This window comes from Stenotrophomonas sepilia (genome assembly GCF_003244875.1).
In the GTDB taxonomy this organism is placed as follows: domain Bacteria; phylum Pseudomonadota; class Gammaproteobacteria; order Xanthomonadales; family Xanthomonadaceae; genus Stenotrophomonas; species Stenotrophomonas sepilia.
Genome location: NZ_LXXZ01000034.1, coordinates 1 through 41,031 on the forward strand (window position 1 = coordinate 1; position 41,031 = coordinate 41,031).

Sequence of the window (41,031 nt, forward strand, 5' to 3'; positions counted from 1 at the left end):
CCCCGCACTGCCCACCCACCCGGCCAGCTCCCAGCAATCCGGCTTTCTGCGACCACCCAGACACCACCCACGAGGGGGCTGCGCCGTTGGCCGGAGACTTCCTGGCGCTGCGCATTGCCCGTTGTGGAAGCGTTCTCACAACAATGCGACGCAACACGCTCCCCGACGAAAGTCCGCAAAAAACGTTAGCTGGTTCACATTTTTACACCGCGTTGATCTTGATCAATGGACTTGTCGTAATCGGCCTGCACAATGGCGGCCCGTTCGGCACGGCGCGCCGTCAATCGATGCAGCGCGAGGGGGCGTCGGGCGGGAGCAGTACTGATCCAACGGGTACAGGGAGCGCGGGGAACTGCCACTGGGGAGCGGCAGCCGCGCAGGTACCGACCGGATCCGGTCGCCGGTTGCGTCTGCGGGGATGGGGACGCAACCGGCCACCTCTATCTGAATGGGGAAGCTCGATCACGACGTCTTCACATTTCCCGCTGAACGTGGGCAAATCGTTGTGATTCATGGTGTTAGGGGTTTTAATTCATCCATGACCTGCTAACCTGCGACGATGATTCGACGCACTCTGGCCTGCATGCTCACCCTCGGCCTGGTCGCCTGCGCGACCCAGCCGAAGTCCCCACCGTCTCCGCCCCAGGCCAGCAGTACGCCGCGCCAGCCCGCCACCAAGGCCCACGGCCCGGCCGAGGCCGCGCCCGAAGCGGCCGCTGCTACAGCGCCGCCGGTCGATCTCACCCCGGTGCCGTTCGAGGTCGCACGGGCCCGCTTTGTTGCCGATACGGCCAAGCGCTATGGCCTGAAGCCAGAGCAGATCAGCAGCGTGCTCGACCAGGCGCAGGTGCGCCAGCCGATCATCGCCGCCATGTCGCGCCCGGCCGAACGGGTCAAACCGTGGAACGAATACCGGCCGATGTTCATCAGCAAGGCACGCATCGATGGCGGCCGTGCGTTCCTGGCCCAGCATCGTGCCGAACTGGATCGCGTGCAGCAGCGCACCGGCGTGCCGGCCGAAGTGATCGTGGCGATCATCGGCGTGGAGACCAGTTACGGGAAAAATGCCGGCAACCACCGCGTGCTCGATGCGCTGTACACGCTGGCGTTCTACTACCCGCGCAGTGGCGACCCGGCCAAGCTGGAACGCGAAGTGCGTCGCGAGCTGTTCTTCCGCGATGAGCTGGCCAAGCTGTTCGAGCTGGGCCGTGAGGAAAAGCTGGACATCACCACGCTCAAGGGCAGCTATGCCGGTGCGATGGGCATGGGCCAGTTCATGCCGTCCAGCTATCTCGATTACGCCGTGGACGGTAATGGCGATGGCCGTCGCGACCTGTTCACCAGCTACGACGATGTGTTCTCGTCCATCGCCAATTATTTCGTGAAGAAGGGCGGCTGGGTCCGTGGTGGCCAGGTGGCCGTACCGGCCACGCTGGCGCCGGGGCGCGAGGAGTTCAACCCGACCGAATGGATGCCGACCTGGTCGCTGGCCGACCTGGCGCAGCGCGGCTACCAGCCCAGCGCTGCGGTGCAGCCGGGCGCCACCGCAACGCCGATCACGCTTGAGGGCAGCACCGGCAAGCAGTACTGGCTGGGCTTCCAGAATTACTACGCGATCACCCGCTACAACCTCTCGAAGATGTACGCGATGGCCGTGTTCCAGTTGTCCCAGGCCATCGCCGGACAGGAGCTGCCCCCGGCATGAACATCAGATGGCTGGTCCCGAGCTTGATCGTCCTCGCGCTCGCTGCCTGCAGCAGTGCGCCGAAGAAGCCGGCCACGGCCGGCCACGGTGGCAAGCCCAGCGGCACGGTGGTGCAGGGTCGCGGCTCGCGCCCGGCGCATTGCCCGGAGGGCTCGCCCTATGCCGCGGCCAAGGAAGACCCGAACACGCGCGGCAACTACACCGCCGGGGGGCTGTACAAGCCCGGCGTGCGTGACAGCACCCCGGACTACATTCCCAACGTCGCCTGCATTCCCGAGCCGGAAGTGACCGCCGAAGAGCGTTCGGCCATCGGCAACAAGTCGCCGTACGTGGTGCTGGGCAAGTCGTACAAGGTGCTCGACGACACCCGCAACTATGTCGAGCGCGGTACGGCCTCGTACTACGGCGCCAAGTTCCACGGCCGCCTGACCTCCAACCGCGAGGTCTACGACATGTACCAGTTCACCGCCGCGCACAAGACGCTGCCGCTGCCCAGCTTCGCCCGCGTCACCAACCTGGACAACGGCGAGTCGGTGATTGTGCGCGTCAACGACCGTGGCCCGTTCCATGATGGCCGCGTGGTCGACCTCAGTTATGCCGCCGCGGTGCGGCTGGGCATCACCCAGCGCGGTACCGGCAACGTGGAAGTGCGTGCGCTGCAACCGGGCGAGAGCAACCTGCTGGCCCAAAAGCCGTCGCGCCGCGAGCGCCGTGCCGCCGAAACGGCTGTCGCGGCGGCCAGTACGCGCCCGGTAACGGCTGCGCGTGCCACCGCCGACAGCGACATTGATCGCCTGGTCAAGCGCCTGCCGGCCGACGCCATGCCTGCGCGTGGCCAGCCGGCCACCACCCAGGGCGTGGCCAGCGCCGTGCCGGACGTGGCGGTCAGCAGCCTGCCGCCGAGCGCACCGCCGGCGCGCAGCGCCCCTGTGGCACCGGTTGCCGTCGCCAGCGCGGCGCCGCGCGCGGTCACGCCGGCGCCGGCGCGTACGACGCCGGCCACACCGACGGCCCCCAGCCTGTCGCAGCAGGTGGTAGGCGCAGTGATGGTGCAGGTCGCCAGCTTCTCCAGCCGCGACAATGCCAACCGCGCAATGGGCCAGCTCAACGCCGCCGGCATCGTTGGCGCGACCATCAGCGACATCGCCGCCGGTGGCCGCACCCTGTTCCGCCTGCGCGTTCCCGCCAGCGACCATGCCAGTGCCGCGGAACTTGTCGGCCGCATTGCCGGTCTGGGCCTGGGTTCGCCGCAGATCGTCAAGGATTGACCCGCCCGGGCCGGTGCTGCCGGCCCATGCTGCCCCGGCCTTAGAATGGCCACTACGTTCCACCCTCCATTCCTGGCCGTCCCCTGGAGCCTGCTGTCCAATGAATTTCCGTTCCGCCGCCACCGCCCTGGCCGCCACCCTGGTGGTGGGCCTGGCTTCCGCCCAGACCCCGCTGCCGACCCCGGCCACGCCGGCGCCTGCCGCCGCCGCTGCCGCCCCGGCCACCGTTGCCACCCCGCCGGCGCCGGTGCCGAGCGTATCCAAGGCCTGGGTGCTGATGGACTACGCCACCGGCCAGGTGCTGGCCGGCGAGAACATCCACGAGCAGCTCGCGCCGGCCAGCATCACCAAGGTGATGACGTCCTACGTGGTTGCCGCCGAGGTCAAGAACGGCAAGGTCCGTGCGGATGACCAGGTGATGATGAGCGAGCGCGCCTGGCGCGAAGGCGGCGCCGGCACCGATGGCAGCTACAGCGGCTTCCCGGTCAACCAGACCGCACGCCTGGAAGACATGGAAAAGGGCATGGCGATCCAGTCCGGCAATGACGCCGCGATCGCCCTGGCCGAGCACGTGGCCGGCAGCGAAGAAGCCTTTGCGTCGCTGATGAACAGCTACGCCGCCAAGATCGGCATGAAGAACTCGCACTTCGTCAACGCCCACGGCCTGACTGCCGAAGGCCACCACAGCACCGCCTACGACCTGGCGCTGCTGGGCCGCGCGATGGTGCGTGATTACCCGGAAACCTACGCGTACAACAAGATCAAGGAATTCCAGGTCGGCAACATCAAGCAGCCGAACCGCAACCTGTTGTTGTGGCGCGACGGCAGCGTGGACGGTATCAAGACCGGCCACACCTCCGAAGCCGGTTACTGCCTGATGAGTTCGGCGCAGCGTGGCGACCAGCGCCTGATCGCCGTGGTATTGGGCGGTGCGTCGGAAAAGCAGCGCGCCGATGACAGCCTGGCCCTGCTGAACTGGGGCTTCCGCTTCTTCGAGACCCACCGCCTGTACGAGCCGGGCAAGGCCGTTGCCGAGCACAAGGTCTGGAAGGGCACCACCGACAAGGTGCAGCTGGGCGTGGCCCAGCCGATGCTGGTGAGCGTGCCGCGCGGCCGCTACAACGACCTGAAGCCGAGCATCGATGTGCCCAAGACCCTGGAAGCACCGTTCACCGCCGGCCAGCAGATCGGCACCGTGAAGGTCACCCTGGATGGCAAGGTCGTCGCCGAAGCGCCGCTGGTGGCCGTGGCCGCCGTCGAGCAGGCCGGCTTCTTCAAGCGCCTGTGGGACAGCTTCTGGATGTGGTGGGAATCGGAATGATCCACGCCCCGGCGTGGTGAACGAAAAGGCCGGCGAATGCCGGCCTTTTCTGTTTCGGGATGCCGGTTGCGTGCGGATGCGGGTAGTGCCGGCCGCTGGCCGGCTCCGCTTGAACCCATCCGGATGTGCCAACAGCCGGCCAGCGGCCGGCACTACCCTCAGCCGCTCGCTTACAGCGAGCGATGCAATAACCGGTGTGCCGACCAACGGTCGGCACCTACCCGCTTCACCATCAGCCCCTCGCCTACAGCGACCGGCTGATGGTGAAGCTGCCGAACACCGGCGCCTCGCGCTGGCCGTTGAACTCGCGCGTGCTGTGGTAGCGCGCGGCGGCGAACTTCCAGCGGCCGTACATCACCGCCACGCCGTACCCGCCGTAGGCCACCACATGGCGCTTGTCCACGCTGTGACTGTTGCGGAAGGTGTTGCCATCGAGGGTGATATCGCGGATCACCCAGGCAGCGTCCGAGGTCGCGAACAGGTGCCAGGACCACCCACTGGGGCGGCCGCGGCGGGTCGGCGCGGTGTTCTCGCCGGCCGGGCGCAGCGGCGTGCTGCCGAAGTCGTCTGGCAGCTTCCAGCCAAAGCGCACTTCACCGCCGAAATTGGCCTTGGTTTCCAGGTTGCCGATCGACCCGCCGTAGTGGCTGATGGCGTCCCAACCCCAACCGTCGGCATTGACGCTGGCATCGCCCGGCCAGCGGCGCATGCGCTCATGGGTCAGCATGAACAGTGGTTCGTTGTGCAGCTGGTTGTCCCAACCCTTGAATTTTTCGTCGCCCAGCACGTCGTGCACGGCATTCTGCACCTGCTTGCCCTGTGCCCACGGACCGACCACGCCCAGTGTCAGCTGGGTGGTCTGCAGGCGGTCGCCGCTGCGCGCATTGAAACCGAAGTTCGCGATCAGCACGCCGGCGTAAGGGCGGTCGTCCTCGATCAGGTCCCTGCGAGTGAAATCGGTCGGGGTGAAGATCCCCTGGCCGATGCTGAAGATCATGTTCTGCTGTTCGAACTTGCCCGGATGCAGCCCTTCCAGGTACCGGTTCACCCAGCGCGCCATGCGCGGCAGGCAGGGGTCGTCGGTGTAATCGACCAGATTGGGGGAAACCAGGGTCAACAGCGCACCGTTGGTATAGCCCTGATCCTGGTGGCGGCCGCCGAACAGGTCGTTGTCGACGCGGAAATTGACCTGCGGCGGGTGGTCGCGCATGGCGTCCGGGCCACATTGTTCGGCCGCCTGGGCGGCAAGGGGGAGGGCAGAGGCCAGCAGGCCGGCGAGCCCGAGAGCTGCGACACTACGCATGGATGGAATGCTCATGGGGAAGGGGGCGGTTTTCAGTCGTTTTCTGCAACGCTACGGTACTCGTGCCCGCGCGTCGGAACGAGCACGTCCGGATCACTTGTCTGTTCCGAAAACAACATTGTCCGGCGGGCACAATTTGTTACCCGCGCACGCGCCGCGGGCCTGGCGTGAAGGCGGTCGCGGGCCGCCCGTACGATGTTCGCGTTGGTGACGGTCAGGAGATTGCAGTCAGCTGCCGTTGGGCCTCAGGCCCGTCCCTTTGGGCCGCCTGCAACGCAGCAGACCGCCGGTGCGGTCCTGGCGTTGATGAATACTCTTGGGTTTGTTGCCCTGCGGCCCGATAATGGGGCCATGGAAATCAAGTCCGACAACCCCGACCACGGCTTCCAGTTCCCCGGCCAGTTCGAGCTCAGCGCCATGGGCCCGGCCAACCGCGGCCTGGAGCATGAGCTTCCCCGCCTGTTGCTGGCCGCCGGCATCGATGTGGTGAACGAACGCATCAGCTGGAAGCACTCCTCCAACGGCAAGTACGTGTCCGTCCGCATCGTGTTCAAGGCCGGGAGCCGCGAACAGTACGACCTGGCGCACCAGGCGCTGCGTGACCACCCGGAAGTGAAGTGGACGCTGTAGCCGACTCCTGCCCGGCCGAAGCCGCCCCGGAGGACCGTGCGCCGCGTCCAGCGCTGGTCCGTGACCTCGGCCGCCAGCCGTATGAACCGGTGTGGCGCGCCATGCAGCGCTTCACCGACCAGCGAAGCGACGCCGATGCCGACGAGCTGTGGGTGGTCGAGCACGATCCGGTGTTCACCCTGGGCCAGGCCGGCAAGGACGAGCATGTGCTGGCGCCGGGCGACATCCCCGTGCTGCACGTGGACCGCGGCGGCCAGGTGACCTATCACGGTCCCGGCCAGATCGTGATCTATCCGTTGCTGCGCCTGCCACGGCTGGGCATCGGTGTACGCGATTACGTGTGCCGCATCGAGCAGGCGCTCATCGATACCCTGGCCGAGTGGAACATCGGCGCCGAACGCCGCGAGGGCGCCCCGGGCGTCTACGTCGGTGGTGCCAAGATTGCCGCACTCGGCATCCGCGTGCGCCGCGGCTGCACCTTCCATGGGCTGGCCTTCAACGTGGCCATGGACCTGGAACCCTTCCACCGCATCAATCCCTGTGGCTATCAGGGGTTGCAGGTGACCTCGGTGCTGGACTTGGGCGGCCCCTCCGGGATGGACGCCGTCAAGCCAGTGCTGCTGGACCACCTGGCCCGCCAGTTTGGCCTGCTGCTGCAGCACACGCCCGAACGGCCCGATCTTTCTGCGGCCGCCTGACCGCCCCCCGGAACTGCCATGACTGAAACCACCGCCCGTTCCATTCCCCTGCAGATCGTGCAGGGCGATTCTCCGTCCACCGCGCCGTTGCAGGCCGGGGTCAAGCAGCTGGGCGGTGACAAGATCAACCGTTCGCCGGTGCAGTTCGCCGACGCGCCGGTACTGCGCAAGCCGTCCTGGATCCGCGTGCGCATTCCTTCGGGCAATGCCGTGCAGAACCTGAAGGCCAAGCTGCGCGAGAACCGCCTGGTGACCGTATGCGAGGAAGCCAGCTGCCCGAACATCCACGAGTGCTTCGGTCATGGCACCGCCACCTTCATGATCCTCGGTGAGGTCTGCACCCGGCGCTGCTCGTTCTGCGACGTGGCCCATGGTCGCCCGAAGCCGCCGGATGCCAACGAGCCGGCCAGCCTCGGCCAGACCGTGGCCGACATGGGCCTGAAGTACGTGGTGGTGACCAGCGTCGACCGCGATGACCTGCGCGACGGGGGTGCCCAGCACTTCGTTGACTGCATCACCGCCATCCGCGAGAAGTCGCCGGGTACCCGCATCGAGGTGCTGACCCCGGACTTCCGCGGCAAGGGCCGCATGGAACGTGCGCTGGAGATCCTGGCGCAGAACCCGCCGGATGTGTTCAACCACAACATCGAGACCGTGCCGGACCTGTACCGCAACGTGCGCCCGGGTGCGGACTACCAGTGGTCGCTGAACCTGCTGAAGAACTTCAAGGCGCAGCACCCGGACGTGCCGACCAAGAGCGGCATCATGCTGGGCCTGGGCGAGGACTTCGAACAGATCAAGGCCACGATGCGTGACCTGCGCGCGCACGACGTGGACATGATCACCATCGGCCAGTACCTGCAGCCGACCGCGCACCACCACCCGGTGCTGAAGTACTGGACCCCCGAGGACTACAAGGCGCTGGAAGACTACGGTTACGAGCTGGGCTTCAGCCATGTGGCGTCCGGCCCGATGGTGCGCTCCTCGTACCACGCCGACGTGCAGGCCAAGGGCGCAGGGGTTTCCTGACACCCTCCCGGTGGGTGGGAGCTGCTTCTCCTGTGGGTGCGGACCGTTGGTCCGCACACCTCTGCCTGCGGTAGAGCCGAGCCCATGCTCGGCTGCTTGCTGCCGGCCAGCCGAGCATGGGCTCGGCTCTACATGCATTCACAATTTGCTACACCGGCCCGGCTAGGCTGGTTTTCCACCGAGCGCGGCCGGGTGACAAACCCGGCAACTTTCGGCACTGTCGGGGTGTCTAAACACCTTGCAGTCTCCCCCTTGGCAAGGCGCCTTCGAGCACGTCAATGAAATTCAAAGCCCCCGCATTCCTGATGGCCCTGGCGCTGGTCGCGCCGCTGGCGCTGGCGGCCAAGGCCGACTCGCCTGCATTGCCCGCTGCGGCAACTGCCGATCAGGTGACCACCTCCAAGCTGGTATATGGCCTGTTGTCCGACAGTCGTTACGCCTACCGCCCGCGTGCGCTGGACGAGGCCACCTCCAAGGACGTGTTCAAGCGCTATCTGGAGACGCTGGACGGCGCCAAACAGTATTTCACCCAGGCCGACGTGGCGCGCTTCGCGCCCTTCGAAGCCAACATCTCCTCGGCCATCCGTGGCGGCGAACTGGAACCGGCGTTCCAGGTGTTCGCGGTCTACAAGCAGCGTGTCGGCGAACGTGTGGCCTTTGCGCGCAAGCTGCTCAAGCAGGAGCCGGACTTCACCACCGACGAGCGCTTCGAGTACGACCGCAAGAAGGTGCCGTGGGCGGCCAGCAGCGCCGAGCTGGATGAGCTGTGGCGCAAGTCGGTGAAGAACGACTGGCTGCGCCTGAAGCTCGCAGGCAAGAAGCCGGACGATATCCGCAAGACGCTGGACAAGCGCTACGCGACGCTGGAGAAGTCGGTCAATGAGCTGAAGGGCGAAGACGTCTTCCAGTTCTTCATGAATTCGTACACCAGCGCGGTTGATCCGCACACCGATTACTTCACCCCGCGCACGGCCGAGAACTTCAACCAGGCGATGTCGCTGTCGCTGGAAGGCATCGGTGCGCAGCTGCAGCGCCAGGACGACGTGGTGGTGATCCGCGAGATCATCGCCGGCGGCCCGGCTGCGGTGGACGGCACGCTGAAGCCGGGTGACCGCATCGTCGGCGTTGGCCAGGGCAAGTCTGGCCAGGTCGAGGACGTGATCGGCTGGCGCATCGACGATGTGGTGGCCAAGATCCGCGGCGCCAAGGACACCCAGGTCAAGCTGGAGTTCATTCCGGCTGCCGAAGGTGCCGACGGCAAGCACCACACCCTGGTACTGACCCGGCAGAAGGTGCGCCTGGCCGAACAGGCCGCCAAGGGCGAGACCATGACCATTCCGGCCGCCAACGGCGAGCCGGCACGGAAGATCGGCGTGATCAAGCTGCCGACTTTCTACCAGGACTTCGAAGGCCGTCGCCGCAACGCCGCCGACTATGCTTCGGCCACCCGCGACGTGGCCAAGCTGCTGGCTGGTTTCAAGAACGACAAGCTGGACGGCGTGGTGCTGGACCTACGCAACAATGGCGGCGGTTCGCTGGATGAAGCCATCGAACTGACCGGCCTGTTCATCGAGCAGGGCCCGGTGGTGCAGGTGCGTGAGTCTGGTGGCCGCGTCACCGTCAACAGCGACCGCAACCAGGGTGTGGCGTGGGATGGCCCGCTGGCGGTGCTGATCAACCGCGGTTCGGCCTCGGCCTCGGAGATCTTCGCCGGTGCGATCCAGGATTATGGTCGTGGCCTGGTGATCGGTGAAACCAGCTTCGGCAAGGGCACCGTGCAGAACATCGTCGACCTCGACCGTTGGCCGAGTGGCGAGACCCAGCGCTTCGGCCAGGTCAAGCTGACCATCGCCCAGTTCTTCCGCATCAGCGGCAGCAGCACCCAGCACAAGGGCGTGGTGCCGGACCTGGCCTTCCCGGCCAGCGTCGATGCCACCGAGTTCGGCGAGAGCACCTACGATAACGCCCTGCCGTGGACCCGCATCGCCGCCGTGCCGCACACCCAGTACGGCAACTTCGCGCCGCTGCTGCCGAAGCTGGAGGTCCGCCACGACGCGCGAATCGCCACCGACAAGGAATTCCAGTGGTGGAACGAGGACGTGCAGCAGTTCCGGACCGAGGCGGCGAAGAAGTACATCTCGCTCAACGAGGCCACCCGTCGCGCCGAACGCGAGCGCCAGGACGCCCAGCGCAAGGAACGCCAGCTGCAGCGCAAGGAGCTGGGCCTGGCCCTGGACCCGCTGGCCGATGACAGCAGTGATGATGGCCTGACCGGCAACGAACGCGACATCGTGAAGGATGCCGCCCGCGAGAAGGCCGCCGAAAAGCGTCCGGACCCGCTGCTGCGCGAGTCGGCCTCGATCCTGGCCGACGCGGTGAACCTGCTGGCCAATGACCGTCCGCTGTCGGCCCAGGTGCTGCCGCAGTCCACCGGCGCGGGGCGTTGGGCGGACTGAGCCGGAGGCGGCGCACGACATCCGCAGGGGCCGGCATTGCCGGCCCCTATCTGTTTGGGAAGCCCATTCCCGGTCGCGCCGGGCCATGCCCGGGCCAATGAAGTGCCGCAAACGACTTGATCCCCTCCGTCCCCTTTTACGTGCATGAACCGGGAGCAACGTGGGGGGGCATATCGACCTGCCGCACACGGGGGCGGGACTACCCTTGGTGCTTCCGTCCTCGCAGGAGTACCCATGCGGGCCTCCCGTCTTTCCCGCGCTGCCATGGCGTGCGCCAGCGCCTTGATCCTTTCGGCCTGTGGTGGCCGCGCCGCCGACAGCACCGTGCTGCGCGAGTCTTTCGATTCCGGCGATACCTTCTCGCGCACCGTTGAGGGACGCCCCGGCGAAGCCTGCGAGGCCGCGCGCCGCACGCTGCTCAGCCAAGGCTATGCCATCGCCCGCTCCGATGACGCACAGGTGGAGGGCAACAAGAACTTCCAGCCGCGCGAGGATGACCATGAGCAGCTGGTGCTGCGCATCTCCTGCGCCCCGCGCGGCAGCCAGACGCTGGTGTTCGTCAGTGCCGTGCAGGACCGCTACGCGCTGAAGAAGAGCCCGACCTCGGCCAGTGTCGGCGTGGGTGCGCTGGGCTCGGTGTCGCTGCCGTTCGGCAGCAACGACGACTCGCTGGTGAAGGTGGCCAGCAGCACGGTCACGGATGCCGAGTTCTATCGTCGCTTCTTCCAGCGCCTGCAGCAGTATCTGCCGGCCGCGGCTGGCACGCCATCGCCATCGCCGTCGCCGGCAGCGGCGCCGGAACCCGCACCGGCGGTCACGGACCAGGGCTGAGTGTGCGCGGCAGGTGGCTGATTGCAGCCCTGCTGGCGCCCGCGTGGGTCGTGGCAGCGCCATCCCCGGACTGTACGCAGGGCCTGCTGCAGCGGTTGGGGTGGCGCTTCGAAGAAGCGTCCCTCACCGCGCCGCAGGTGCGCGGTGGTCCCGTATGTACGCGTGCCTCGCTGGCTGATTCACAGGCGGCCGGCGACCTGCAGGTGCGGTGGCCGGCGGCGCTGCCCGCTGCCGCTCGGCAGGCACTGCAGCAGCAGCTGCTGGATGACCCCGCCACCGTCTGCGCCTATGCCTTCGAGCTGGGGGCGGCCACGCGGCGCGCGACTTCGGCATTGCAGGGCAATCCCACGTTCCGCTTCTCCGGCCCGCAGCTGGGATGGATCGGCTTCGGATTGCAGGGCGCACCGGCACAGGGTTGGCAGCGTACGCGCAGTTTCGGTCGTGGCTTCGTGCCCCGCGCGGGCAACAGCCATGCGCTGCAGGCGTTCTACAGCGGTGCCGTGCGTGCCGAATGCGGTGTCGGCCGCCAGGTCGCACAGCTGGCCACCCAGCGCGAGCTGTATGGCGATGCTGCGTTCGACACCGGGTTCGCAGCGGAGGAACTGTCGATCGGCACCTTCCTCGCGCTGCACGACACCGACAGCATCCTGCTCGGCGCGCATGCGGGCGACCTCTTCGCCGATGGCAAGGCGGTGCGCACCTCGGCGATGGGGCGGCAGGCGTTCGTGGGCGTGCCCGGTTTCATCGAACATGTGTACGACAAAGGCACGCTGGACGACCTGAGCAACCAGGCCGAGAACTTCGTGGTGGTCGAGGTGGGCGAGGGCGCTGCGCAGGCGCTGGCGCTGCACGCCGGCCTGGCCTGGTACGACCAGCGCAATGCCGAGCTCTGGCAACTGGCGCAGGACATTCCGCGCGCCGGCCAGCGCTATTTCGAGCGCCTGCTGTTCGAGCGCGATCCACAGCTGCGCGCACGCCTGGCACCGCGCTACCACGCGGCTCTGGTGCGCATGGATCAGCTGCTGGACGATCCGTTCTACCAGCAGTTCGTGATCTACGTGCATCCGCGCGGTATACGTCCTATCGGCTACCACATCGTCCGCCTGCTCGATCGCAACCCGAGAACGCCGTTTTCGATCGACCTGGCGGTGCACAATCTGCATACCACGCTCTACCGGCGTTGGCGCGAGGCGCAACTGCGCCACTGCGCGGCTACCGGCAGGCCAGGCAGCCTGACCCTAGACCCCAACTGAAGGTGAAACAATGGATATTGCAATGATCGGCCTCGGCCGCATGGGCGCCAACATGGCCCAGCGCCTGCATCGCGGCGGCCACCGCGTGGTCGGCTACGACCCGGGCGAAAGTGCGCGCCAGCGCGCTGCAGAAGCCGGCCTGGAAGTGGTTGATTCGCTGGCCGCCGCCGTGGCCGCGCTGCCGGTGCCGCGCGTGGTGTGGCTGATGGTGCCGGCGGGTGAAACCGTCGACCAGACGCTGGGACAGCTGACCCCGCACCTGGCCGAGGGTGACATCGTCATCGACGGCGGCAACTCCAACTACCAGGACTCGATCCGTCGCGCCAAGGCGCTGGCGGAGGACGATCTGGGCTACGTCGACTGCGGCACCAGCGGCGGCGTGTGGGGCCTGCAGGAAGGCTACAGCCTGATGGTCGGTGGCGAAGCGCCGGTGGTGGAGCAGATCGCACCGCTGCTGCGCACGCTGGCTCCGGCGGAGGATCGCGGCTGGGCGCGTGTTGGTCCATCCGGCGCCGGCCATTTCACCAAGATGGTCCACAACGGCATCGAATACGGAATGATGCAGGCCTATGCCGAAGGCTTCGCGCTGATGGAGCGCAAGCAGGAAATGGAACTGGACCTGGCCCAGGTGGCCGAAGTCTGGCGCCACGGCAGCGTGGTGCGTTCGTGGCTGCTGGACCTGAGTACCGAAGCACTCAAGCGCAATCCGTCGCTGGATGGCATCGCGCCATACGTGGAGGATTCCGGCGAAGGCCGCTGGACCGTGGCCGAAGCCATCGCGCTGGACGTGCCGGCACCGGTGATCACGTTGTCGCTGCTGGAGCGCCTGCGTTCGCGCGAATCGAATTCGTTCACCGATCGCCTGCTGTCGGCGATGCGCAATGAATTCGGCGGCCACGCCATCAAGAAGTCGTAAGCACTGCGGTGGGGTCAGAGTCCTTCGGCGTTGCCGAAGGGATCCGACCCCGGGCAGATCGGGGTCGGATCCCTTTCCGCAGGAAAGGGCTCTGACCCCATGCAGCCAGTCGAGCATGGCTCGACTCTACAAAAGCCGTCTCTGATCGTTGCCACGTCATCCACGCATGGCGTGGATCTACTGGTCAGTCCAACGCGATCCGCCGCCCTTCGCGCGCGCTGTCCATGCCGGCCTGCAGCAGCCGCATCAACTGCAATGCCTGCATCGGGCTGACCGTCGCTTCGCCGTCGCCGTGCATCGCCGCTGCGAACTGCGCATACAACCGACGATAGTCGCCGGGCAGGTTGTCGACGGTGCTGCGCAGAACATTGTCTTCTGCATCACAGCGCACCAGTTCGCCATGCCGGGGATCGATGCCCCAACCGGGCGCACCCGGCGCTACGCCGCGGCGCAGCTGGGCCTCCTGCACATCCAGGCCGTACTTGATCCAGCTGGCCTTGCTGCCATGCACGCTGAAGTGCGGGGCAGGGGCAGCCACCAGCGAACCGGCATGCACGATGGCGCGATGCCGCGGGTAGTGCAGTACGGCGTGGAAGTAGTCGATGCCGGCGCCACCTTGGCGCTGCACGGCCAGATCCGCATCGATGGCGTCGGGCCAGCCGAACAGCACCAGCATCTGGTCCAGCAGGTGCGGGCCGAGGTCGTACCACAGGCCACTGCCTGGCCCGTCCTGTTCGCGCCAACGGTCGCGCACCTGCGGCCGGTAGCGGTCGAAATGCGCATGGCATTCGGCCACCTCGCCCAGCGTGCCTTCGGACAGCAGCGCCTGCAGCGTGAGGAAGTCGGCATCGAAGCGCCGGTTCTGGAACACGGTGGCGATGCGGCCGGCGTCGCGTGCTGCGGCCAGTACTGTTTCCGCTTCGGCCACATCCAGCGCAAAGGGTTTGTCGACCAGCACGTGCTTGCCGGCGGCCAGCGCGGCCATCGCCAGTGGCACGTGCTGTTCGTTCGGCGTGGCGATCACCACCGCATCCACCGCTGGATCGTCGAACACGTCCTGTGGCGTTGCACGCACGTGTACGTTGCTGAACGTGCGCAGCAACGTGTCGCGCTGCGAGCTGACGATGCTGTGCAGGACCAGGCCGGGCGTGTGCTGGATCAGAGGGGCATGGAAGACGCGGCCGGCGAGGCCGTAGCCGATCAGGGCCAGGTGCAGGTCGGGGCGCATGGCAGAGCTCCGGCTGGGGGGGAAGGGCAGGGTAAACGACGGATGCGGACAGCCCAAAACTGAACCGTTGCCGTTGGAAACGCTTCGATTCACGGCGGCATGACCGCGACGCCACGCCTGCTCTACGTGCGCTTGTCCAGACTGGCAGCACATCCCGAAGGAGAACGACACGATGAGCAATACCACTCGCACGCTGATTGCTTCTGCCCTGACGCTGGGCCTGGCACTGTCCTCCTCGGCCGCCTTCGCCAAGGACCCGGCCGCGAAGAGCCCGCCGGCCACCAGCGCACATCCGGCTACCCATGCGGATCGCCATGATTCCAACGAACCGGTGACCGACAGCTGGATCACCACCAAGGTGAAGGCGGACCTGCTGACCAGCAGCAACGTCCCCGGCACCGAGATCAAGGTGGAAACGGTGAACGGCGTGGTCAGCCTGAGCGGCACCGTGGCCACCCAGGCCGAGAAGGACAAGGCGGTCACCACCGCCAAGGGCATCAAGGGCGTGACCCGCGTCGATGCCGCCGCATTGAAGGTCAGCGCTGCCGCCAAGCGCTGAACCGGTTGGGCGCCCCCGCGTGGGGCGCCCGGTGACCTGTAGCGCCGAGCCACGCTCGGCTGGAACTCCAAGGCAGCCGAGCATGGGCTTGGCCCTACAGGTCTGATTGCCAACCCGTTCAGCCGACCGCGCTGGAAATTCCAGAGTTGTGACCGCCTGCGCTATATTGCCGGTTCCGCCGCAACCGGGCTCGACCCGGCCAACGCGTCGCGGCAGAGCTGACGAGGAACTATGGCGCTGGTTTTCAGTGACGACATCTGGGACCGCTGGCGGTTGCCGGCCTTGGCGCTGGCCGCCGCCGCGATTATCGTGGTGCCGTGGTTGACCCTGCGTAAACTGCAGCAGGACAGCGAACAAGCGATGGCCTGGGTCAACCACACCCAGGCCGTGGGCGTGGCACTGCAGCAACTGCAGGCCGATGTGCGCGACGTTGAATCGGCCGCGTTGACCCTGTCCAAGGGCGTGGATGCCCCCGGCCTGCGCGAGCGCATGGCCCGCGCCGATGAAATTCCCGGGCGCCTGGCCGAACTGGGCCGGATGACCCGCGACAATCCCGACCAGCTGATCCGCATCGGTCGGATCGAATCGATGCTGGAAGGCCGCATGACACTCGCCCGCGAGCTGGCCAGGTCCGAGCCGAACAGCGACCAGCGCGAGCTGGTGCAGGACCTGAGTACGCGCTATCCCATCCGCGGGCTGGTGGAAGAACTGCAGGCCAGCGAGCAGAAGCTGCTGGCGCTGCGCGCCGAGCAGGCGGCGCGCCAACGCAAGCAGACCGAACTGGTGTCGTGGAGTTCGCTGGTGATCCAGCTGGCGCTGCTCGGCCTGGTGCTGTGGCTGCTGCAGCGGCAGATCGGCCGTCGCCTGCATGCGGAGCGGCAATCGCTGCGCTCGGCTGCACGTGCGGCGTCGGTGCTGCAGACCGTGCGCGAACCGATCGTGCTGCTCGACCGCGACCTGCGCGTGCAGCTGCACAATCCAGCATTCGCTGAGCTGTACGGCCTGCAGGACGAGCGTGCCGACGGCCTGCTGCTGGAAAACGTTGGCGACAATGCATGGCAGGACCCGGTGGTCCGGCAGCGCCTGGCCGACGTACTGTCGCGCGGTCGCGAACTGTGGGACTTCGAGCACGAGCAGCGCACCGCTGACGGCGTGGTGCGCTACATGCTGCTCAACGCGCGGCGCATGCCGCTGCCCGACAGCGATGACGAGGTAGTGCTGCTGACCATCAGCGACGTCACCATGCAGCGCGCAGTGCAGCTGCGCGTGGAAGAGCTGAACCGCCAGCTGGAAGGCAAGGTTGCGCAGGTATCCGAGGTCAACCGCGAGCTGGAGGCCTTCAGCTATTCGGTCTCGCATGACCTGCGTGCACCGCTGCGCCACGTGGCCGGATTCTCCGACAAGCTGTCGCGCCACCTCGGCGATCAGGCCGATGACAAGAGCCGCCACTATCTGGACGTGATTTCCAGTTCGGCCCGGCGCATGGCAGCGTTGATCGACGACCTGCTGGTCTACTCGCGCCTTGGCCGTGCGGCGATGCGGCAGCAGGCGGTGGACATGCAGTCGCTGGTGGCCGACACCCGGGCCATGCTCGATTCCAACCTGCAGGCCGAGGCCGAGAACAGCGGCCATGTGCACCAGGTGGAGTGGAACATCGCGCCGCTGCCGATCGTGGTGGGCGACGAGAACATGATCCGCCAGGTCTGGCTCAACCTGCTCGGCAACGCAGTGAAGTACTCGGGCAACCGCGAGCCGGCGAAGATCCGCGTTGACTACCAGCAGCAGCCCGACGGCGGCCATCAGTTCACGGTCAGCGACAATGGTGCAGGCTTTGACATGGCCTACGCCGGCAAGCTGTTCGGTGTGTTCCAGCGCCTGCACAAGGCCAGCGACTATCCGGGGACCGGCATCGGCCTGGCCAGCGTGCGCCGCGTGCTGACCCGCCATGGTGGCCGTATCTGGGCCGAGGCCGAACCGGACGTCGGCGCCACTTTCCACTTCTACCTGCCTCCCGCGACCGACGCGGACAAACAAGGTCCCTCTGCATGACGACTCTGCGCACCATTCTTCTCGCCGAAGACAGCCCGGCGGACGCCGAAATGGCGATCGACGCCCTGGAAGAAGCGCGTCTGGCCAATCCCATCGTGCACGTCGAGGACGGCGTGGAAGTGATGGACTACCTGCTGCGTCGCGGTGCCTTCGCCAACCGCGAGGAAGGCTTGCCGGCGGTGCTGCTGCTGGACATCAAGATGCCGCGCATGGATGGCCTGGAAGTGCTGCGGCAGATCCGCGAGCACGAAGAACTCAAGCGGCTGCCGGTGGTGATCCTGTCGTCCTCGCGCGAGGAAAGCGACCTGGCCCGCAGCTGGGACATGGGCGTGAACGCCTACGTGGTCAAGCCGGTGGACGTGGACCAGTTCTTCGGCGCAGTGCAGACCCTGGGCAAGTTCTGGGCGTTGATCAACCAGGCACCGGAACTCGAGTGAGCCCATGCCCCTGACCGGTCCCGCCCTGGGGGCGCTGCGCATCCTGCTGGTGGAAGACTCACCGGAAGATGCCGAGCTGATGTCCGAACAGATGCTCGACGCGGGCCTGGAGGCCCGCTTCGAGCGTGTCGAGAGCGAGGCGGAACTGCGCCAGGCACTGGCGGTGTTCCAGCCGGACATCGTGCTGTCCGACCTGAGCATGCCGGGGTTCTCCGGTGACGACGCGCTGCGCATCGTGCGCGAGACCTCGCCGGAGGTGCCCTTCATCTTCGTCTCCGGCACGATGGGTGAGGAGAATGCGGTGGCGGCGCTGCAGAAGGGCGCCAACGACTACATCATCAAGCACCAGCCTGCGCGCCTGCCTTCGGCGGTCGCGCGTGCGATCCGCGATGCACGCAGTGCGGTCGAGCGCGCACGCGTGGAAACCGAACTGATGCGTGCGCAGCGGCTGGAAAGCCTGTCTCTGCTTGCCGCCGGGCTCAGCCACGACCTGCGCAACATCCTGCAGCCGTTGCTGATCATGCCGGACCTGCTGAAGGCCCGCACCGAGGATCCGCAGCTGCACCACCTGGCCGACGTCATCGCCGAGTGTGGCCGCCGCGGCCATGAGATGGCCGAGTCGATGCTGTCGTTCGTGCGTGGTTCGCGCAAGCCGAGCGAGCGCATCGAGATCGATGGCCTGTTCGATGCGGTGGCGCTGCTGTTGCGCAGCAACGTGCCCGATGCCGTGCGCCTGGAACTGCAGGTGCTGGACGAAGGCCTGGTAGTCGACGCCAACTACACCGAACTGCAGCAGGTAATGCTGAACCTGGCGCTCAACGCGATCCAGGCGATGCCCAACGGTGGCCGCCTGAGCCTGACCGCCAGCCATGCCGGCCAGCGCGATGGCGTGGACTGGATGCAGATCTGCGTGTCCGACGAAGGCATCGGCATGGATGCGGACACGCTGTCGCACCTGTTCAATCCGTTCTTCACCACCAAGGCCGATGGCACCGGCCTGGGCCTGATTTCCTGCAAGCGCATCGTCGAAGGCGCCGGCGGCAGCATCCATGTCAGCAGCCAACCAGGGCAGGGCACCTGCTTCGAGCTGCGCTTGCCGATGCACGAAGCCAGCGACGGCAGCGAGCCGATCGAGCAGCTGGTGGCCCTGGGCAGTGGCCAGTCGATCCTGGTGGTCGACGGCGAAGCCACGCGCCTGTCGCTGCTCGGCAACGCGCTGTCCAGCCAGGGGTATCAGCTGCAGCTGGCCTCCGATGGCCCGGCGGCGCTGCGCTGGATGCAGCAGGAGGCGATGCCGGCGCTGGTGATTGCAGACGCCGGCTCAAAGCTGCTGCCGGCCAGCCAGCTGCTGGGCGAGATGGCTGCGATGGGCTATCGCGGCCCGGCGCTGGTGCTGGAGGACGCGGCGGTGGCGGTGCCTGCCGATGCCTTCCCGGCCGGCGTGGACGTCCATGTACTGCGCAAGCCGCTGCAGATGCAGCAGGTGTTCCGGGCAGTGGCCGAGGCGCTGGGCTGATGCCGCTGGGGTTCTGTGGAGCCGAGCCTATGCTCGGCTGCTGTTCGCATTGACCTCGACAGCCGAGCATGGGCTCGGCTCTACAGGGCGGTTTCCCAGGGGAACCGCGGCAGCGCGTCCACCGCCTGTTCCAGCCGCCGCGACCAGTTCTGGTGGATGTCGGCATACAGCGTGGAATCCGCGCCCAGCCGCAGCTGCTGGCCGATGCGCAGTTCACCGTCGCGCAGCAGCGCCAGGTCGATCGGCAGGCCTACCGACAGGTTGGAACGGATGGTGGAGTCCAACGAGACGATCGCCGTGCGGGCAGCATCCTCCAGGCGCGTGGCGGGGCTGAGGATGCGGTCGAGGATCGGCTTGCCGTACTTGGATTCACCGATCTGCAGGTAGGGCGTCTCCGGCGAGGCGGCTATGGCGTTGCCGAGCGGGTAGATCATGTACAGCCCGGGCCGCTCGCCGGCGATCTGGCCGCCGAAGATCAGCGTGGCCTGGGTGTTGACCCCGTCATGGCCGTGTTCGCTGTGGCTGCTGTGCACCTGGCTGTCCACCAGCAGCTGCCCCACATACGCGGCGGCTTCGAACAGGTGGGTCATGTCGCGCAGGTTGGGCACGCGCCGCTCTGCGGCGTCGCGGCCCAGGCGCGACACCAGCAGCTGGGTGGTGGCCAGGTTGCCAGCCGCCATCAGCACGTAGGCTGCCTGGCCGGGATATTCGAACACGTGCAGCTTGCGATGCACGCGTACATCGTCCAGCGAGGCATTGGTCCGGGTGTCGGCAGCGAAGACCAGGCCCTCGTCCACCTCGATTCCAACGCAATAGGTCATGTCGGTGCCCTATCATGTGCGTCCCGGATTGTAGGCAGGCCGCCGTGACGACGGCATGTCCACGCCCCCCTCGCTGCCACCTGAACCGCATGACGACCGTGCTCCTGAGCCTGGGCAGCAATGTCCAGCCCCGCCGCTACCTCCACGCCGCGGTGGCGGCCCTGCGCGAGCGCTTCGGCGCGCTGCAGGTCTCGCCTGCCTACCGTACCGCCGCGGTCGGCTTCGACGGCCCGGCCTTCCTCAACAACGCGGTGGCGATCGAGACGGACTTGCCGCTGCAGGAACTGGACGACTGGCTGCATGCGCTGGAAGACGCGCACGGCCGCGACCGTAGTGGGCCGCGCTTCTCCGACCGGACCCTGGATATCGACGTGGTGTTCTACGGCGACCTGGTGGTGGAAGGTCCCGGCCACCTGCGCATTCCCCGTCCCGAACTGAAGCATGCCTTCGTGCTGAAGCCGCTGGCCGACATCGCGCCCGACTTCATCGATCCGGTCAGCGGGCTGGACCTGGCCACGCTGTGGCGCGCGCACGCGCAGTTTGGGGAGGCGTTCGAGGTGGTTGACCTGGATTGATGGAGGTTGCCGGCAGCGGCCGGCATGACCGGTAGCGCCGGCCGCTGGCCGGCAACCTCTCAGCTGACCGTGCGCCCGCCATCCACGCGCAGCGTGTGGCCGGTGACGAAGCTGGCTTCGGCCACCAGCCAGTACACCGCTTCGGCGATCTCTTCGACCGTACCGATCCGCGCCAAAGGCGTGCGCGCCAGCAGGGCCTCGCGGGCGAAATCGTCCTTGCCCTGTTCCGGCCACAGGATCGCGCCGGGCGCCACCGCATTGACCCGCACCTTGGGCGCCAGCTCCAGCGCCAGCGAGCGGGTGGCCATCTCCAGCGCGGCCTTGGCCATGGTGTAGGCGATGTGGTCGCGCATCGGGTCGGTGCCGTGCAGGTCGGTCAGGTTGACGATGCAGCCCTGCTGGCGGCGCAGGTAGGGCGCGGCCGCCTGTGACAACAGCAGTGGCGCGCGCGCATTGACTGCATACAGCTCGTCCATCGCCTCGGCGGTGATCTGGCCGAGCGGGGTGGCATAGAAGTTGGAGGCGTTGTTGACCAGAGCGTCCAGGCGGCCGAAGTGGGTAACGGCCTGTTCCACCAGGTCGGGCAGGGCGTCGGCATCACGCAGGTCGGCCTGAAGGGCCAGCACGCTGCCGGGGCGCACGTTGTCGAAATCGAACGCGGCCTGCTGCAGTTCGGCGCTGGAGGTGTTGGCATGCAGTACCACCGACCAGCCACAGGCGTGGAACTGGCGGGCGATGGCCGCACCGATCCGGCGCGCGCTGCCGGTGATCAGGACCACGGGGTGGGTATCGCTCATCGAGGGTCCTCCAAGGCTCGGCTATCCTGTGCACCATTGTCACCGCATTCGAAGACGCCATGCAGCCCACCTTCCCCCTGCCCGAAGCCGATGCCCTGGCCCACAGCGACCAGCTGGCGGCCGCCCTGCGCGCCGAAATCCTTGCGCAGGGCGGGGCGATGCCGTTCTCGCGCTTCATGGAGCTGTGCCTGTACACCCCAGGCTGGGGCTACTACAGCGCCGGCGCCAGCAAGTTCGGAGGCAGCGGCGACTTCACCACCGCACCCGAGCTCGGCAGCCTGTTCGCCGGCAGCGTGGCCAATGCGCTGGCGCCAGTGTTCGCCCAGCTGGGCGCGCAGGCCCGCATGCTGGAACTGGGCGGCGGTACCGGCGCCTTCGCCGAGGCCGTGCTGCTGCGCCTGGACGAACTGGACGCGCTGCCATCGCGCTACGCCATCCTCGAACCCAGCGCCGACCTGCGCGAGCGCCAGCAGCAGCGCCTGCAGCAGAACCTGCCGGCCGAGTTGGCCGCGCGCGTGGGCTGGATCGACCGCCCGTTCGAGGAGGACTGGGAGGGCGTGGTGTTCGCCAACGAGGTGATCGACGCGCTGCCGACCCCGCGTTTCCTGATCCGGGACGGCGAGGTCTATGAGGAAACCGTCGAGCTTGATGGCGAAGGCAACTTCATCCGTGGCGCGCAGCCGGCTGACATCCTGCTCAACGGTGCGGTGCGCCACATCGAGCGCTACCTGGAAAAGCCCTTTGCCGACGGTTACCGCTCCGAGGTGCTGCCGCAGCTGCCGTACTGGCTGCAGGCAGTGGCTGGCGGCCTGCAGCGTGGTGCGATGCTGTTTGTCGATTACGGCTACAGCCGCAGCGAGTTCTACCAGCACGACCGCGACGATGGCACGGTCCGCGCGTTCTACCGCCACCACGTGCATAACGACGTGCATCGTTGGCCCGGCCTGCAGGACATCACCGCGTCGGTGGATTTCACCGCGATGGCCGAGGCGGGCATGCACGGTGGTTTCGAATTGGCGGGGTACTGCAGCCAGGCCAGTTTCCTGCTCGGCAACGGCCTGGACCAGGTGCTGCTGCTGGCCGAAGAGCGTACGGATGAGGTCGGCCGCATCCAGCTGCGTGACCAGGTGAAGAAGCTGACCCTGCCGACCGAGATGGGCGAGCGCTTCCAGGCCATCGGCCTGCAGCGCGGCGTCGACTTCGAGCCGGCGTTCGAACTGGGCGACCTGAGCTGGCGCCTGTGAGCAGTGCGTTGCCGCTGATCAAGCCGCTGCGGCGGCCGCGGCTGTGGACCGCGCTTTGGACATTGGCGGTGTTGCTGGTGATCGTGGTCTGCCTGATCCCACCACCGCCGATCCCGCTGCCGGAAAACAGCGACAAGGGCGAGCACTTCCTCGCCTACTTCCTCCTGGCCGGCAGCGCGGTGCAGCTGTTCCGGCCGGGGCGCCCGCTGCTGTGGGTGGGCGTGGGGCTGGTGCTGATGGGCGTCGGCATCGAGTTCGCGCAGGGTACGCTGACCAGCAACCGCACTGCTGACCCGATGGATGCGCTGGCCAACACGATCGGCGTGCTGGCCGGCATGGCCACGGCACTGACCCCGTTGCGCGATCTGCTGATGCGCTGGCGGGGCTGAGGTTCCTGTAGAGCCGAGTCCGTGCTCGGCTCCCTCCCGAAAGGCAGCCGAGCATGGGCTCGGCTGTACAGTAGATCCACGCCATGCGTGGATGGATTGCGCCAGGACAGGCTTGCGGTTACTTCTTCAGCGTGACCTCATCCAGCACCCACATCGCCGGGCGCGTATCGCCGGTGAAGTTGATGCACAGGTCACCCGTGCCCTGCGTGCCCTTCGGCAGCGCCGCACGCAGGGTCACGAAGCCATCGGCATCGGGCGTGGCCGGCAGCGGTACTTCAGCCAGCACCTTGCCCGTGCAATCACCGCGGCGGATCAGCATTTCGCCGTGTGCGCTCCGGGCCTTTTCGAAGCGACGCTTGGGTTCATCGTGGGCCAGCTGGAAGTAGTACGGAATGCGGCCCGCGCGGACCTCCACGCTGCCGATGCCGTCCAGCTGCGCCTGCGGCCAGCGCCAGCATGGCTGGAAGATGTCGACGTTGAACACCGCACGCGTTCCCTCGCTCGGGCCGTCGTCTTCCAGACGCAGCACCAGCCCCTTCTTGCCCACACAGCTGAGCAGCGCATCGCTGCGGCGGCTGAGCAGCGACTGCGCGGTGAACGTGGCGATGGTCGGCTTCGCGGCCAGCATCTGGCCCTGGTAGAACGCGGCGGCCTGCACGGTGGTCGGCAGCGTCGCGGTCAGCGGCTGCTGGTACAACGGCGACTGCGCGGTCACCGGCTGGCCATCGGTGCTGTAGCGCACTTCATAACCCAGCGGGTTGGCCAGCGATAGGGTCACGGAGTTTTTCGCGCGATCATCGGTGTAGTCCACGCCCACTTCGAACGGGGTCTGAGCGTAGGCCAGGCCCCAGGCACGGTAGCGCTGCAGCTGCGCGGGCAGGCGCGCGAGGAAATCGCGGAAGTCGCGATGTTCCGGCGTACTCCAGCCGGTCTCGGCCACGGCGGCCAGGCGCGGGAACAGGTTGTGCTGCAGGCGCGCGTAGGTGCGCGTGTGCTCGGTAAACATGTTGGCCTGCAGGCCGAGAATGTGCTGGCGCTTGTCGGCCGCCAGCTCGGCCGGCACCGGCTCGAAGTTGTACAGCTTGCCGAGGTTGACCTGGGTCGGGCGGCCCGGCGGTTCATTCGGCGAGGCCGTCTGCAGGTAATCCAGGTACAGGTACCCCACCGGCGACATGACCACGTCATGGCCGGCACTGGCTGCAGCCAGGCCACCTTCGGTGCCCTGCCACGACATCACCGTGGCCTGCGGTGGTAGGCCGCCTTCGAGGATTTCGTCCCAGCCGATCAGGCGCCGGTCGTGCTGCTCCAGGAAGGTCTCCAGGCGCTTGATGATGTGGCTCTGCATGGCCATTTCATCCTTGATGCCCAGCGCACGCATGCGCTGCTGCACCTGTTTCGAGGCTTCCCACTGGTCCTTGACTGCTTCGTCGCCGCCGACGTGGACGTACTTCGCAGGGAACAGCGCGATCACTTCTTCCAGTACGTTCTCGAGGAAGGTGACGGTGCTGTCTTCCACGTTGAACAGGTTCGGGAACACGCCCCATTCGCTGATCGGCTTCAGCGGGGTGTTGATTGAACCCAATTCCGGGTACGCGGCGATCGCCGCGGTGGCATGGCCGGGCACGTCGATTTCTGGAATCACCTGGATATGCAGCCTGGCGGCATAGGCGATCACTTCGCGGATCTGCTCCTGCGTGTAGAAGCCGCAGTACGGATGCTCCTTGCCACTGGCCGGATCGATGCCACCGTCGCCGGCCGGCAGGCGGCAGCTGCCCACCTCGGTCAGCTTCGGGTAGCGCTTGATCTCCATGCGCCAGCCCTGGTCATCGGTGAGGTGCCAATGGAAGGTATTGAGCTTGTGCGCGGCCATGGCATCGAGCACGCGCTTGATCTCGTCCAGGCTCTGGAAATGCCGCGCCGAGTCGAGCATGAAACCGCGCCAGCCGAAGCGCGGCGCGTCCTGGATCTGCACCGCCGGCAGCACGCCGTTGCTGCCACCCGTGACCAGCTGGGCAAGCGTGGTTGCGCCGTAGAACAGGCCGGTTTCGTTGCCGGCCTGCACCAGCACGCCCTGCGCGGTGCTTTCCAGCGTGTAGCTCTCACCGCTGTCGCGGAAGGTCGGGACGATCTGGAAGCGGATGCTGCCCGACTTGCCTGCCGCCTTGCTCATGGCCGGCATGAGTCGCGGACCGCCACTGCGGGCCAGCAGGTCGGCGAACTGGGTGGCGACGCGCTGCGCGGCTTCGCCTTCGGCGTGCAGCGCGGTATCGGCGCGTACGGTGATGCCGCTGCCCTGGCCGTGCTGCACGGTAGCGGGCGCGGGAATCAGCATCAGGCTGCCGGCACGCAGCTGCGGGCCCGGTGCTTCAGCGGCCGGCGTGGGATCGGCGGCGAGTGCGGGCAGTGCCGGCAACAGGGCGAGCAGGCTGCCCAGCAGCACTGCGCTGCGCATCCGGGCGCGGGAAGGTTTGACCATCGGAACGACTCCTTGGAACGGTGCGATGAACGCTATACATGAAAAACGCCGGGCCCGGAATGACCCAGGCCCGGCGTGCGTGCACGACTCGGCGATGTTGCTGCCGCTGGATCAGTACTTGAAGCGGAAGTTGAGGTAGTACTGGCGACCGTTGCTGTAGAACGAGGTCGGGATGGCCGCGGTCTGGTAGTACTTGTAGGTCGGGTTGTTGAGGTTCAGGCCATCCAGGCTGATGCTCAGCCAATCGGTGGCCTTGTAGCTCAGCGATGCCGACAGCGTGCCGAAATCATCCTGGTAGTACGGGTTGGTGCCCGACAGGCTGATCAGGAACGAGGAACGGCGGGTGTAGCTGACCCGGGCGCCAAAACGCTCGTTCTCGAAGTAGGCACCCACGTTGTAGGTGTTCTTCGAGGTGCCCAGCAGGTTGTGCGAACCATCCGACCAGGTGTGCGAGGTGGTGCCGTTGGCGTAGGTGTAGTTGGCATTGATGCCGAAGTACTCGCCGATCGGCTGCTCGTAGGCCACTTCCACGCCGGTGACCTTGCCGTCGGCATTGATCGGGGTGGAGATCTGGTAGGTCTCAAGCTGGTTGGTCAGTTCGCTGTAGAGCTGGCGCGAGACCACGTCGAAGGCGATGTAGTCCTTCAGCTTCATGTGGTACGCACCCACCGACAGCAGGCCGCGCGGCATGAAGTACCACTCCAGGTTGGCATCCAGGTTGGTCGACAGGGTCGGCTTGAGGTTCGGATTGCCGCCGCCGCCGGTGCGGTTCAGGTCCGAGCCGTACGAGGACGCGCCCAGTGCGGAGTAGTCCGGCAGGGTCTGGGTCTGCGAGGCGGCGACACGCAGCACCAGCGAGTCGTCCAGGTCGAACTTGATGTTGGCGCTGGGCAGGACACGGTTGCGCTTGTTCTGGAAGGCCAGGCGCTCCCACATGCCGAACAGGCTGCTGACATCGGCATCTGCGGCCTTGCTGACGGCGTTGTAGGTGTCGATGTCCTGCTTGATGTTGACGTAGCGCAGGCCGACGTTGCCGCTCCACCAGTCGCCGCGGAAGTTGGCCTGCACATAGCCGGCGAAGTTCTTTTCCTTCACCTTCCACTCGGCGCCATAGTTGTGGCGACCGGTCGGGCCGTCATTGCCGGCCAGCCAGGTGGAGTTGTTGGTCACCGCGTCCTTCAGCGCGCCCGGGGTGAAGTACCACAGGTTGCGCGGGAAAGTGCCGCCGATGTCACCGGCAAAGCCGCTGGGATAGTTGGCCGTGGCACCGTTCTTCAGCGCGCTCCAGATGTCACCCGGGGTTGCACCTTCCGGCGACAGCGCTTCGCGCTTGTGGTCGGCGAAACGCAGGCCGAAGTCGATCGAGCTCAGTACGCCGCCATCATTGAAGTACTGGTTGAAGTCGAGCGTGGCCCACTTCTCCTTGTCTTCAGCGGTGACCTGCTGGTTGCCCCAGGTGCCGAAGCTGGTCACGCCGTTGGGCGAGAGGTCGCCGCCGACGTTCCAGTCGATCGGCGAGCCATTGCCGTGGGTGGCCCAGCTGGCGCCGCCGCCGTTGGCGAGGGTGACCTCGGCGATGTACTGGCGCGGCGTCTCGCCGGTGCCCTTGGTGCTGCCGGCCTGGAACGTGGCGGTCAGGCTGTCGCTGATCTGCCAGTCGGCATCGAAGGTGACATAGCTCGACTTGGCCTTCGACTCGCGGTAGATCATGTCGTACACCGCATAGTCGGTGCCCGGCACGCCACTGTAGGTGGCGTTGGTCAGCACGCCGTCCTTGACCACATAGCCCGGATCCGGCGCCTGCGACTTGGCGAAGCTGTTGCCGAACATCATGAAGTTGCGGTTGTAGTTGTTGGCCTTCAGCTCGGAGCTGAAACCATTCAGGCCCAGGGTGAGGCTGTCGCTCGGCTTGAACTGCAGCGAGACCAGGCCGCCCTTGCGTTCGCGGGTCTGTTCGAACAGGGTCGAACCCAGCAGGCCCGGCACGTTGACGCCGATCAGGTCCGGATTGGTCCTGGCGACCGGGTCGCCGGCGCCGATCTTGAAGAAGCCGCCCGGGATTTCCTGCGCTTCACGGCGCAGTTCGCGCTTCTGGCTGAAGCCCTGCACCATCACGCCGAAGGTGCCTTCGTCGTTCTTGTAATTGAACAATGCCGAGTACTGCGGATCGGTCGATTTGGCCAGGTCCGAACGCACCGCACCGATGGAGCCTTCCGCGGTGAACGGCTTGGAGAATTCCAGCGGCTTGCGGGTGATGATGTTGACGGTACCGGTGGTGCCGCCGTCCTGCAGCTTGGCCTGCGAGGACTTGTTCACTTCCACCGAGCTGACCAGTTCCGACGGCAGCAGCGAGTAGCTGACGCTGCGGCCGACGTTGTTGCCCTGGCTGAGCACGAACCAGTCGGCCGAGCCGACGGTGTGGCCGTTGATCAGGGTCTGGGTCAGGCTCGGGCTGGTGCCGCGCAGGCTGACACGGTCGGCTTCGTCGAAGCCACCTTCGTCGGCGCTGGACGAGCTGATGTTCACGCCCGGCAGGCGCTGCAGGGTATCGGCAACGTTGTGCGCGGGCAGCTTGCCCACGTCTTCGGCGGTGACCACTTCCACGCGCGCATTGGCTTCGCGCTTGGTGTCCAGCGACTTTTCCATCGAGCCACGGATGCCGGTAACGGTCACGGTGTCCAGATCGGTGGCGGTCGGGGCCGCCTGCTGCGCGTGCGCACTGAAGGCGATGCAGCTGACGATGGCGGCCGAAAGCAGGGTCTTGCGGGTGTTCATGATGTCTCTCCTCATCACTCGATTGGGTGCCGGCGGCGGTGTTCGGTTACGGTTGCGATGACATGCGCGGGGCGGCGGCGAAGTCCCGTGCGTTGGCGTGCCACGTACTGCGTGCTGCGATTGCGTTGAAGCCTGTTGCGGTGTCAGGCGGCCGATTGCTGCAGGTACCAGCTGGCAGCGCCGACCACGCCCAGCTGGCCGTGTTCGACGACCTTCACCGGGATGCGTGCCAGCGCTTCGCCCATCGGCCCCTTCTGCAGGTAGCGTTCGACGAAGGTGCTGGCGTGCAGGTATTCGCGGATCTGCGGCAGGATGCCGCCGGCCAGGTAGACGCCACCGTGGGCGCCGTAGAACAGCGCCATGTCGCCGATGGTGCTGCCGAGCAGGCCACAGAACACGTCCAGCGCCTGGCGCGCATGTGCATCGGTATCGGCCATGGCGGCGGCGGTGACTGCGTCGGGGCTTGCCAGGGTCGGCGCCTGCCCCTGCAGTGCACACACCGCACGGTACAGGTTCATCAGGCCGGGGCCGGAGATCGCATGCTCGATCGACACGTGCGCACGGTCGCGCTGCATGTGGCGGACGATGGCCATTTCCAGTTCGGTGCTGGCCGCCAGGGTCGGCTGGCCGGCTTCGGTGGGCAGCACCACCGGGCCGTGCGCGGTGGGGATCCACAGCGCGGCGCCCAGACCGGTGCCGGGGCCGACCACGAGGGTCGGGCCACGCGCGGCGGTCTCCGGCCCGCACAGGTGCAGCACGCCGCTGGCGTCGACCTGCGCAGCGGCATAGGCCACCGCTTCGAAGTCGTTGACGATGTAGACCCGCTGCAGGCCGACATCGGCCTCCACCTGGCGCGCCGACAGCGGCCACGGCAGGTTGGCGGTGATCACCGTGCCGTCTTCGCGGGCATAGCCGGCGCTGGCGACCACGCAATGCGTGGGCCGCGGGCCTTCGCCCAGGAAGTCGGACAGGATCGCGCTGAGGCCGGCATGGTCGGCATTGCGGTACTTGCGGTACTCCAGCACCTGCACCGGATGGGCGGCGTCACCGCTGGCCTGGACCCGGGCCACGCGCACATGGGTGCCACCGACGTCGGCGGCCAGGAACGAGGGCGCGACGCGGGACAGGACATGCGACGGGGCGGGGTGGCTGGCGGTCACGCGGGCTCCTGCTGCAGGTGGGCCGGCCCGGGGATCGGGGGCGGCGATTGGGGCGGAGTCTGTAACCGCGCTGACAACGATGTCAACGAGTTCGTGACACTTTCGTTGCTGCGTCGCAACGAATGCGGCGGGCAGTAAACGTTTACACGGTGTGAGTGCGGGTTTCACATGGGAACCATTGGCGCACGGGGCTCTAGGCCTGCCGCGCATTCAGCGGGGCGTATCGCGGCGGACTTGCGCAGTGCAGCACAAGGTTCAGGCAGGCGTGCATGGAAGTTGACAAACCGCCGTTGTCCATCGAAAGAATGTGACAACGTTGTTCCCAGCCACTCTCCGACGCCGCGTTCTGCGGCCGTCGCCGCAGGAGCCCTCCTGATGTCCGCCGTCCCCGCTGCAAGCGCGCGCCCGAACGTGGCCACCTCCATCGCCATCGTTGGCGTGTTGTTCTTCCTGATCGGCTTCTTCACCTGGCTCAACGGCCCGCTGATCACCTTCGTCAAGTTGGCCTTCGAACTCAGCGAGGTCGGCGCCTTCCTGGTGCTGATGGTGTTCTACCTGTCCTATTTCTTCCTGGCCCTGCCGGCGTCCTGGATCCTGCGCCGCACCGGCATGAAGAAGGGCCTGAGCCTGAGCCTGCTGGTGATGGCCGGTGGTGCCGCGCTGTTCGGTGAATTCGCCACCCAGCGCTGGTACCCGGGCGCGCTCGGCGGCCTGTTCGTGATCGGCAGCGGCCTGGCGCTGCTGCAGACCGCGATCAATCCCTACATCTCCATCCTTGGTCCGATTGAAACCGCGGCACGCCGCATCGCGCTGATGGGCATCTGCAACAAGATTGCCGGCATGCTGGCGCCGGTGCTGATCGGCACTCTGGTGCTGCATGGCATCGGCGATCTGGACAAGCAGGTGCAGGCTGCCGACGCGGTCACCAAGGCCGCGCTGCTCAACGAATTCGCCGCCAAGATCCATGCGCCGTACCTGGCGATGGCCGCGCTGCTGGTGGTGCTGGCGGTGGCCGTGCTGTTCTCGCCTCTGCCCGAGATCAAGTCCTCCGAAGCCAATGCAACGCCGTCAGGGGCACCGGGAACGGCCGAGCGCCGCAGCATCTTCCAGTTCCCGCATCTGTGGCTGGGCGTGCTGTGCCTGTTCGTGTACGTAGGCGTGGAAGTCATGGCCGGTGATGCGATCGGCACCTACGGCCACGGTTTCGGCTTGCCGCTGGACCAGACCAAGATGTTCACCTCGCTGACGCTGGGTGCGATGTTGGCCGGCTACGTGGTCGGCCTGCTGGCGATCCCTGGCCTGGTCTCGCAGTCGCGCTACCTGACCATTTCGGCAGTGATGGGCGTGGTGTTCTGCCTGGGCGCCTGGGCTACGCACGGCTACGTCTCGGTGGCTTTCGTGGCGCTGCTGGGCTTTGCCAACGCCATGATGTGGCCGGCCATCTTCCCGCTGGCGATCCGCGGCCTGGGCCGCTTCACCGAGACCGGCTCGGCCCTGCTGGTGATGGGCATCGCCGGCGGCGCGATCATTCCGCAGCTGTTCGCCGTGCTCAAGCAGCACATCGACTTCCAGCTGGTGTTCGTGCTGCTGATGGTGCCGTGCTACCTGTACATCCTGTTCTACTCGGTGATCGGCCATCGTGCCGGCCTGCCGCAGGACAAGGCCTGATCGGCGATGATGGACGGCAGCCAACCCCAGGGAAAACCCATGCGCAGAGCGACCATCAAGGACGTTGCGGAGAAGGCCAAGGTCTCGCTGAAGACGGTCTCGCGGGTGATCAACAACGAGCCCTCGGTGATGCAGGCCACCCGTGCGCGGGTGCTGCGTGCCATCGCCGAGCTCGACTACGAGCCCGATCCGTCCGCGCGCAACCTGCGCAGCGGCACTACCTTCGTGATCGGGCTGGTCTACGACAACCCGAACCCGTACCACATCATCGGCGTGCAGAACGGCGTGCTGGCCGCGTGCCGCGAGACCGGTTTCGGCCTGCAGATCCATCCCTGTGATTCGAGCTCGCCGTTGCTGGCCGATGAACTGGCCGACTGGGTGCAGCGCTCGCGGCTGGCGGGGCTGGTGCTGACCGCGCCGATGTCCGAGCGCCGCGACCTGATCCAGGCGCTGACCGCGCGTGGCATCAAGCTGGTGCGCATCATCGCCGCCACTGAAGACCCGGCCGACGGCGCCTGCGTGTTCGTCGACGACCGCGAGGCGGCCTACGAGATCACCGAGCACCTGATCCAGCTGGGCCACCAGCGCATCGGCTTCCTCTGGGGCGGCAGCTCGCACCGCTCCTCGGGCGAACGCTACGCCGGTTACGAAGCCGCGCTGAAGGACTACGGCATGACCGTGGACAAGCACCTGGTGGTGCAGGGCGATTACACCTTCGACGATGGTTTCCGTGGGGCGCGCCGCCTGCTGGCGCTGCGCGAACCGCCCACCGCCATCTTCGGTTCCAACGACGAAATCGCTGCCGGCGTGCTGGCCGCCGCCAAGTCGGCCGGCATGAACGTGCCCTACGACCTGTCCATCGCCGGTTTCGAGGACAGCCCGTTCTCGCGCCAGTCGTGGCCACCGCTGACCACCGCCAAGCAGGCCACCGAGGACATCGCCCGCCACGCCGCGCGCCTGCTGATCGCACAACTGCGCAGCGACGCCTACGACGATGCGCCGGCACCGCTGCACAACCAGGGCTTCGTGCCGCAACTGGTGGTGCGCGGTTCGACCGCGCCGATGCGCCCGGCCGGCGCACGCCCCCTTCCTTCCGATCCTGCCTGAGCCTGCCATGTCGCTGTCAGACCCCACCGCCACCCTGATGTTCGCCGAGGCCGCTGAAGCGGCAGACGTGGTTGCCCGCCAGTTCTCGCGCAACCACGCCACCATGGAAACCCTGGCCGCCAGCCTGCGCGCCGCGCCGCCGCCGTTCGTGGTCACCTGTGCACGCGGCAGCTCCGACCATGCCGCCACCTACGGCAAGTACCTGCTGGAAACCCAGCTGGGCCTGGTGGTCGCCTCCGCGTCGCCGTCGGTAGGCTCGGTCTACGCCGCACCACTGCAGCTGCGCGGTGCGCTGTTCATCGTCATTTCGCAGTCGGGCAAGAGCCCGGACCTGCTGCGCAACGCCGAGGCGGCCAAGGCCGCTGGCGCACGCGTGATCGCGCTGGTCAACGTCGAGGATTCGCCGCTGGCGCAGCTGGCCGACACGGTCATTCCGCTGCATGCCGGTGCCGAAAAGAGCGTGGCGGCAACCAAGAGCTACCTGGCCTCGCTGGCTGCACTGCTGCAGCTGGCCGCCTACTGGAAGCAGGACAGCAGCCTGCGCAACGCGCTGGACCTGCTGCCGGACGCGATGCGTGAAGCCTGGCAGTGCGACTGGAGCGCGGTGACCGAAGGCCTGGTCGAGGCCACCAACCTGTTCGTGCTCGGCCGTGGCCTGGGCCTGGGTGCGGCGCAGGAAGCGGCGCTGAAGTTCAAGGAAACCTGCAGCCTGCACGCCGAAGCCTACAGCTCGGCCGAGGTCAAGCACGGCCCGATGGCACTGGTCGACCGTGGCTTCCCGGTGCTGGCCTTCGCGCAGCCCGATGAAACCGGCGCCGGCACCCGCGCGGTGGTCGAGGAATTTTCTGCACGCGGCGCGCAGGTGTGGCTGGCCGGTGCCGGCGGCAACCTGCCGGTGGCGCCCGCGCCACACCCGCTGTGCGCACCGCTGCTGACCGTGCAGAGCTTCTATCGCGCGATCAACGCGCTGGCGCTGCGCCGTGGCTTCAACCCGGACCTGCCGCCGCACCTGAACAAGGTCACGGAGACGGTGTGATGGCAACCGTGCTGCGCAATGCCCGCATCCTGGCAGGCGATGAATTCCGCGACGATCTGGCTGTGGTGATCGAAGAGGGTCGCATCAGCGCGCTGTTGCCCGACGCCGCACCGCAGCTGGGCCACGCTGCCGAGCAGGTGGACTTGGGCGGCGGCTGGCTGCTGCCCGGCTTCATCGACGTGCAGGTCAATGGGGGGGGCGGTGCGTTGTTCAACAACACGCCCGATGTTGCCTCGCTGCGTACCATCGCGCAGGCACACCGCCGCTTCGGTACCACCGCGATGCTGCCCACGCTGATCAGCGATGACGTGGCGGTGATGCGCGAAGCCATCGGTGCGATGCGCGAGGCCATCGCGCAGGGCGTGCCGGGCGTGATCGGCATCCATCTGGAAGGGCCCTACATCGCGCCGGCGCGCAAGGGCACGCACGATGCCAGCAAGTTCCGCGTGCCTGACGAAGAAGAGATCACGCTGGCCGCGTCGCTGGACAACGGCGTGACGCTGCTGACGCTGGCGCCGGAGCGCGTGCCACTGGAAACCATCCGTGCGCTGGTCGAACGTGGCGTGATCGTGGCCGCCGGCCATACCGCAGGCACGTACGAAGAGGTCCGCGCCGGCCTGGATGCCGGCATACGCGGCTTCACCCACCTGTACAACGCGATGTCGCCGCTGCAGGGCCGTGAGCCTGGCGCAGTGGGCGCTGCGCTGGAAGACCGCGACAGCTGGATCGGCATCATCGTCGATGGCGTGCATGTGCATCCGGCCAGCCTGCGCGTGGCGCTGGCGGCCAAGCCGCGCGGTCGCCTGCTGCTGGTGACCGATGCGATGCCGCCGGTCGGTGCCGACGATCCCAGCTACGTGCTGTATGGCGAAACCATCACCGCCATCGATGGCGTGGTGCGCAATGCCGCTGGTTCGCTGGCCGGTTCTGCGCTGGACATGGCCACGGCGGTGCGCAACACCGTGCAGCTGCTGGGCCAGCCGCTGGCCGAGGCCGCGCGCATGGCCTCGACCTACCCGGCGCAGTTCCTCAACGTCGACGACCGCCTGGGCCACATCGCCGAGGGCTACCAGGCCGACCTGGTGCTGCTGGATGACGCCCTGCAGGTGCGTGGCACCTGGATTGCAGGACAGTACGAGGCCGCCTGATGAACAGTACGCCGCCGCGCCGTCTGGGCTCGATCGATGCCCTGCGCGGCATCACCGTGGCGGCGATGCTGCTGGTCAACAACCCAGGCGACTGGAGTGCAGTGTTCGCACCGCTGCGCCATTCGGAATGGCATGGCTGCACGCCCACCGACCTGGTGTTCCCGTTCTTCCTGTTCCTGGTGGGTGTGTCGATGGCCTTCAGCGTGGCACCGCGCGCGTTGGATGCCGCCGCACGCCCGGTGTTGGCGCGCGGCGTGCTGGAGCGCGCACTGCGCATCCTGGTGGCCGGCGTGCTGTTGCATCTGCTGATCTGGTGGGCGCTGCATACGCACCACTTCCGCATCTGGGGCGTGCTGCAACGGATCGCCGTGTGCGCGGCATTGGTGGGCGTGCTGGCGGTGTATGCACAGCCGCGCATGCAGGCCGGCGTGCTTGTTGGATTGCTGGTGGGATACACGATGTTGCTGCTCGGCATGGGTGACCTGGCGCCGTGGATCAACCCGGCCAGCCGCTTGGACACCGCGCTGTTCGCGCCGTGGATCTATCAATGGCATGCCGATACCGGCCTCGGCCATGACCCGGAAGGATTGCTGAGCACGCTGGGTGCACTGGCCAGTACCGTGCTCGGCCTGTTGGCCGGTGGCCTGCTGCGCAGCGGGCGTTCGACGGCACTGGCCGGGCTGGGCGTGGCGACCGCCGTGCTGGGCCTGTTGCTGGCCGGGGTGTTGCCGTTGAACAAGCCGCTGTGGACGCCCAGCTACGTGCTGTGGACCGGCGGCCTGGCCGCGCTGGCGCTGTGGCTGGGCCACGTGCTGATCGACAAGAAGGGATGGCCGCCGCTGGGCCGGCGTTTCGGGGTCAACGCGATCACCGCGTATCTGGGGGCCTCGGTGATGTCGGTGGCGTTGATGGCCAGCGGTGCCTGGGGCTGGATCTGGCAGCAGCTGGCCAACGCGATGCCGCAGGCGCTCGAGCTGGCATCGATGCTGCAGGCACTGGTGTTCGTCGCGCTGTGGTGGGGCGTGGCCTGGTGGCTGGACCGTCGCAAGATCTACCTGAAGATCTGAGCAGTCCCGGGGTCGGACCCTTTTCCGCAGGAAAAGGCCCTGACCCGATCCGCCAACGGCATCCACGCATGTGCGGCTCCCAACGCCCAGAAAAAATGAACGATTTCAGCCACATCACATTGGCGTGAGAGTCCGGCGATTTCACATCCGAAATGTGATTTCCCGCACGCAAGTTCACCTATCGAAACGATTCACATCACGGCAGACTGCATACGCAGCAGCGTGCATTTGCAGTTCCTGATTCTCTGTCCAAGAGGACTGTATGACCCGTGCCGTCCCGCGCGCTTTCCGTCCGCGCCGCCTCACCGTTTCCGTGCTTCAGGCACTGGCAGTCCCGTCCATGGTGCTGTTGACCGCCAGCGCCGCCTGGGCCGGCTGCAGCACCGTCGCTCCGGTCGCCGGCCAGACGGTCACCTGTGACGCCAACGCGCCGAATCCGCAGACGGTGCCCATCTCGGCCAGCGGCGAAGCGGGCATCACCGTCAACGTCGCCAGCGGTGCCCAGTTGCAGCAGAGCGGTGGGGCGTCGGCCGTTACCCTGGTCGGTGCAAGTGGTCACCTGTTGACCAACCAAGGCACGATCAGTTCGGTGGGGGGTGTGGCGGTCCAGCTCGGTGGTGGCAGCCGCGTCGAAAATGCGGGCAGCATCAGCACCGGCAACAACACCGCGCTGCAGTTCGTCGGAGCGGGCGACAGCGTGCTGGTCAACCGCGGAACGATCAGTGGGCGTACCGGCGTACAGTTCGATTCAGGCAACGACCGCCTGGACATGCAGGCCGGCAGCATCAGCGGCGGTGTCCTGCAAGGGGATGGCAACGACGTGCTGCTGCTGGGCAATGGCACCATCGACAGCGTCGACCAGGGCAGTGGCGATGACCGGATGACCGTCACCGGCGGCACCGTCACCGGCCTGGTAGCGCAGGACAGTGGCCGCGATGATTTCGTCATGAGTGGCGGCACGATCGGCGCGCTGCAGCAGGGCGACAACATCGATACCTTCCGCATGAGCGGTGGTCGCATCATCGGCGCGTTCGAGGATGGCGACCAGGCCTGGATGACCGCTGGCCGCATCGGCCGCGTCAACATGAAGCTGGACAAGAACCTGTGGGACCAGTCCGGCGGCACCGTGGATGGCAACGTGGTGACCGGCTTCGACACCGACACCATCATCATTTCGGGCACGGCCTACATCGGCGGCAACATCAGCGTCAGCGGCGGCAACGACAGCGTGACCATCACCGACGGCACCGTGCGCGGGCAGGTACTGCTCAGCACCGGCGATGACACCTTCAACTGGAACGGCGGTGGCATCGTCTACGGTGCGATCGACATGGGCCCGGACAACGACGTGGCCAACCTCAGCAACCTCAACCAGGGCAACCTGGGTGCGGTGCCGCTGTTCGACGGGGGCAGTGGCATCGACCAGCTCAACCTGAGCAACGTCAAGACCGCAGGCGTGGGCCGCTTCCAGAACTGGGAGGCGATCAGCCTGGCCAACAGCACGGAGCTGAGCTTCGATGGCGACCTGGTGCTGGGCGACAGCGCAACCGGCACCGGTACGCTCACGGTGGACGACACCAGCACCGTCTACGCGGGCAGTGGCGGCCATGCCATCCGCCCATTCAACAGTGCTGCACTGGTGGAGATGGTCAATGCCGGGCGCATCGACCTGACCGGTACCGGCGCCGGCGACGTGTTCACCGTGCGCGGCAACTATCGCGGTGACGGTGGTGGCCTGTACCTGCGCACCGTGCTGGGCGCGGACAACTCCCCCAGCGATCGCCTGGTGATCGATGGCGGTACCGCCACCGGAACCACCGGCATCGGCGTGCTGAATGCCGGCGGCAGCGGCGCGGCCACGCTGGCCGATGGCATCCTGGTGGTGCAGGCCTTGAATGGTGGCCGCACCGCGCCGGGCGCGTTCTCGCTGTTCGCACCGGTCGCGGCCGGCGCCTACGAGTACTTCCTGTTCAAGGGCGGTGTCAGTGCCGGTACCAGCGAGAACTGGTACCTGCGTTCGACGCTGGTGACCGGCCCGACGCCGGCACCCAACGGTGGTGGCAGTGCCGCCCCGCCGCCGGAACCGGCGCCGGTGGCACCGCCCAGCGATCCGGCGGTGCCGGACGTGCCCGTGGCCGGCGGTGCATTGCCCGGTACCGGCGCGCCGCCGACGCCGGGTGCACGCCCGGCCGAAGGCGCGGTGGTACCGCTGTACCGCGTGGAGACCGCCGCCTACGCGGTGGTGCCGCCGCTGCTGCGCGAGACCTCGCTGGCCAGCCTCGGTACCTTCCACGAGCGGCAGGGCGAACAGCGCCTGCTGTACAACCAAGGCGCATTCCGCACCGCCTGGGGTCGCCTGGTGGGGCAGAGCAGCGAGATCCATTGGAAGGGCGATGCACAGCCCGGCTTTGATGGCGACGTGATGGGCCTGCAGGCCGGCCTCGACGTATGGGCTGCGGCGTCGGACAACCACCGCAACCAGATCGGCGTGTTCGTCGGCCGCACCCGCGCGCAGGGCAAGACCACCGGCCTGGCACTGGGCTGGGAGAACGTACAGGTGGGCCAGAACCGCCTGGACGACAAGCACGTGGGCCTGTACTGGACGTTCACCGACAGCAGCGGTGCCTACATCGACGCCGTGGCGATGCAGAGCCGCTACGACGGCCGCGCGCGTTCCTCGCGCGGGCTCGGCTTCGGCCTGAGCGGCGACGGCACCAGTGTGTCGGTGGAGGCTGGCAAGCCGCTGCTGCACTTCGGGCAGTCCGCATGGTGGCTGGAACCGCAGGTGCAGGTGATCTGGCAACGCACTTCGCTGGATGACCGTCGCGATGAAATATCGAGCGTGCGCTTCGACAACGACAACGCCTGGACCGGCCGTGTGGGCCTGCGTTTGGCCGGCGATTACCAGCTGGCCGACAACGGCTGGCAACCGTATTTCAAGCTGAATTACTGGCATGGTCGTTCCGGCGAGGATCGCATCCGCTTCGACGACGACGTGATCATCAATTCGCAGCGTTCACGCGCGCTGGAAGCCGGCGTGGGTGTGGTCGGGCGCTTCAACCGCACCATCAGTGCGTACGCCGTGGCCGACTACACGCGCGAGCTGGGCGGCGACCGCAACGAGAAGCGCCGCATCATCGAAGGCAACATCGGGCTGCGCGCGGACTGGTAGCGCCCTTGCGCTCGGGGGACCCTGCTCTGGTAGGTGCCGACCTTGGTCGGCACTGAACCTACCGACGCCACGAGCACAGTGCAGCCGAGCATAGGCTCGGCTCTACGACAACGGCGCGCACGCATCCGGCTCCACCAACGCCCCGGCATGATCGGCCAACACTACCACCGCATGCAGCAACCCTTCCTCCACCTGTGGCGGACACTGCACCTGCGCATCATCCATCTCGCGCGCCGACTGCGCCGCCAGCAACACACCGCCGCAGGCGGACAATGCGGCAAGACAGCGCGTCGCCTCGGCCAGTTCCCGGCCGCGCGCCTCGCTGAGTTGCCGCTCGCGCCACGCCTGGCCGTCGGCTCCGTGGCTGTGTGCGATGCCGCGCAACCGGGCGAAGAACGCCGACTGCGGCGCCTGTTCGTCGGCTTCGGTGAGCGCATCTTCCAGCGCTTCGGCTGCCGTAGTGGACAGCTGCAGGTCGGGCAATGCAGCACCGAGCAGTGCCTGCAGGCGCGGATAGGTGGGGTAGGGCGTGTTCATGGCAGCAACCTCACAAGGCAAGGCCACCTGCGGGATGCAAGGTGGCGGGCGGTGCGGGTTGGCGTGCCGGTGAAGCTCTTCACGAGGAATGACGCCGGCGGATCCGGGGATCCCCACGCACCGCCCGCCGCAGAACGACGGACGGTGCATTGTTCGGGCAGGCAACGACGTTGCAAGCCCGCTCGTGAAAAGCTTCATTCAGGACGCCAATCCCGGTCAGCGCAGGAAGCGCCGACGGGGGCCACCTTGGCGCGTTGTGCGCCGCGATGACATGGGCAAAGTTGCAATGTGGTGACTGCACGCAAGCCGCCTTGCTGCAATCAGCGACCGGGCCGGATACGACAGTTCGCGCGTGGCGCAAGCGATCATGTCCCGGTTATGCTGCGGTCCTGACTCAACGACAAGGAAGCGTCGCATGCAGGTTCGCAAGGGAGTGCGTCGCATCGGCGCGCTGATGTTCGTGTTGCTGGCGACCGGCGCCATGGCCGATACGCCAAGCACGGTCGAGGTGCCCTCGCCGGAGGCCCTGGCCGAGATCCTCAGCCTGCTTGAACGCCAGGCGCTGTATCGCGATCGGGTGGACTGGCCCGCCATCCGCATCCGCCTGCAATCGGCGCAGGGCGACCCCGCGCAACGGCTGGCCGTTCTGCGCGAAGCCATTGCGCTCAGCACCGGCCACCATGGTGCATGGACCACGACCCAGCGCCAGCGTGAATCCCTTGCGCGCGCGCAGCAGGCCGGTGCCGCCGCCGTGGACCAGACCAAGGCCGTCGATGCGGTGGATGCGCGCATCGGCTGGGTGGTCATCGAGGGCTATGCCCCTATGCCCGGCGCGACGCCGCAGGAGAAATTCCGCCAGGACATCCAGCGCGCCGCGCGGTGGCAGCAGGTAATCCGTAGCAAGGACGACGGCATGCGCTGTGGCTGGATCGTCGACCTGCGTGACAACAGCGGTGGCAACATGTGGCCGATGCTGCTGGGCATGGCACCGTTGCTGCGCACCTCGGTGGTGAACAACGAAGATGTGGGAGCGTTCGAAGCCGCACAGGGGCCGGAGCGCTGGACGTTGACCGCGACCGCTGTACAGCGTGCAGGCAAGTCGGTGCTGGACTTCGGCCAGTCCGGCTATGTGCTGCGGCAGCCCGGCGCGCCGGTGGCGGTGCTGTTCGGGCCGCGCACCGGCAGTTCGGGCGAGGCCTCGGTGCTGGCGTGGCGTGGTCGTCCGCAGACGCGGAGTTTCGGTCAGCCTACTGCGGGTGTCTCCACTGGCAATGTCGTGCACACGCTTGCCGATGGCAGTCGCCTGCTGCTGACCACCAGCGTGATGCGGGACCGCAATGATCGTGGTGATGGCTTGAAGATCGAGCCCGACCAGCGCGTCGACGGGGACGCCGCCACCGTGGCCGCCGCCCAAGCCTGGCTGCTGGCCCAGCCCGCCTGCCAAGGCACCCGGTCATGATCCTGATCGGTCAACAGGAACGGGTGCTGATCGTCGGCCCCACCGAAGCCCACCACTGCCTGCGCTGCCAGACCGAAACCGAATTCGCCCCGCAGCTGCGCTACAAAATGGCGCGCATCGACCTGCTGTTCGGCTTCACCTACCAGCGCCGCTACGAACTGGCCTGTACCCGTTGCGAGCACGGCTGGGTGCTGGATACCGAGACCATGGACCAGCAGCTGGGTGGGGTGCCGATCCCGTGGCGGCACCGCTTCGGCCTGCCGTTGATGCTGGTGGTGGTGGCGGGGGTTGGGGGTGGGTGTTGTACACATCTGAACGCTCCGACGAATAGGGAGGGGCTGCTTTCTGTCGGTCCGCTCCTATTAAACACAAGAATCACAAGGCGAAACCGTAAGAAGAAC

General features: G+C 67.1%; 32 protein-coding genes and 1 pseudogene. 25 read left to right on the plus strand and 8 right to left on the minus strand.

Annotated elements, in window-relative coordinates; all coding sequences use genetic code 11:
• Positions 1 to 559: 559 nt before the first annotated feature.
• From mltB to A7X97_RS05790, 3 genes are all read left to right on the plus strand, one after another.
• A complete protein-coding gene (gene mltB / locus A7X97_RS05780) occupies positions 560 to 1,705 on the plus strand; it encodes a lytic murein transglycosylase B (RefSeq protein ID WP_061479687.1) in 1,146 nt (381 codons plus the stop codon).
• Positions 1,702 to 2,973, plus strand: a complete 1,272-nt coding sequence (locus A7X97_RS05785; RefSeq protein ID WP_053498246.1) for a septal ring lytic transglycosylase RlpA family protein — start codon at positions 1,702 to 1,704, stop codon at positions 2,971 to 2,973. Before mltB ends, A7X97_RS05785 begins: the two co-directional genes overlap by 4 nt.
• 100 nt (positions 2,974 to 3,073) lie before the next feature.
• Positions 3,074 to 4,294 carry a D-alanyl-D-alanine carboxypeptidase family protein gene (locus tag A7X97_RS05790; RefSeq protein WP_061479685.1) on the plus strand — a complete coding sequence of 407 codons (1,221 nt, stop codon included), beginning with the start codon at positions 3,074 to 3,076 and terminating at the stop codon, positions 4,292 to 4,294.
• A 244-nt stretch (positions 4,295 to 4,538) separates the two neighbouring features.
• On the opposite strand, the gene A7X97_RS05795 is transcribed toward A7X97_RS05790, so the two are convergent.
• Positions 4,539 to 5,597 (minus strand): lipid A deacylase LpxR family protein, encoded by a 1,059-nt coding sequence (locus A7X97_RS05795; RefSeq protein WP_080376906.1) that lies wholly within the window; start codon positions 5,595 to 5,597, stop codon positions 4,539 to 4,541.
• A gap of 351 nt (positions 5,598 to 5,948) precedes the next feature.
• Here A7X97_RS05795 and A7X97_RS05800 point away from each other — a divergent pair, with 351 nt between their 5' ends.
• The 7 genes from A7X97_RS05800 (at position 5,949) to gnd (ending at position 13,410) form a co-directional block, all read left to right on the plus strand.
• Positions 5,949 to 6,227 (plus strand): YbeD family protein, encoded by a 279-nt coding sequence (locus A7X97_RS05800; protein WP_065196483.1) that lies wholly within the window; start codon positions 5,949 to 5,951, stop codon positions 6,225 to 6,227.
• On the plus strand, positions 6,215 to 6,925 hold the full coding sequence (gene lipB / locus A7X97_RS05805) for a lipoyl(octanoyl) transferase LipB (protein ID WP_072167188.1): 711 nt from the start codon (positions 6,215 to 6,217) through the stop codon (positions 6,923 to 6,925). The genes A7X97_RS05800 and lipB overlap by 13 nt, the downstream gene beginning before the upstream one ends.
• Positions 6,926 to 6,943: 18 nt before the next feature.
• Positions 6,944 to 7,954: a lipoyl synthase gene (lipA, locus tag A7X97_RS05810; protein ID WP_072167187.1), complete on the plus strand. Its 1,011-nt coding sequence runs from the start codon at positions 6,944 to 6,946 to the stop codon at positions 7,952 to 7,954.
• A gap of 278 nt (positions 7,955 to 8,232) precedes the next feature.
• Positions 8,233 to 10,410: a carboxy terminal-processing peptidase gene (locus tag A7X97_RS05815; protein ID WP_072167186.1), complete on the plus strand. Its 2,178-nt coding sequence runs from the start codon at positions 8,233 to 8,235 to the stop codon at positions 10,408 to 10,410.
• Between the two features lie 234 nt (positions 10,411 to 10,644).
• Positions 10,645 to 11,241, plus strand: coding sequence for a DUF2242 domain-containing protein (locus A7X97_RS05820; RefSeq protein WP_111007679.1), 597 nt, complete (start codon positions 10,645 to 10,647; stop codon positions 11,239 to 11,241).
• A gap of 2 nt (positions 11,242 to 11,243) precedes the next feature.
• Positions 11,244 to 12,494: a hypothetical protein gene (locus tag A7X97_RS05825; RefSeq protein ID WP_111007680.1), complete on the plus strand. Its 1,251-nt coding sequence runs from the start codon at positions 11,244 to 11,246 to the stop codon at positions 12,492 to 12,494.
• A 10-nt stretch (positions 12,495 to 12,504) separates the two neighbouring features.
• Complete coding sequence (gene gnd / locus A7X97_RS05830; protein WP_072167183.1) at positions 12,505 to 13,410, plus strand: phosphogluconate dehydrogenase (NAD(+)-dependent, decarboxylating); 906 nt, start codon at positions 12,505 to 12,507, stop codon at positions 13,408 to 13,410.
• 184 nt (positions 13,411 to 13,594) lie between these two features.
• Here the strand turns inward: gnd and A7X97_RS05835 are convergent, their stop codons facing one another.
• A complete protein-coding gene (locus tag A7X97_RS05835) occupies positions 13,595 to 14,638 on the minus strand; it encodes an oxidoreductase (protein WP_072167182.1) in 1,044 nt (347 codons plus the stop codon).
• 172 nt (positions 14,639 to 14,810) lie between these two features.
• On the opposite strand from A7X97_RS05835, the gene A7X97_RS05840 reads away from it, so the two are divergent.
• The 4 genes from A7X97_RS05840 (at position 14,811) to A7X97_RS05855 (ending at position 19,199) form a co-directional block, all read left to right on the plus strand.
• Positions 14,811 to 15,197 carry a BON domain-containing protein gene (locus tag A7X97_RS05840; RefSeq protein ID WP_072167181.1) on the plus strand — a complete coding sequence of 129 codons (387 nt, stop codon included), beginning with the start codon at positions 14,811 to 14,813 and terminating at the stop codon, positions 15,195 to 15,197.
• Positions 15,198 to 15,428: 231 nt separating this feature from the next.
• Positions 15,429 to 17,246, plus strand: coding sequence for a sensor histidine kinase (locus A7X97_RS05845; protein ID WP_111007681.1), 1,818 nt, complete (start codon positions 15,429 to 15,431; stop codon positions 17,244 to 17,246).
• Positions 17,243 to 17,683, plus strand: a complete 441-nt coding sequence (locus tag A7X97_RS05850) for a response regulator (RefSeq protein WP_005411057.1) — start codon at positions 17,243 to 17,245, stop codon at positions 17,681 to 17,683. The genes A7X97_RS05845 and A7X97_RS05850 overlap by 4 nt, the downstream gene beginning before the upstream one ends.
• Before the next feature lie 4 nt (positions 17,684 to 17,687).
• Entirely contained in the window at positions 17,688 to 19,199 is a 1,512-nt protein-coding gene (locus tag A7X97_RS05855; protein WP_111007682.1) for an ATP-binding response regulator, read from the plus strand.
• 80 nt (positions 19,200 to 19,279) lie between these two features.
• Here the strand turns inward: A7X97_RS05855 and A7X97_RS05860 are convergent, their stop codons facing one another.
• A complete protein-coding gene (locus A7X97_RS05860; RefSeq protein WP_061479677.1) occupies positions 19,280 to 20,020 on the minus strand; it encodes a proteasome-type protease in 741 nt (246 codons plus the stop codon).
• A gap of 89 nt (positions 20,021 to 20,109) precedes the next feature.
• On the opposite strand from A7X97_RS05860, the gene folK reads away from it, so the two are divergent.
• Positions 20,110 to 20,595 (plus strand): 2-amino-4-hydroxy-6-hydroxymethyldihydropteridine diphosphokinase, encoded by a 486-nt coding sequence (gene folK / locus A7X97_RS05865; RefSeq protein WP_053498221.1) that lies wholly within the window; start codon positions 20,110 to 20,112, stop codon positions 20,593 to 20,595.
• 59 nt (positions 20,596 to 20,654) lie between these two features.
• Here the strand turns inward: folK and A7X97_RS05870 are convergent, their stop codons facing one another.
• Positions 20,655 to 21,392, minus strand: a complete 738-nt coding sequence (locus A7X97_RS05870; RefSeq protein WP_072167179.1) for a pteridine reductase — start codon at positions 21,390 to 21,392, stop codon at positions 20,655 to 20,657.
• Between the two features lie 59 nt (positions 21,393 to 21,451).
• Here A7X97_RS05870 and A7X97_RS05875 point away from each other — a divergent pair, with 59 nt between their 5' ends.
• Together A7X97_RS05875 and A7X97_RS05880 are read left to right on the plus strand one after the other, a co-directional pair.
• Positions 21,452 to 22,636, plus strand: a complete 1,185-nt coding sequence (locus A7X97_RS05875; RefSeq protein WP_111007683.1) for a class I SAM-dependent methyltransferase — start codon at positions 21,452 to 21,454, stop codon at positions 22,634 to 22,636.
• On the plus strand, positions 22,624 to 23,025 hold the full coding sequence (locus A7X97_RS05880) for a VanZ family protein (protein ID WP_181503425.1): 402 nt from the start codon (positions 22,624 to 22,626) through the stop codon (positions 23,023 to 23,025). Before A7X97_RS05875 ends, A7X97_RS05880 begins: the two co-directional genes overlap by 13 nt.
• Positions 23,026 to 23,143: 118 nt before the next feature.
• Here A7X97_RS05880 and A7X97_RS05885 read toward each other — a convergent pair whose 3' ends face one another.
• The 3 genes from A7X97_RS05885 to A7X97_RS05895 all read right to left on the minus strand — a co-directional run bounded on the left by A7X97_RS05885 (position 23,144) and on the right by A7X97_RS05895 (position 29,436).
• Positions 23,144 to 25,501: a family 20 glycosylhydrolase gene (locus tag A7X97_RS05885; RefSeq protein WP_111007685.1), complete on the minus strand. Its 2,358-nt coding sequence runs from the start codon at positions 25,499 to 25,501 to the stop codon at positions 23,144 to 23,146.
• 111 nt (positions 25,502 to 25,612) lie between these two features.
• A complete protein-coding gene (locus tag A7X97_RS05890; RefSeq protein ID WP_111007686.1) occupies positions 25,613 to 28,276 on the minus strand; it encodes a TonB-dependent receptor in 2,664 nt (887 codons plus the stop codon).
• A 143-nt stretch (positions 28,277 to 28,419) separates the two neighbouring features.
• Entirely contained in the window at positions 28,420 to 29,436 is a 1,017-nt protein-coding gene (locus tag A7X97_RS05895) for a glucokinase family protein (RefSeq protein WP_072167174.1), read from the minus strand.
• Between the two features lie 375 nt (positions 29,437 to 29,811).
• Here A7X97_RS05895 and A7X97_RS05900 point away from each other — a divergent pair, with 375 nt between their 5' ends.
• The 6 genes from A7X97_RS05900 (at position 29,812) to A7X97_RS05925 (ending at position 38,634) form a co-directional block, all read left to right on the plus strand.
• Positions 29,812 to 31,104 (plus strand): sugar MFS transporter, encoded by a 1,293-nt coding sequence (locus tag A7X97_RS05900; RefSeq protein ID WP_072167173.1) that lies wholly within the window; start codon positions 29,812 to 29,814, stop codon positions 31,102 to 31,104.
• A 39-nt stretch (positions 31,105 to 31,143) separates the two neighbouring features.
• Positions 31,144 to 32,211 carry a LacI family DNA-binding transcriptional regulator gene (locus A7X97_RS05905; RefSeq protein ID WP_005411045.1) on the plus strand — a complete coding sequence of 356 codons (1,068 nt, stop codon included), beginning with the start codon at positions 31,144 to 31,146 and terminating at the stop codon, positions 32,209 to 32,211.
• Positions 32,212 to 32,218: 7 nt separating this feature from the next.
• Complete coding sequence (locus A7X97_RS05910; RefSeq protein ID WP_072167172.1) at positions 32,219 to 33,247, plus strand: SIS domain-containing protein; 1,029 nt, start codon at positions 32,219 to 32,221, stop codon at positions 33,245 to 33,247.
• Positions 33,247 to 34,395, plus strand: a complete 1,149-nt coding sequence (nagA, locus tag A7X97_RS05915) for an N-acetylglucosamine-6-phosphate deacetylase (RefSeq protein WP_072167171.1) — start codon at positions 33,247 to 33,249, stop codon at positions 34,393 to 34,395. Before A7X97_RS05910 ends, nagA begins: the two co-directional genes overlap by 1 nt.
• The gene (locus A7X97_RS05920; protein ID WP_072167170.1) at positions 34,395 to 35,462 is read left to right on the plus strand and encodes an acyltransferase family protein; all 1,068 of its coding nucleotides are present in this window, start codon (positions 34,395 to 34,397) and stop codon (positions 35,460 to 35,462) included. Before nagA ends, A7X97_RS05920 begins: the two co-directional genes overlap by 1 nt.
• A gap of 262 nt (positions 35,463 to 35,724) precedes the next feature.
• Complete coding sequence (locus A7X97_RS05925; RefSeq protein WP_111007687.1) at positions 35,725 to 38,634, plus strand: autotransporter family protein; 2,910 nt, start codon at positions 35,725 to 35,727, stop codon at positions 38,632 to 38,634.
• Between the two features lie 102 nt (positions 38,635 to 38,736).
• Here the strand turns inward: A7X97_RS05925 and A7X97_RS05930 are convergent, their stop codons facing one another.
• Positions 38,737 to 39,171 (minus strand): hypothetical protein, encoded by a 435-nt coding sequence (locus A7X97_RS05930; protein ID WP_072167168.1) that lies wholly within the window; start codon positions 39,169 to 39,171, stop codon positions 38,737 to 38,739.
• A gap of 415 nt (positions 39,172 to 39,586) precedes the next feature.
• On the opposite strand from A7X97_RS05930, the gene A7X97_RS05935 reads away from it, so the two are divergent.
• Together A7X97_RS05935 and A7X97_RS05940 are read left to right on the plus strand one after the other, a co-directional pair.
• A complete protein-coding gene (locus A7X97_RS05935; RefSeq protein ID WP_088496421.1) occupies positions 39,587 to 40,630 on the plus strand; it encodes a S41 family peptidase in 1,044 nt (347 codons plus the stop codon).
• Positions 40,627 to 40,920, plus strand: a pseudogene (locus tag A7X97_RS05940) (hypothetical protein); the annotation flags it as partial. The gene A7X97_RS05935 and the pseudogene A7X97_RS05940, both read left to right, overlap by 4 nt.
• Positions 40,921 to 41,031: the final 111 nt, after the last annotated feature.

Coding starts and splice junctions, on each gene's coding strand:
- A7X97_RS05860 (WP_061479677.1), bottom strand. CDS start 20,020: ATGACCTATTGCGTTGGAATCGAGGTGGACGAGGGCCTGGTCTTCGCT.
- A7X97_RS05870 (WP_072167179.1), bottom strand. CDS start 21,392: ATGAGCGATACCCACCCCGTGGTCCTGATCACCGGCAGCGCGCGCCGG.
- A7X97_RS05900 (WP_072167173.1), top strand. CDS start 29,812: ATGTCCGCCGTCCCCGCTGCAAGCGCGCGCCCGAACGTGGCCACCTCC.
- A7X97_RS05800 (WP_065196483.1), top strand. CDS start 5,949: ATGGAAATCAAGTCCGACAACCCCGACCACGGCTTCCAGTTCCCCGGC.
- A7X97_RS05905 (WP_005411045.1), top strand. CDS start 31,144: ATGCGCAGAGCGACCATCAAGGACGTTGCGGAGAAGGCCAAGGTCTCG.
- A7X97_RS05935 (WP_088496421.1), top strand. CDS start 39,587: ATGCAGGTTCGCAAGGGAGTGCGTCGCATCGGCGCGCTGATGTTCGTG.
- A7X97_RS05910 (WP_072167172.1), top strand. CDS start 32,219: ATGTCGCTGTCAGACCCCACCGCCACCCTGATGTTCGCCGAGGCCGCT.
- gnd (WP_072167183.1), top strand. CDS start 12,505: ATGGATATTGCAATGATCGGCCTCGGCCGCATGGGCGCCAACATGGCC.
- A7X97_RS05875 (WP_111007683.1), top strand. CDS start 21,452: ATGCAGCCCACCTTCCCCCTGCCCGAAGCCGATGCCCTGGCCCACAGC.
- A7X97_RS05845 (WP_111007681.1), top strand. CDS start 15,429: ATGGCGCTGGTTTTCAGTGACGACATCTGGGACCGCTGGCGGTTGCCG.
- A7X97_RS05885 (WP_111007685.1), bottom strand. CDS start 25,501: ATGGTCAAACCTTCCCGCGCCCGGATGCGCAGCGCAGTGCTGCTGGGC.
- nagA (WP_072167171.1), top strand. CDS start 33,247: ATGGCAACCGTGCTGCGCAATGCCCGCATCCTGGCAGGCGATGAATTC.
- A7X97_RS05790 (WP_061479685.1), top strand. CDS start 3,074: ATGAATTTCCGTTCCGCCGCCACCGCCCTGGCCGCCACCCTGGTGGTG.
- folK (WP_053498221.1), top strand. CDS start 20,110: ATGACGACCGTGCTCCTGAGCCTGGGCAGCAATGTCCAGCCCCGCCGC.
- A7X97_RS05840 (WP_072167181.1), top strand. CDS start 14,811: ATGAGCAATACCACTCGCACGCTGATTGCTTCTGCCCTGACGCTGGGC.
- lipA (WP_072167187.1), top strand. CDS start 6,944: ATGACTGAAACCACCGCCCGTTCCATTCCCCTGCAGATCGTGCAGGGC.
- mltB (WP_061479687.1), top strand. CDS start 560: ATGATTCGACGCACTCTGGCCTGCATGCTCACCCTCGGCCTGGTCGCC.
- A7X97_RS05925 (WP_111007687.1), top strand. CDS start 35,725: ATGACCCGTGCCGTCCCGCGCGCTTTCCGTCCGCGCCGCCTCACCGTT.
- A7X97_RS05920 (WP_072167170.1), top strand. CDS start 34,395: ATGAACAGTACGCCGCCGCGCCGTCTGGGCTCGATCGATGCCCTGCGC.
- A7X97_RS05930 (WP_072167168.1), bottom strand. CDS start 39,171: ATGAACACGCCCTACCCCACCTATCCGCGCCTGCAGGCACTGCTCGGT.
- A7X97_RS05890 (WP_111007686.1), bottom strand. CDS start 28,276: ATGAACACCCGCAAGACCCTGCTTTCGGCCGCCATCGTCAGCTGCATC.
- A7X97_RS05850 (WP_005411057.1), top strand. CDS start 17,243: ATGACGACTCTGCGCACCATTCTTCTCGCCGAAGACAGCCCGGCGGAC.
- A7X97_RS05820 (WP_111007679.1), top strand. CDS start 10,645: ATGCGGGCCTCCCGTCTTTCCCGCGCTGCCATGGCGTGCGCCAGCGCC.
- A7X97_RS05785 (WP_053498246.1), top strand. CDS start 1,702: ATGAACATCAGATGGCTGGTCCCGAGCTTGATCGTCCTCGCGCTCGCT.
- A7X97_RS05835 (WP_072167182.1), bottom strand. CDS start 14,638: ATGCGCCCCGACCTGCACCTGGCCCTGATCGGCTACGGCCTCGCCGGC.
- A7X97_RS05815 (WP_072167186.1), top strand. CDS start 8,233: ATGAAATTCAAAGCCCCCGCATTCCTGATGGCCCTGGCGCTGGTCGCG.
- A7X97_RS05855 (WP_111007682.1), top strand. CDS start 17,688: ATGCCCCTGACCGGTCCCGCCCTGGGGGCGCTGCGCATCCTGCTGGTG.
- A7X97_RS05795 (WP_080376906.1), bottom strand. CDS start 5,597: ATGCGTAGTGTCGCAGCTCTCGGGCTCGCCGGCCTGCTGGCCTCTGCC.